47 protein-coding genes, 1 other RNA gene, 1 pseudogene and 1 CRISPR repeat array (2 of these 50 running past the window's edge) are annotated in these 57,671 nt (G+C 72.2%); of the genes and pseudogenes, 25 read left to right on the top strand and 24 right to left on the bottom strand.

What is annotated here, in order from left to right; genetic code table 11:
* Positions 1-302: the 3' portion of a caspase family protein gene (locus tag K4G22_RS23445; protein WP_228082321.1), read on the top strand. 1,621 nt of this gene lie to the left of the window's left edge; only the last 302 of its 1,923 coding nucleotides appear in the window; the start codon falls outside the window, past its left edge; it ends in the stop codon at positions 300-302.
* On the opposite strand, the gene K4G22_RS23440 is transcribed toward K4G22_RS23445, so the two are convergent.
* Genes K4G22_RS23440 through K4G22_RS23430 form a run of 3 tightly spaced genes read right to left on the bottom strand, consistent with a single transcriptional unit; the run spans position 303 to position 5,688 of the window.
* Complete coding sequence (locus K4G22_RS23440; protein ID WP_228082320.1) at positions 303-4,370, bottom strand: CHAT domain-containing protein; 4,068 nt, start codon at positions 4,368-4,370, stop codon at positions 303-305.
* Positions 4,367-5,035 carry an RES family NAD+ phosphorylase gene (locus K4G22_RS23435; protein WP_228082319.1) on the bottom strand — a complete coding sequence of 223 codons (669 nt, stop codon included), beginning with the start codon at positions 5,033-5,035 and terminating at the stop codon, positions 4,367-4,369. The genes K4G22_RS23440 and K4G22_RS23435 overlap by 4 nt, the downstream gene beginning before the upstream one ends.
* Before the next feature lie 5 nt (positions 5,036-5,040).
* Positions 5,041-5,688 (bottom strand): hypothetical protein, encoded by a 648-nt coding sequence (locus K4G22_RS23430; RefSeq protein WP_228082318.1) that lies wholly within the window; start codon positions 5,686-5,688, stop codon positions 5,041-5,043.
* Between the two features lie 204 nt (positions 5,689-5,892).
* Between K4G22_RS23430 and K4G22_RS23425 the strand changes: the two genes are divergently transcribed.
* The 13 genes from K4G22_RS23425 to K4G22_RS23365 all read left to right on the top strand — a co-directional run bounded on the left by K4G22_RS23425 (position 5,893) and on the right by K4G22_RS23365 (position 20,170).
* Entirely contained in the window at positions 5,893-6,804 is a 912-nt protein-coding gene (locus tag K4G22_RS23425; protein ID WP_228082317.1) for a LysR family transcriptional regulator, read from the top strand.
* A 439-nt stretch (positions 6,805-7,243) separates the two neighbouring features.
* Positions 7,244-8,113 (top strand): sulfurtransferase, encoded by an 870-nt coding sequence (locus K4G22_RS23420; RefSeq protein WP_228082316.1) that lies wholly within the window; start codon positions 7,244-7,246, stop codon positions 8,111-8,113.
* A complete protein-coding gene (locus K4G22_RS23415; RefSeq protein ID WP_228082315.1) occupies positions 8,110-9,282 on the top strand; it encodes an LLM class flavin-dependent oxidoreductase in 1,173 nt (390 codons plus the stop codon). Before K4G22_RS23420 ends, K4G22_RS23415 begins: the two co-directional genes overlap by 4 nt.
* Positions 9,283-9,314: 32 nt before the next feature.
* Positions 9,315-10,955: an ABC transporter substrate-binding protein gene (locus tag K4G22_RS23410; RefSeq protein ID WP_228082314.1), complete on the top strand. Its 1,641-nt coding sequence runs from the start codon at positions 9,315-9,317 to the stop codon at positions 10,953-10,955.
* A 65-nt stretch (positions 10,956-11,020) separates the two neighbouring features.
* Positions 11,021-11,965: an ABC transporter permease gene (locus K4G22_RS23405; RefSeq protein ID WP_228082313.1), complete on the top strand. Its 945-nt coding sequence runs from the start codon at positions 11,021-11,023 to the stop codon at positions 11,963-11,965.
* Positions 11,962-12,852: an ABC transporter permease gene (locus K4G22_RS23400; protein WP_228082312.1), complete on the top strand. Its 891-nt coding sequence runs from the start codon at positions 11,962-11,964 to the stop codon at positions 12,850-12,852. Before K4G22_RS23405 ends, K4G22_RS23400 begins: the two co-directional genes overlap by 4 nt.
* Positions 12,849-14,600 carry a dipeptide ABC transporter ATP-binding protein gene (locus K4G22_RS23395; RefSeq protein ID WP_228082311.1) on the top strand — a complete coding sequence of 584 codons (1,752 nt, stop codon included), beginning with the start codon at positions 12,849-12,851 and terminating at the stop codon, positions 14,598-14,600. Before K4G22_RS23400 ends, K4G22_RS23395 begins: the two co-directional genes overlap by 4 nt.
* Positions 14,597-15,166: an LLM class flavin-dependent oxidoreductase gene (locus tag K4G22_RS23390; protein WP_228082310.1), complete on the top strand. Its 570-nt coding sequence runs from the start codon at positions 14,597-14,599 to the stop codon at positions 15,164-15,166. The genes K4G22_RS23395 and K4G22_RS23390 overlap by 4 nt, the downstream gene beginning before the upstream one ends.
* On the top strand, positions 15,163-16,407 hold the full coding sequence (locus K4G22_RS23385) for an LLM class flavin-dependent oxidoreductase (protein ID WP_228082309.1): 1,245 nt from the start codon (positions 15,163-15,165) through the stop codon (positions 16,405-16,407). The genes K4G22_RS23390 and K4G22_RS23385 overlap by 4 nt, the downstream gene beginning before the upstream one ends.
* Positions 16,404-17,465, top strand: coding sequence for a ketopantoate reductase family protein (locus K4G22_RS23380; protein ID WP_228082308.1), 1,062 nt, complete (start codon positions 16,404-16,406; stop codon positions 17,463-17,465). The genes K4G22_RS23385 and K4G22_RS23380 overlap by 4 nt, the downstream gene beginning before the upstream one ends.
* Positions 17,462-18,208 (top strand): alpha/beta hydrolase, encoded by a 747-nt coding sequence (locus K4G22_RS23375; RefSeq protein WP_228082307.1) that lies wholly within the window; start codon positions 17,462-17,464, stop codon positions 18,206-18,208. Before K4G22_RS23380 ends, K4G22_RS23375 begins: the two co-directional genes overlap by 4 nt.
* Positions 18,205-19,554 carry an FAD-binding oxidoreductase gene (locus K4G22_RS23370; protein WP_265590248.1) on the top strand — a complete coding sequence of 450 codons (1,350 nt, stop codon included), beginning with the start codon at positions 18,205-18,207 and terminating at the stop codon, positions 19,552-19,554. Before K4G22_RS23375 ends, K4G22_RS23370 begins: the two co-directional genes overlap by 4 nt.
* 100 nt (positions 19,555-19,654) lie before the next feature.
* Complete coding sequence (locus tag K4G22_RS23365) at positions 19,655-20,170, top strand: flavin reductase family protein (RefSeq protein WP_228082306.1); 516 nt, start codon at positions 19,655-19,657, stop codon at positions 20,168-20,170.
* A gap of 54 nt (positions 20,171-20,224) precedes the next feature.
* Here the strand turns inward: K4G22_RS23365 and K4G22_RS23360 are convergent, their stop codons facing one another.
* From K4G22_RS23360 to K4G22_RS23320, 10 genes and pseudogenes are all read right to left on the bottom strand, one after another.
* Positions 20,225-20,497 (bottom strand): HPr family phosphocarrier protein, encoded by a 273-nt coding sequence (locus K4G22_RS23360; protein WP_228082305.1) that lies wholly within the window; start codon positions 20,495-20,497, stop codon positions 20,225-20,227.
* 59 nt (positions 20,498-20,556) lie between these two features.
* Positions 20,557-22,287, bottom strand: coding sequence for a phosphoenolpyruvate--protein phosphotransferase (gene ptsP / locus K4G22_RS23355; protein WP_228082304.1), 1,731 nt, complete (start codon positions 22,285-22,287; stop codon positions 20,557-20,559).
* On the bottom strand, positions 22,284-22,928 hold the full coding sequence (locus K4G22_RS32020; RefSeq protein ID WP_425336806.1) for a DAK2 domain-containing protein: 645 nt from the start codon (positions 22,926-22,928) through the stop codon (positions 22,284-22,286). The genes ptsP and K4G22_RS32020 overlap by 4 nt, the downstream gene beginning before the upstream one ends.
* A gap of 81 nt (positions 22,929-23,009) precedes the next feature.
* Positions 23,010-23,993: pseudogene (locus tag K4G22_RS32015) on the bottom strand (dihydroxyacetone kinase subunit DhaK); the annotation flags it as partial.
* 65 nt (positions 23,994-24,058) lie between these two features.
* Positions 24,059-24,877: a rhamnulose-1-phosphate aldolase gene (rhaD, locus tag K4G22_RS23345; protein WP_228082302.1), complete on the bottom strand. Its 819-nt coding sequence runs from the start codon at positions 24,875-24,877 to the stop codon at positions 24,059-24,061.
* Positions 24,874-25,128: a hypothetical protein gene (locus K4G22_RS23340; RefSeq protein ID WP_228082301.1), complete on the bottom strand. Its 255-nt coding sequence runs from the start codon at positions 25,126-25,128 to the stop codon at positions 24,874-24,876. The genes rhaD and K4G22_RS23340 overlap by 4 nt, the downstream gene beginning before the upstream one ends.
* Positions 25,109-26,476, bottom strand: coding sequence for a PTS galactitol transporter subunit IIC (locus K4G22_RS23335; RefSeq protein ID WP_228082300.1), 1,368 nt, complete (start codon positions 26,474-26,476; stop codon positions 25,109-25,111). Before K4G22_RS23335 ends, K4G22_RS23340 begins: the two co-directional genes overlap by 20 nt.
* Before the next feature lie 171 nt (positions 26,477-26,647).
* Positions 26,648-26,938 (bottom strand): PTS sugar transporter subunit IIB, encoded by a 291-nt coding sequence (locus tag K4G22_RS23330; protein ID WP_228082299.1) that lies wholly within the window; start codon positions 26,936-26,938, stop codon positions 26,648-26,650.
* A 34-nt stretch (positions 26,939-26,972) separates the two neighbouring features.
* On the bottom strand, positions 26,973-27,464 hold the full coding sequence (locus K4G22_RS23325; protein WP_228082298.1) for a PTS sugar transporter subunit IIA: 492 nt from the start codon (positions 27,462-27,464) through the stop codon (positions 26,973-26,975).
* Between the two features lie 41 nt (positions 27,465-27,505).
* Positions 27,506-28,528: an alcohol dehydrogenase catalytic domain-containing protein gene (locus K4G22_RS23320; RefSeq protein WP_228082297.1), complete on the bottom strand. Its 1,023-nt coding sequence runs from the start codon at positions 28,526-28,528 to the stop codon at positions 27,506-27,508.
* A gap of 181 nt (positions 28,529-28,709) precedes the next feature.
* Between K4G22_RS23320 and K4G22_RS23315 the strand changes: the two genes are divergently transcribed.
* Positions 28,710-29,486: a DeoR/GlpR family DNA-binding transcription regulator gene (locus K4G22_RS23315; RefSeq protein ID WP_228082296.1), complete on the top strand. Its 777-nt coding sequence runs from the start codon at positions 28,710-28,712 to the stop codon at positions 29,484-29,486.
* Positions 29,487-29,598: 112 nt separating this feature from the next.
* Here the strand turns inward: K4G22_RS23315 and K4G22_RS23310 are convergent, their stop codons facing one another.
* Complete coding sequence (locus K4G22_RS23310; RefSeq protein ID WP_228082295.1) at positions 29,599-30,159, bottom strand: TetR/AcrR family transcriptional regulator; 561 nt, start codon at positions 30,157-30,159, stop codon at positions 29,599-29,601.
* A gap of 194 nt (positions 30,160-30,353) precedes the next feature.
* On the opposite strand from K4G22_RS23310, the gene K4G22_RS23305 reads away from it, so the two are divergent.
* The 8 genes from K4G22_RS23305 (at position 30,354) to K4G22_RS23270 (ending at position 41,539) form a co-directional block, all read left to right on the top strand.
* Positions 30,354-31,196, top strand: a complete 843-nt coding sequence (locus tag K4G22_RS23305) for an LLM class F420-dependent oxidoreductase (RefSeq protein WP_228082294.1) — start codon at positions 30,354-30,356, stop codon at positions 31,194-31,196.
* A 443-nt stretch (positions 31,197-31,639) separates the two neighbouring features.
* Complete coding sequence (locus tag K4G22_RS23300) at positions 31,640-31,918, top strand: hypothetical protein (protein ID WP_228082293.1); 279 nt, start codon at positions 31,640-31,642, stop codon at positions 31,916-31,918.
* A gap of 1,073 nt (positions 31,919-32,991) precedes the next feature.
* A complete protein-coding gene (locus tag K4G22_RS23295; RefSeq protein WP_228082292.1) occupies positions 32,992-34,134 on the top strand; it encodes a glycoside hydrolase family 62 protein in 1,143 nt (380 codons plus the stop codon).
* An 85-nt stretch (positions 34,135-34,219) separates the two neighbouring features.
* Positions 34,220-35,155: a poly(ethylene terephthalate) hydrolase family protein gene (locus K4G22_RS23290; protein ID WP_228082291.1), complete on the top strand. Its 936-nt coding sequence runs from the start codon at positions 34,220-34,222 to the stop codon at positions 35,153-35,155.
* 33 nt (positions 35,156-35,188) lie between these two features.
* Positions 35,189-36,838, top strand: coding sequence for a glycoside hydrolase family 43 protein (locus tag K4G22_RS23285; protein ID WP_228082290.1), 1,650 nt, complete (start codon positions 35,189-35,191; stop codon positions 36,836-36,838).
* A 33-nt stretch (positions 36,839-36,871) separates the two neighbouring features.
* Positions 36,872-37,987, top strand: coding sequence for an endo-1,4-beta-xylanase (locus K4G22_RS23280; protein ID WP_322785128.1), 1,116 nt, complete (start codon positions 36,872-36,874; stop codon positions 37,985-37,987).
* Between the two features lie 95 nt (positions 37,988-38,082).
* The gene (locus tag K4G22_RS23275; protein ID WP_228082289.1) at positions 38,083-39,018 is read left to right on the top strand and encodes an extracellular catalytic domain type 1 short-chain-length polyhydroxyalkanoate depolymerase; all 936 of its coding nucleotides are present in this window, start codon (positions 38,083-38,085) and stop codon (positions 39,016-39,018) included.
* A 206-nt stretch (positions 39,019-39,224) separates the two neighbouring features.
* Positions 39,225-40,080: a CRISPR direct-repeat array (repeat unit 37 nt; unit sequence GTTGCGATCCTCGGCCGTCCCGGAGGGCGACCGCCAC).
* Positions 40,081-40,501: 421 nt separating this feature from the next.
* The gene (locus tag K4G22_RS23270; protein ID WP_228082288.1) at positions 40,502-41,539 is read left to right on the top strand and encodes an RNA ligase family protein; all 1,038 of its coding nucleotides are present in this window, start codon (positions 40,502-40,504) and stop codon (positions 41,537-41,539) included.
* A 2,510-nt stretch (positions 41,540-44,049) separates the two neighbouring features.
* On the opposite strand, the gene cas2 is transcribed toward K4G22_RS23270, so the two are convergent.
* From cas2 to K4G22_RS23230, 8 genes are all read right to left on the bottom strand, one after another.
* Positions 44,050-44,340: a CRISPR-associated endonuclease Cas2 gene (cas2, locus tag K4G22_RS23265; protein ID WP_228082287.1), complete on the bottom strand. Its 291-nt coding sequence runs from the start codon at positions 44,338-44,340 to the stop codon at positions 44,050-44,052.
* Complete coding sequence (gene cas1c / locus K4G22_RS23260; RefSeq protein WP_228082286.1) at positions 44,340-45,377, bottom strand: type I-C CRISPR-associated endonuclease Cas1c; 1,038 nt, start codon at positions 45,375-45,377, stop codon at positions 44,340-44,342. Before cas1c ends, cas2 begins: the two co-directional genes overlap by 1 nt.
* On the bottom strand, positions 45,374-46,039 hold the full coding sequence (cas4, locus tag K4G22_RS23255; protein ID WP_228082285.1) for a CRISPR-associated protein Cas4: 666 nt from the start codon (positions 46,037-46,039) through the stop codon (positions 45,374-45,376). The genes cas1c and cas4 overlap by 4 nt, the downstream gene beginning before the upstream one ends.
* A complete protein-coding gene (gene cas7c / locus K4G22_RS23250) occupies positions 46,036-47,004 on the bottom strand; it encodes a type I-C CRISPR-associated protein Cas7/Csd2 (RefSeq protein WP_228082284.1) in 969 nt (322 codons plus the stop codon). Before cas7c ends, cas4 begins: the two co-directional genes overlap by 4 nt.
* Positions 47,005-47,052: 48 nt before the next feature.
* The gene (gene cas8c, locus K4G22_RS23245) at positions 47,053-48,843 is read right to left on the bottom strand and encodes a type I-C CRISPR-associated protein Cas8c/Csd1 (protein WP_228082283.1); all 1,791 of its coding nucleotides are present in this window, start codon (positions 48,841-48,843) and stop codon (positions 47,053-47,055) included.
* Between the two features lie 5 nt (positions 48,844-48,848).
* Entirely contained in the window at positions 48,849-49,622 is a 774-nt protein-coding gene (gene cas5c, locus K4G22_RS23240; RefSeq protein ID WP_228082282.1) for a type I-C CRISPR-associated protein Cas5c, read from the bottom strand.
* 76 nt (positions 49,623-49,698) lie between these two features.
* Complete coding sequence (gene cas3 / locus K4G22_RS23235; protein WP_228082281.1) at positions 49,699-52,329, bottom strand: CRISPR-associated helicase Cas3'; 2,631 nt, start codon at positions 52,327-52,329, stop codon at positions 49,699-49,701.
* Between the two features lie 1,313 nt (positions 52,330-53,642).
* A complete protein-coding gene (locus tag K4G22_RS23230) occupies positions 53,643-55,115 on the bottom strand; it encodes a serine/threonine-protein kinase (protein ID WP_228084205.1) in 1,473 nt (490 codons plus the stop codon).
* Positions 55,116-55,325: 210 nt separating this feature from the next.
* On the opposite strand from K4G22_RS23230, the gene K4G22_RS23225 reads away from it, so the two are divergent.
* On the top strand, positions 55,326-55,676 hold the full coding sequence (locus K4G22_RS23225; RefSeq protein ID WP_228082280.1) for a hypothetical protein: 351 nt from the start codon (positions 55,326-55,328) through the stop codon (positions 55,674-55,676).
* 21 nt (positions 55,677-55,697) lie between these two features.
* Here the strand turns inward: K4G22_RS23225 and rnpB are convergent.
* An RNA gene (gene rnpB, locus K4G22_RS23220) (RNase P RNA component class A) lies at positions 55,698-56,109 on the bottom strand.
* 52 nt (positions 56,110-56,161) lie between these two features.
* Between rnpB and yaaA the strand changes: the two genes are divergently transcribed.
* The gene (yaaA, locus tag K4G22_RS23215; RefSeq protein ID WP_228082279.1) at positions 56,162-56,947 is read left to right on the top strand and encodes a peroxide stress protein YaaA; all 786 of its coding nucleotides are present in this window, start codon (positions 56,162-56,164) and stop codon (positions 56,945-56,947) included.
* Here the strand turns inward: yaaA and K4G22_RS23210 are convergent.
* A protein-coding gene (locus K4G22_RS23210; RefSeq protein ID WP_228082278.1) for a bifunctional RNase H/acid phosphatase crosses the window boundary here: on the bottom strand, positions 56,934-57,671 show its 3' portion. 441 nt of this gene lie beyond the right edge of the window; only the last 738 of its 1,179 coding nucleotides appear in the window; its start codon lies off the right edge, out of view; it ends in the stop codon at positions 56,934-56,936. The genes yaaA and K4G22_RS23210 overlap by 14 nt on opposite strands.

Below are 57,671 nucleotides of genomic sequence, written 5' to 3'. Positions count from 1 at the left end.
TCGACGGGGACCCCGTGCAGCTGTCCCTGCCCCCCGGACGGCGGCCCGAGCCGGGGGCCGCCGTCCGCGACTGGTTGAAACTCATCGTGGCCGAAGGGGAGTTGAACACCGTCCCCTTCCATCTCGACGCCTGGGACCCGTCCACGGGAGCGCACCGGGCCGCCCAGGGGCCGGGCGCCGACGGGGTGTTGCGGCTGACGCCGCCGCGACGCGCGGAGCGCGATCTGGGGCCGGCCACGGGCGGAGCGGGGCCGGGCGATTGGACGACCTACACGCTGTCGCTGCGCACCGTCGTCCCGTGATCAGCGGCCGAGGTGGGTGAACCCGGCCCAGGCGGCGAGGTCGTGCGGGTCGCCGGCCACGGCCCGCTCGGCCAGCGCGGCCGGCATCGCCGGCGGGATCTCCCGCGCCGGGTCCAGCATCCACAGCTGCGCCCGGCGCAACGCGCGGCCCGGGGGCTCGCCCTCGCGGCGCAGGAACCAGTGGGTCATGAACATCAGCACCGAGGTGGCGTCGTCCGGCACCGGCCACAGCGAACCCACCACCGAGCGCGCCCCGGTGACCAGAAACGCCGTCGCCAGGGTGTACGCCTCGTTGTGGCCGCGCCCGGACACATGGCTGCGGCAGGCGGCCAACACCACGAGACCGACCCCGGCGGGGCCGGCGCCGTGTGCCTCGGTCAGCTCCTCGGCGGACAACTCGCCCCCGTCGAGCGAGAGACAGGCGCTGCGGCTGCCGCGTTCGGCGACCGTGCCATGGCAGGCGAGATGGAGCACGGCGCCCGCGCTCCCGGCGCCGCGCAGCCAGGTCAGCACCTCGCCCGGGGTGCCGGCACCGGCGGGGGCGCCGCCGGTGCGTCGGCCGAGGAAACGACCCGCCGGATAGAGGACCCGCTGCACCGCGTCGGCCTCCTCCCCCGCGTACCGCAGATCGCCGGTCGGATCGCCGACGACCAGCGCGGCCTCGCCTGGCGGCGCGTGGGACCTGCCCGCCACCTCGCACAGCAGCCGGGCGGAGGCGGCATACGAGATCTCGGCGATCTCGACCGCGTGGCGCCGGCCGCCGGCCACCTGCCCCCACGCCGCGTGCCAGGGCACCACGCCGAACGTGCCCATCGGGACCAGCACCAGCTTGGGCGGACGGCCGTCCGCCGCCTCCGGGCCGAGCGCCTCAAGCAGCGGATCCATGGCGGCGTACCAGGCCCAGGAGCAGAGCCGGTCGAGCTGCCGCCGGAACGAGGGCCCCGGCGGCGGCTCCGTCACCGGCCCCAGATCGCGCGTCGCCCCGCCGGCCGGGCCGTAGGCGCGCAGCGGCGCGGCATCCTCGCGCAGCAGCGGCAGCGGCAGCGAGCCGACCCGGCCCCGCGCGGTGACGATCACGGCGGCCCCGACCCCGCCGTCGCCCGAGGCCGGCATCAGATACACCAACGCGTCGGCCCCGGTGGCCAGGAGGGCGCGGGCGATCTCGTCGGGCTCCGGCGGATCGAGCAGCGCCTGGCGCGCCGACGACGTCCCGCCGCCCTCGGTGAGCACCTCGAACACCCGCCGCCTGAGGTCGCTGCCGGGACCCGAGTCGGTTTCGCCGGCGGCGTGCCACTCGTCGACCAGGTCGGGGCGGCCGGCCTCGGCCAGCGACTCGGGCACCGAGGCCGAGGTCAGCGCCGAGTGGAGCACCAGGCCACGGCAGGCGTCCAGCGCGCGGACGGCCTCCGCCGGCACGCCGTCGTCCAGGCACCAGGACGCCACATCGAGCGCGGAGGTGGTGGCCTGACGGGCGGCGTCGGCCGCGTGCTCGGTGCCCGCCTGGAGCAGCGTCGACCAGGCGAGACCGCGCAGTCCCGCCAGCCCGGTGGCGCGCGACCTCGGCCGGTCACCGGCCGCGTCCCGCACCCGGTAGAGCCCGCCGAGCGTCCCACTGGCAGCCGCCCACATCGGATGGGCCGGGCCGGCCGCCGCCCGAGCCGCCTCCTCCAGCAGCACGACGGCCCGCGCCAGCAACTCGGCACGACGGGAGGGCCGTTGCTCCAGGTGGGAGAGCGCGAAGCGGTTTATGCCCAGGGAGGTGATGTAGCGGAGCTGTGCGTCGCCGTCCTCGTCGGAGAGTTCGATGGCCTCCTCCAGCAGCCCGGCCGCCTCCATCAGGGCGTCCCGGTCGCGACGCTCCATCGCGTGTGCTGAGCGGATCGCCCCGGTGTTGCCGAGCATCGAGGCGCGGTAGGCGCGGGGGAACCTGGCGGCGCCGTGTCGTATCCCGGCCGCGGTTCCGCGGTCGGCGGGAGAAGAGCGTGGCGGGGCGCCGAGCGAGTCGGCGAGGTTGTCCCGTTGCGCGGTCAGGCCCTCAAGAGTGGCCACCAAATGGACACGGGCTGGGGCCGCTGCGGGCACCCTGGCGATCGACTCGGCCAACCGGTCGATGGCCGCGTCCACCGCGGGGAGATCGCCGCGGCGTACCGCGACCTCGCCCGCCATCACCGCGGCCTCGCAGGTGATCAACCCGTGCAGGTAGGCGTTCAGCCGGCCTTCGGCGAGCAGTTCGTCGGCCGCCCTGAGCCCGGCTTCGAGGTCGTCACTGCCGCCGAACCGCCGGCCGCGCCCCGCCGCCGCGTGCATCCCGAGGATGTGAACTCCGGGCCCCGAGGCGCGGAGTTCACGCGCCCGCTCCAGATGGTGCGCCACCTCGTCCGTCCGGGCCGCACCGCTCCCCAGCCCCTGACCGATCCGCACGAGGCCCGCCGCGACATGGGCCCGCCCCAGCCACGCGTCGTCCCTGCCCTGCGCGTGGACGGCGGCGTCGATCAGTGTTTGCCGCCGTTCCTCCACGACATGGGTGCCCTCGGGGTCGAGCAGGACAAGCCAGTTGAGCAGTTGGACCGCCCCCTCGGTCCGGTCGTCGCCGTCCTCGAACGAGGCCCACTCCGCATATGCCTGGTCGAACGCCGCCACCGCGCGCCGTACCTTGAACGCGAGATCCGTTGCGGTGGCCCACTTCTCGGCCCGCTCGCCGTAGTCGATGAAGACGCGGCCCTCGCGGTGGCTCGCCAGCATCCCGTCGAAGGCCGCTTTCACCTTGTCCTTGGGCGGGATCTCGGTGGAGTCCGCCGGGAGCAGGCCAAGCTTGACCTGCTCCCGCCGCGCCCACCCCAGGGCCAGCAGACTCACGTCCGTCAGATCCTGAGGTACCTCCGAAAGGGCCAACGCCCGTTCGGCGCCGGCCACCACGTCCGCGAGCCGGGCCGGGTCCTGGTCGTCCAGATAGCGCTGCTGCTGGAATGTGGCGAGCAGTACTCCCGGAAGCCAGCCGCGATCGCCGTCGTTCGCCTCGTCCCAGGTGTCCACCACGATCCGCAGCAGACCGAGCGCGCGTTCCCTGCCGGCCTCGTCGTCGTCGGCCGCCGCCCGCTCGTACAGCAGCCGGGCGAAGAGGTCGAGAAAGACCGCCGGGATGGTTGTCAACGCATCGGGTTCCGCGATGAGTTGCTCTATCTCGTGCACGGCGGGCAGCAACTGCCGAGGGTCCCTCCGGGACAGCGCCTCGTCCGCGCGCAGGTAGGCGCGGCGGATCCTGGCCTGTCCCAGCCACCAGGGCTCCTCGTCAAAGCCCGCCACATCCTCCAGCAGCTCGTCGAACTCCCGCCGCGCCGCCAGCAGATGCTCCGGCTCCGGGCTCCCCAGGCCGCGCAGCATCAGCGCCCGCGCGAACAGGAACCGGACGGTCGGCAGGTCGGCCCCTGGCGCCGGGGCCTCGACCAGCGCCCGGTAGTGGTCGGCGGCGGCGACGACGTCGGCCAGGTCGCCGGTGTGGTAGGCCCGCTCGTAGCGCAGATCGGCCAACTCGGCGCGGAGGGTGAGGACGGCGCCCTCGTCCTCGTCCTCCTCGGGGTCCGTCCACTCGGCCAGCGCCTCCTCCAGCGCCGGCCACGCCTCCTCGATCAGCGCGGCCCGGTCGTCCTCGTCCTCGGCCGCCTGGTAGCGCGCGGTGCGCACCAGGGCGAGTTGCAGCCGGCCGAACCGGGTCAACTCCGCGAAGTCGTCGCGCCCTTCGAGGCCCCGCAGCCCGGCCGTCAACATCTCCTGCGCACGCCCGACATGCTCGGCGTCGCCGGTCAGGTCGTAGCGGTGGAACAGGGCCCGGCCGAGCAGGATCAGCGCGTCGCCGTGCTCCTCCGCCGTGCCGACCGAGGCGGCACGCTCCAACATCTCCTCGGCCAACCGCAGATCGGGCTCGGCCCCCTCGTCCTCGTAGAGATACAGGCTCAGTTCGCCCACCGAATGCCAGGTGGCGGACAGCTCCTCCGCTCCGCCGTCGAACGTGCCGAGCCGGGCCAACAGCCGGTCGCGTTCGGCCCGTTGGTCCGGCTCCTCGTCGCTCACGCCGCTCCGTCGTTCGGCGGCACCGACGCCAGATAGCCGTCGAGGATGGCGTTCAGCCAGCCGATGCCGTCCCGGCTGTCCAGGTCGACCGGCGGGGTGTCGGCCTCGGTGAGCGTGCCGTCCGCGCACCGGTCGGCGAACAGGATCAGCGCCCGGTCCGCCGGCTCCCGCTTCGACGGCCAGAGAAAGCCCTGGACGTCGGCGCCGGCGCCGGCCCTGATCCAGTGCCCCCAGTCCCGGGTGTAGGGGTAGTCGGCGGCCTCCGCCTGCACCAGCCAGGAGTCCTGGCCGACGGCGGCCAGATCACGCCCGGACACCAACGGCACCACCCGCACCTCGTGGGCGAGCCGCAGCACGGAGATCCGCCGGCCGCGCACGGCGGCGCGCGGCAGCAGCCGAGGGCGGCCCGACCCGTCGAACGGGACGGAGCGCAGCAGCGTCTCGCAGACCGCGGCCTCCACCGAGAGCCCCGCGTACAGATAGCCGTAGGTGTCGCAGCGCGTGGCGTCGAACCGGCCACCGCCGTACAGGCAGTGCGCCGGCACCGGGTTGAACGCCGTGGCGGGGCGGGCGGCCGAGTGGACGCGGAACAGGGGCGTGCCGGCGGCGAGGACATGCCGGCGCGGCACACCGGGCAGGACGGCCGGCGGCGGGAACCTTCCCATGCGATTCAGTCTCCCTCCCACAGATGACGTGCGATCGCCGGCAGCGAACCACCGGACGCCCCGCCGACGAGCCGCGCCGGGAGCTCCCCGGCGAGCCAGGCGTTCGGCGACAGCCACCAGTCGGCGGCGCCCCAGGGATCGTGAGCGGCGTCCATCAGCGCGTTCACCTCGACGACCTCCGGCCAGGGGGCGCCGTCCGCCGCGAACTGGAAGGCGGGCAGCCGGAGTTCGCCGCCCGGGCCCGGCAGCCGCAGGAGCCCGGCGGCGTCCTCGGTGCCGCCTCGGCGCCGCAGCTCTTCGGCGGTCAGCGACTCGGCGGCGAGCAGCCGGTCGCGCACCGGGCCGAGGACGGGGCCGACCATCCGGTGGCCGTCCAGCAGCAGCACCGCCAGGTCGACGGCGGCGAAACCCGCCACCGGGACCTCCGTCGCCGGGCCGGCCCAGCGGCCTTCGGACGGGCCATCGAACCGTTCGGGCACCAGCCGGGCCAACGCGCGCGCCGCCGACTCGGCGGCCAGCGCCCGGCGCTCACTGCCCGCCGGCGCGCCGCGTAACTCCCCCAGCAGACGCCGGAGTCGCTCGTCGTCGGCGATCCGGTCCCGGATCTCGTCCCAGCCGGCGGCGGCAGCGGCGAGCACGCCGAACGGGTTCACCCGGCCACCGGCTCACCGGTGCGTGAGGTGACGTCGGACAGCACGGCGGACATGCCGATCAGCATCGCACCGCCCGTTCCGACCCCACAAGCGGGCGACGAGGGCGCGCGGGCCCCCCTGGGTGTCCTTCGCGGCGGCGGCGGGCCCCTGACCTCTTCGGCGGCGGCCCGGGGCGGCGGTTGACGTGGGGCCTACGATCGAGCTGTGAGCGACTCCCTGGACCTGGTGCAACTCCGCAGCTTCGTCGCGATCGCGGACTGCGGCGGGTTCGGCCGTGCCGCCGCCGCGCTGCATCTGAGCCAGCCGACCGTGAGCCAGCACGTCCGGCTGCTGGAGCGGCGGCTCGACGCCGAGCTGGTGCGCAGGGACGGGCGCCGCACCCGGTTCACGGACGCGGGCGAGCGGCTGCTGGTGGAGGCCAGGCGCATCCTGTCGGTGCACGATCAGGCGTTGGAGCGGCTGGACGCGTCCACGCAGTCGCGGATCGTGATCGGCTCGGCCGAGACGGCGGCCGAGCAGGTGCTGCCCGGGGTGCTCGGCGCGCTGCGCGCCGCCTATCCGCACCACGGGGTGCGCTTCCAGATCGACCGCTCCACCCAGATGACGGAGGCCGTGGCCCGGGGCGCCATCGATCTGGCTGTGATTCTGAGCACCACCCCCGACACCCCGGGACGCCCGGTTGGCTCCCTCCCGCTGGCCTGGTACGCGGCCCCGTCCTGGCAGCCGCCGGCGGGCCGGGAGCCCTGGCCGCTGGTCGCCTATGTCGAGCCCTGCGGGATGCGGCAGCGCGCGCTGCACGAGTTGGCCGAGGCCGGCCTGCCCGTCGATGTCACCGCCGAGTCGACCAGCCTCGAAGGGGTGATGGGCGCCGCGCGCGCCGGTCTTGGCGTCGCCGTACTCCCGTCCGCGGGGCGGCGGTTGGCCGGTCTGGTGCAGCGCACCGACCTGCCGGACCTCGGCCTGGCCGCGATCCATCTGACGGCCCGCCGGGGCCTTGACATCGATCTGGAGGCGGCGGCGCTGGCCGCCCTGGAACGCTTCTTCGCCGACCTGCGCGGCGTGCGCGAGGACGGTCGCGCCGAGGTCGGCGAGCGGCTGGGCCACGCCGGCGACTGACCGCCGCCGCCGATCGTTCCATCGCCGTTCCCGATCGTTTTCGATCGGACATCACTGTTGGACGGTTCTCGGCGCCCGTCCTAGGGTGTTGGTCATGACACGCAGCCAAGGACAAGCCGCCGGCCAGCCGCCGCTTGGCGGCGGGCTGCCCCGCGCGCTCTCCGTGCCGCGATGTCCGTGTCCGCCCTGTCCGGCTCACTGATCGAGTCACCGGACCCGCCGGACCCACCGGGAGTGTGGGCGTCCCCGTCGCGCTGACGGGCTGACCCGCCCGGCGAACGCCCTCGACCGCACCGACGTCGCGGCGTTCCCCGTGCCCTCCGGCCCCGCCCTCGCCCGCTCGTCGTCCCCGGCCCCTCGGTCGCGCCCGGCCGCGGCGCCGCCCCGCGCGCCGCCCCGCCGTGCGGGCGGTGGCCACGCCTGTCTCTGGAGCACCGCCATGTCCGTCCTGCTGTCTCCCGCCGCCCTCGAAGCACGACTCGCCGCCGGCCCACCCGTCCACCTGTTGGACGTCCGCTGGTCACTGGGTGAGCCGGACGGCCGACCCGCCTACCGCGCCGGCCACATTCCGGGCGCCGTCCATGTGGACCTGGAACGTGAACTCGCCGCCCACGGGGCGCCGACCGATGGCCGGCACCCGCTGCCCGCGATCGCCGATCTGCAAAGGAGCGCCCGCCGTTGGGGCCTGCGCAGCGGGGAGAGCGTGGTCGTCTACGACGCCTCCGGCGGGCTGGCCGCAGCCCGCGCCTGGTGGCTGCTGGGCCACGCCGGAGTGGCCGATGTCCACATCCTGGACGGGGCGCTGGACGGCTGGCTCGCCGCCGGGCTGCCGGTGGCCACCGGCGACGAACCGGCGCCGCCGCCGGGCGACATCGTGCTCGCCTACGGCCACCGCCAGGTGATCGACATCGACGAGGCCGCGCGCTTCCCCGCCGGCGGCACGCTGCTGGACGCGCGGGCCGCCGCCCGCTACCTGGGCGCCGAGGAGCCGGTCGACCCCCGCGCCGGCCATATCCCCGGCGCCCGCAACGCGCCGGCGAGCGACAACCTGGACGCCGCCGGCCGGTTCCTGCCCCCGGCCGAACTGACCGCCCGCCTCGCCGCCGCCGGGGTGCGGGCGGACCGGCCGGTGGCCGTCTACTGCGGCTCCGGGGTGACGGCGGCGCACACCGTCGCCGCGCTGGCCGTGACCGGCCGGGAGGCGGCGCTCTTCCCCGGCTCCTGGTCGGCCTGGTCCAACGCCCCCGACCGCCCCGTCGCCACCGGCGACGCCCAGGACCCCAGCACCTCAGCGAAGGAATCCCGATGACCGTCCAGTTCATCAGCGCCAGCTATGTCAACGACTCCACCGAACTCCATCCGCGTCCGGGCCAGGGCATCGACCGCGCGTTCATCGCCCGCTACGCGCGCGCCCTGGACGAGTACGGGTTCGACTACACGCTGCTGCCCTACGGCTCCGCCGGCTACGACCCGTTCACCGTGGGCGCGGCCATCGCGCACCACACCGAGCGGGTACGCCCGCTGATCGCGCTGCGCCCCAACACCCTCTACCCCACGGTGGCCGCCAAGGCGCTGGCCACCCTCGACCAGCTCAGCGGCGGCCGGGCCGCCGTCCACATCATCTCGGGCGGCGACGACCACGAGCAGGCGCGGGAGGGCGACCGGCTGCCCAAGGAGCGGCGCTACGCCCGCTCGGCCGAGTTCATCGAGATCCTGCGCCGCGTCTGGACCTCGGCCGAACCCTTCGACCACGCCGGGGAGTTCTACTCCTTCGAGGACTTCCGCGCCGAGTACCGGCCCCTCGCCGGCACCATCCCCGTCTCCGTCGGCGGCTCCTCGCCCGACGCCTACCGGGTCGGTGGCGCGCTCGGCGACATCTTCGGCCTGTGGGGCGAGCCGCTGGCCGAGACCAGCGAGCAGATCAGCGCCGTGCACCGGGAGGCCGAACGGGCCGGCCGCACCGACCGGCCCAGGATCTGGGTGACGTTCCGCCCGATCGTCGCGCCCACCGAGGAACTCGCCTGGGAGAAGGCCCACCGGGTGCTGGACGCGCTACGGCGGCCCGCCGCCAGGACGGCGATCGCCCGTTGGCCGCACGGCGCCGGACGGCCGCAGAACGTCGGCTCCCAGCGGCTGTTGGACATCGCCGACCGGGGCGAGCTGCACGACCGCGCGCTCTGGACACCGGTGGCGAGCGCGACCAACGCGCGCGGCGCCTCCACCGCGCTGGTCGGCACCCCGGAGACGGTGGCCGCGGCCATCCTCGACTACATCGACCTGGGCGCCGAGCTGATCTCCATCCGGGGCTACGACAACCTCAACGACGCCATCGACTACGGACGTTACGTCCTCCCGCTGGTCCGCCAGGAGCTGGCCCTGCGCGAGCGGGGCGAGTCCGCCCCCGGCTCGGCGGGGCCGCCCGTGCCGCCGCCCGGATCGCCGTTCGCCGCCAGGACGGAAGCCGTCGCCAGCTCCTGAGCACCGCCACCGCCACCCCCAAGGAACCCACCATGCGCACCTTCCCCAGACCCCAGGCCCCGCGCCGTCGACTCCGCCTCGCCACCGCCGGCCTCGCCCTGCCGCTGGCCCTGCTGGTCACCGCCTGCGGTGGCGCCGAGTCCACCGGCGGCAGCGGCGACGGCGGCGGCGAGCCGCAGCCGGGCGGCACCCTCGCCGTCGGCCTCAACACGAGCGTGGCCTGCGTCGATCCGCACCAGAACTCCTCCAACGTGACCATCTTCGTGGCCCGGCAGATTGCCGACTCACTGACCGACCAGGACCCGGAGACCGGCGAGGTCACGCCCTGGCTCGCCGAGTCCTGGGACGTCGCCCCCGACGCCACCTCCTACACCTTCCATCTCCAGGAGGGCGTCACCTTCAGCGACGGCACCCCGCTGGACGCCGAGGCGGTCGCCGCCAACTTCGACACGATCACCGAACTCGGCCCGGCCGTCGCCCCGTTGGCCTCCACCTATCTGGACGGCTACGCCGGCTCCGAGGTGGTCGACGAGCACACCGTCACGGTGAACTTCGACCACGCCAACGTGCAGTTCCTCCAGGGCACCGCGACCATCACGCTCGGCATCCTGGCGCCGGCCACGCTCGCCCTGACGCCCGAGGAGCGCTGCGCCGGGAACCTGGTCGCGGCCGGCCCCTTCGTCATCGACTCCTACCAGCCCGAGCAGCGCGTCACGCTGAACCGGCGCGACGGCTACGACTGGGCTTCGCCCGTGCTGGAGCACGAGGGCGAGGCGTATGTGGAGAGCGTCGACTTCGAGGTGGTGCCCGAGTCGGGGGTGCGCGCCGGGCAGTTGCGCAACGGCGAGCTGCACGTCGACACCATCCCGCTCACCGAGGACGTGCCCAGCTTCGAGGGCAACGGATTCGGCGTCGTCGGCCGGCCCTACCCGGGCGTCGGCGTCAATCTGATCCCCAACCTGGAACGTCCGCTGACCTCCGAACTCGCCGTGCGCCGCGCGGTGTCGCTGGGCGCCGACCGCGAGGAGATCGTCGCCGGCGTGTTCACCGAGTACGACCAGGTGGCGCGGAACGTCATCACCTCGGCCACCCCGTTCTTCGAGCCGCTGGACGGCCTGGAGTACGACCCCGAGCAGGCCGAGTCCCTGCTGGACGAGGCCGGTTGGGTGCCGGGCGCCGACGGGATCAGGGAACGGGACGGGCAGCGGCTCGAACTGCTGGGCCTCTACCACGCCGGCCGGCAGGCCGGTCCGATGATGGAGCTGCTCCAGTCCCAGCTGCGGGAGATCGGCATCGACCTCCAGATCCGGCTTGAGGCGCCGGCCGATCTGGCGGCGGCCCAGGCCAGCGGCGAATGGGACCTGTGGTACTCGCCGTTCCACCGGGCCGAGGCGGACGCCGCCCGCGCCGTCTTCGGCTTCTCCGGGCGCAACCAGAACCGCGCCCCCGAGGCCCGCCCGGTGGACGAGCTGTTGCAGGCCCAGTCAGGCGAGGCCGACCCCGAGCGGCGCCAGGAGCTGGTCACCGAGGCCACCCAGGAGCTGGTGGACGAGGGGTACGCCATCCCGCTCTACGAGCTGGCCGGCGTGATGACCCACGCCGACAGCGTCAGGGGCTTCCACTTCGAGGCCAGCTCCCGGCTCAGCCTCTACGACGTCTGGCTCGACGAGTAGCCGGCCGCCCTTCCCCGACCAGACGCGACCAGTCAACGCCCGCTCCCGAACCTGAAAGGCATCCGATGGGGAAGTACCTCGCCGCGCGCGCCCTCCAGGCGGTGCTCGTCCTGCTGGGGACCTTCACCCTCGCGTTCGTGCTGCTGTCCGTGCTGCCCAGTGACGCGCTGTCCATCAAGCTCGCCGGTTCGGGAGACTCGGCGCTGGGCCCGGAGGAGGTCGCCGCGCTGCGCGCGGAAGCCGGCTACGACGATCCGCTCGTCGTCCAGTACCTGCGCCAGCTCGGCGGCCTGCTCACCGGGGATCTGGGGACCTCGCTGCACACCGGCGCGCCGGTGCGTTCCATGATCGGCAGCGCGCTGCCGCACACCGCTCAACTCGCGGCGCTGGCCCTGCTGTTCGGGGTGAGTGCCGGGCTGCTGGTCGGCAGTCTCGCGGCGCACGCGCGGGGCCGGTGGGCCAGGGAGCTGCTGATGTCGCTGCCGCCGCTCGGCATCTCCTTCCCCACGTTCGCGGTCGGCCTGGTGCTGATCCAGGTCGTCGCCTTCCAGTGGCGGGCGCTGCCATCCGGCGGCACCGACGGCTTCCAGAACCTGGTGCTGCCGGCGATCACGCTGGCGCTGCCGGTCACCGCCACGGTGGCGCAGATCTTCAACCGGAGCCTGCGCGAGGTGCTGGAGCAGGGCTATGTGGACACCGCCACCGCCAAGGGCGCCGGCCGGCTCCGGCTGCATCTGCGGCACGCCACCCGCAACGCGGCGGGCCCGACGCTGACCGCCACCGCCGTGGTGGTGGGCAACCTGCTCGGCGGCGCGGTGGTGACGGAGACGGTGTTCTCCCGGGAGGGCGTCGGCCGGCTGACGGCCGACGCGGTCACCCGTCAGGACCTGCCGGTGGTGCAGGGCGTGGTGCTGCTGTCCGCCCTGGTCTTCGTCGTCGTCAACCTCCTTGTCGACCTCACCTATCCGCTGCTCGACCGTCGTGTCACCCTCACGGAGGCCACCCGATGACCACGTCAGAGACCGTCGCCGCCGAGGTGAAGGGGCCGCCGGGCCCCGCCCCGGGCGGGAGCGCGCGGCGCCGGCGGCGCGACCACCGCCGCCCGGGGCCCGGGGTGCTGCTGGCCTTCGCCGTGCTGGTCCTCGCGGTGCTCGCTGCCTTCGCGCCTGGGCTGCTGACCTCGCAGTCGCCGACCAGCGGCGAGGTGCTGAACAAGCTCCAACCACCCAGCGCCCAGCACTGGTTCGGCACCGACCAGCTCGGCCGCGACGTGTTCGCGCGGGTGGTGCACGGGGCCGGGCTGTCGCTGCGCGCCCCGTTGATCGCGGTGAGCATCGCCTTCGGCGTCGGCTCGGCGCTCGGCCTGATCTCCGGGTTCCTCGGCGGGGTCGTGGACGCGGTGATCATGCGGCTCACCGACATCCTGCTGGCGGTCCCCTCGCTGCTGCTGTCGCTCGCCGTGGTGGCCGCGCTCGGCTTCGGCATCACCAATGTCGCCGTCGCCGTCGGGATCGCCTCCGTCGCCTCGTTCGCCAGGATCACCCGCGCCGAGGCGCTCCGGGTGCGGACCTCACCCCATGTGGAGGCGGCCACGGTGCTCGGGGTGCGGCGGCTGCCGGTGCTCTGGCGGCATGTGCTGCCGCACTCCATCGGGCCCGCGCTGGTGCTCTCCACGCTGGAGTTCGGCACCGCGATCCTCTCGGTCTCCGCGCTGAGCTTCCTCGGCTACGGGGAACCACCGCCCACCCCCGAATGGGGAAAGATCGTCAGCGAGGGCCGGGACTACCTCGCCACGGCCTGGTGGGTGGCGCTGCTGCCCAGCCTGGTGATCGCGGCCACCGTGCTCTCCACCAACCGGGTCTCCCGCTGGCTGGACACCAGGGGGGCGCTGCGATGACCGCCCCCGCCACCGACGCGGCCTCCCGCTCGGCCGCCGAACGACCCGCCGAGACACCAGCCCTGTTGGCCATCGAGGACCTCACCGTCGCCTACCGCGTCCGGGGCGGCGAACGAACCGCCGTGCGGGGCCTCAGCCTCGCGGTGCGCGCCGGCGAGACCGTAGCCGTCGTCGGCGAGTCGGGCTCGGGCAAGAGCACCACGGCGCACGCCGTCAACGGCATGCTGCCGGGGAACGCGCGGGTGCTCGGCGGCCGGATCGGATACGAGGGGCGGGACGTCCTCGGCCTGTCGCGTGGAGCGCTGCGCCGGCTGCGCGGCGCGGAGATCGCCCTGGTGCCGCAGGACCCGGGCTCCTCCCTCAACCCCACCACCCGGGTCGGCGAGCAGATCGCCGAGACCCTCCGCATCCACCGGCTCGCCGGCCGGCGGGAGGCCGCCGAACGGGCCGTCCGACTGCTGGCCGAGGTGGGCATCGACCGGCCGGAGGCGCGCGCCCGGCAGTTCCCGCACGAGCTGTCGGGCGGGATGCGGCAGCGGGTGCTGATCGCGATCGCCCTCGCGGCCGAGCCCCGGCTGCTGATCGCCGACGAGCCGACCAGCGCGCTGGACGCCACGGTCAGCCGCCGGGTGCTCGACCATCTGGCCGCGCTCCGCGCCGACCACGGGATCGCGCTGCTGCTGATCACCCATGACCTCGCGATGGCGGCCGAACGCGCGGACCGCATCGTGGTGTTGCGGGACGGCCGGCTGGTGGAGCAGGGCCCGGCGCTCGAACTGGTCACCGACCCCGGGCACCCCTACACCCGGGACCTGCTGGCCAACACCCCGAGCCTGCGCGGGCGTCGTCTCGTCACCGCCCGCGCACGTGCCGAAGAGCCGTCCGCCGCGCCGCTGCTGCGGGTGCGCGGCCTGGTGAAGACCTTCGGCAGGGACGCCGACGGCACCCGGCTGCGGGCGGTCGACCAGGTCGGCTTCGACGTGCCGCGCGGACGCACCCTCGGGGTGCTCGGCGAGTCGGGATCCGGCAAGTCCACCACCGCCCGCATCCTGCTCGGCCTCGAACGCCCCGACGAGGGGAGCGTGTCGCTGGACGGAACGGAGATCACCACCCTCACCCCCGCGGGGCTCCGCGCCGCCAGACGGCGGCTCCAAATCGTCCAGCAGAACCCCTACACCTCGCTCGACCCGAGGTTCACGGTGCGGCGCACCGTCGCCGAACCGCTGCGCGCCCACCGGATCGGCGACGCCGGCGAACGGGAGGAGCGGGTGGCCGAGATGCTCGCCGCCGTCGCGCTGCCAGCCGAGCTGGCCGACCGCCGGCCGCGCGAGCTCTCCGGCGGCCAGAGGCAGCGCGTCGCCATCGCCCGCGCCCTGGTGCTGCGGCCCGAGATCGTGGTGTGCGACGAGCCGGTGTCCGCGCTGGACGTGACGGTACAGGCGCAGATCCTCGACCTGTTGACGCGGCTGCAACGCGAGTTGGGCGTCGCCTATGTGTTCATCTCGCACGATCTCGCCGTGGTGCGGCAGATATCCGACGAGGTGCTGGTGATGCGGCACGGCTCCGTCCTCGAACACGGCCCGACCGAGGACGTGTTCGCGGCGCCCCGACACCCCTACACCCGCGAGCTGCTCGCCTCCGTGGCGGCGCCCTTCCACCAGCCCGACGAACGGCCCGACGAACAGCCCGACGAACCGTCCGACCAACGGGGCCTTCCGGAGCCCGACCAGCAGGAGGCAGCCCAGTGACCCGCGCCGAGACCGTCCAGCTGACCGAACTGCTCGCGGACGACGCCCCGCCCGCCTGGCCGGCGATCCGGGACGCCGTGCGCGCGGCCGAACGGCGGGGCGTGCGCACGCTGTCGCTGCCCGCGCCCGCGCCCGACGAGCCTCCCGCGCCGGTGGAGGCCACCACCCTGGCCGCCGCCGTGCTGCGCGCCACAACGGAGCTGCGCGTCGTGGTGCCGCTCGACCCGGCGCGGGTCGCGCCCTACAACGCCGCCCGGATCCTCGCCACCCTCGCCCATCTCGCCCCGGGACGCGTCCTGTTGGCCGATGCCGGCACGGGCCCCGAGTGGGCCGACTACCGGGCGGCCATCGATCACCTGTGGCACAGCTTCCCGCCCGAGGCGATCATCGCCGACCGGGCCACCGGCCGCTATCTCGACCCGGCGGCGCTCCCCGGGGGCGGCTACGCGGGCAGCCACCATCGCGTCGGCGGCCCGCTCAACCTGCCCACCCCGCCGGGCCCGCCCCTGGGCCGCTGGCCCGCCGCCGACCACGCCGCCGACCACGACAAGAAGGTGCCCCGATGAGCCGCCGGCTGCGACTGAGCCTGAACGTGAGCGGCGTCGGCCGACACACCGCCGCCTGGACGCACCCGGCGAGCGTGCCGGGCGCCGAGCTCGACGTCGACCACTTCGTCCAGGTCGCCCAACTCGCCGAACACGGCCTGTTCGACGCGGTGTTCCTCGCCGACTCCCCGGCGCTCGGCACCGACGAGCGGGGCATCCCGCACCGCTTCGAACCGCTCGGCCTGCTCACCGCCATCGCCGTCGAGACCGAGCGGATCGGTCTGATCGGCACCGTCTCCACCACCTACAACGACCCGCTGACGGTGGCCGATCGGGCGTTCTCCCTGCACACCCTGAGCGGCGGGCGGGCCGCGATCAACGCGGTCGCCTCGGCCGGCGACCGGATCGCCGCCAACTTCGGCCTGGACCACCAGCCGGACCACGGCCAGCGCTACGCCAACGCCGAGGCGTTCCTCACCGCCGTCCGCGACCGCTGGGCGAAGCTGTCCAGCGGCGGCGCCGACCGGCCGCTGGTGGTGCAGGCGGGCGGCTCGTCCCGGGGCCGCGAGCTGGCGGCCCGGCACGCCGACGTGGTCTACGCCGGCGGCTACGGCATCCAGGACGCGCTGGCCCTGGACGCCGACCTCCGCACCCGCGCCGCCGCCCACGGCCGGCCGCCCGGCACGCCCGTAATGCTGCCGGGCGTGATCCCCTATCTCGCCGACACCACCGCGGAGGCACACCGGCTGGCCGACCGGCTGGACGCCGTGCAGCGCGGCCGGATCGACCCGATCGCCTGGCTGGGCCCGGTGGTCGGCGCCGATCTCACCGGGCACGACCCCGAGGGGCCGCTGCCCGTCGACGCCCTGCCCACCGACCCCGACCGGCTCAGCGGCGCCAGCCTCGCCGGCCTGGCCCGCACCCTGGGCGAACGGGAGGGCCTCAGCATCCGGGGCATCGCCGAGCGCCTCCACGCCGGCGGCTTCGGCAACATCCAGACCCATCTGCACGGCACCGCCGAGGAGATCGCCGACACCCTGATCGGCTGGCACCGCGCGGGCGTGGCCGGCGTCAACCTGCTGCTTCCCCTCCAGCCCTCGGGCGTGGAGCGGTTCGTCGAACGGGTGGTGCCGCTGCTCCAACGGGCCGGCGTCCACCGCACCGCCTACCGGACCGAGACGCTCGCCGGCCATCTGGGCCCGGACGCGACACCGACCACGGCCACCGGGCCGAACCCACCGAGAAACGCGAGGACTTCATGACCCGCCGCTATGTCGTGATCGGCGCCGGGGCGGTGGGCGGCGCGCTGGCCGCCGATCTGCTGCTCGCCGGAATCCCGGCGGTGCTCTCCGCCAGGGGCGCCGCGTTGGACGCCGTCCGCGCCCGGGGCCTGGTGCGCGTCACCCCGGCCGGCCGGCGCACCGTGCCCGTGCCCGTGGTCGGCGGGCCGACCGAGATCGAGCTGACCCCGGACGACGTGCTGGTGCTCGCGACCAAGGCCCAGGACGCGCGGGCCACCCTCGCCGACTGGGCCTGGCGGCCGACGAGCGACGGGGGCCTCGCCGCCGACCTGCCGGTGATCACCCTCCAGAACGGCCTGGACGCCGAACGGGTCGCCGCCCGCCTCTTCGCCTCCGTCGTCGGCGCCACCGTCCTGGTGCCGGCCCGGCAGCTGGGCCCGGGCGAGGTGCTCACCGCCGCCGCGCCCAAGGCCGGCCAACTGCTGGTCGGCGGTCTGCCGCTGCCGGCGCGCCCCGGCCCGCCGGGGCCTGCGGCCGTCGCGTTCGTCGAGGACGCCCGCGCGGCCGGCTGGCTCGCCCAGGGCGTGCCGGACGTGTCCCGCTGGAAGGCGTGGAAGCTGGTGCACAACGTCACCAACGCGGTCGAGCTGTTCACCGGCGCGCCCGAGGAGTTGGCCGCCGTGGGCCGCCGCGCCAGCGCCGAGGCGCGCACCGTCCTCGACGCCGCCGGCCACGCCGTGGCCGACCCGGACGTCGAACGCTCCTACGACCCGGCGCTCGCCACCATCGTGCCCGGCTCGGGACATGTCCAGGGACAGCAGTCCACCTGGCAGAGCTTCGCGCGCGGCGCGTCCAGCGAAGTCGACTTCCTCAACGGCGAGATCAGCCTGCTGGGCCGGCTGCACGGGGTGGCGACCCCCGTCAACACGGCCCTGCAACGGCTGCTCGGCGTCGCGGCCTCGGCCGGCGAGAAGCCGGGCCGCCGGCACATCGCCGAGGTCCTCGTCGAAGTCGCCGCCCTTGAGAACCACACCACCACCCGACACCCCACCCAGCCGACGGGAGCCGCACGCTCATGACCGCCACGCCCCTTTCCACCTCTTCCACCGTCCACAGCTGGCACGAGCCGGCGGGCATCGCCCCGCGCGGCACCCTGCTGCTGCTCGCCGGCCGGGGCGAAACCGCCCAGGTCTACCGCCGGTTCGGCACCCGGCTGGCCGCCGACGCCTACCGCGTGGTCGCCGTCCCCACGGACCCCGCGGGAGCCGACGCCGCCGAGGCGCTGGCCGCGCTGATCGCCGAGCCGGACACGCCCCGGCCGCTGGTGCTGGTGGGCGTGGACAGCGGAGGGCCGCACGCGCTGCGGCTGGCCAGGGAACACGCCGAGGCCGTGGACGCCGTGATCCTCGCCGGCCTGCCCACCCGCGACACGCGGCCCGAAGAGCCGGAGGCCGAGATCGCCGCCCGCACTGCCTGCCCCAACCACCGCCTGGTGCTCGGCCGCGAGGGCGCCGCCGGCTCCCCCGCCGGCCAGCCGCCCGTCGTCGACGCCTCCCCCCTGGGCCTGCCGCTGCTGGCCGTGCACGGCCGAGCCGACCAGATCAGCCCGCCGGCCGAAGCGGCCCCGCTCTACCGGGCGTTGGGCGCCGCGTCCCTCGTCGAGGTCGACGGCGGGCTGCACGACATCCTCAACGACGTGTCGCACCGCTCGGTGGCCGCCACCGTGGTCCTCTTCCTTGAGCGGCTCCGGAACGGCGCCCATCTCCCGCCCGTGGTCAGCGAGTTGCCCGACCCCGGCGCCCAGCCGGCGACCTCCCGGTGACCGGGACGCTCGAAGCGCTGGCGCGGGAGCTGCCCCCGGGCGCGGTCTCGACGGCGCCCGACGAGCTGCGCCGCCTGTCGCGGGACCGCTCGGGGCAGCGTCCCGACGCCCCGCCGCTGGCCGTGGTGCGGGCCGCCTCGGCCGACGAGGTGGCGGCCACCCTCGCCTGGGCGAGCGCGCGGCTGATCCCCGTGGTGCCCAGGGGTGCCGGCACGGGGCTGGCCGGCGGCGCGACCGCGGGCGCCGGCAGCGTGGTCCTCGACCTCGCCGGCATGAACCGGATCCTGGCCATCCGCGCCGACGACGGGCTGGCCGAGGTCGAGCCCGGGGTGATCACCGCCGACCTCGACCGGGCCGCCCGCGCGGTGGGCCTGCGCTACGCCCCCGATCCGGCGAGCGCCGAACTCTCCACCGTGGGCGGCAACATCGCCACCAACGCGGGCGGCCTGCACTGCGTCAAGTACGGGGTCACCGGGGACGCCGTGCTCGGTCTCGACGTGGTGCTGGCGGACGGCACCCGGCTGCGGACGGGCCGGCGCACCGTCAAGGGCGTGGCCGGCTACGACCTCACCTCGCTCCTCACCGGCTCGGAGGGCACCCTCGCCGTGGTGGTCGGCGCGACGCTCCGGCTGCTGCCGACGCCGACCCGCACCGGGACGGCCGCCGCGTACTTCGCCACCCCCGAGGCCGCGGCGGCGGCCTGCGCCGCCGTGCTCGACGCGGGAGTGCGCCCCAGCGTGCTGGAGTTCCTCGACGGCCGCACCCTGGAGGCGATCCACCGGCTGCGCGGCGGGCCGCGCCCGGACGGTCAGGCGTTCGTCCTGGCGCAGACCGACGGCTTCGCCGCCGACGCGGAGATCGCCGCCGTGCACGCGGTGCTGCGACGCACCGCCACCCGGGCCGAGTTCACCGAGGAGCCCGAGGCCGCCGAGGCGCTGCTGGCCACCCGCCGGCTGGCGCTGCCCGCCGTCGAGCGGCTCGGCCGGGTGCTGATCGAGGACATCGCGGTGCCGCGCTCCCGGCTCGCCGCAGCCGTTCGGTCCATCTCCGCGCTCGCGGAACGCACCGGCGTGCCGATCTTCACCTTCGCGCACGCCGGGGACGGCAACGTCCATCCCCTGGTGCTCGCCGAGGGCCAGGACGAGGAGGCGGTGCGGGAGACCGTCGACGAGATCTTCCGCCTCGCCCTGCGGCTCGGCGGCACCATCACCGGCGAGCACGGGGTGGGAACACTCAAAAGGGCCTGGCTCGAAGCGGAGTCGGGCGTCGAAGCGCTGCGCGTCCAGCGCCGGATCAAGGAGGCCCTCGACCCGCTGGGCATCCTCAACCCGGCCAAGGCCATCTGACCCCGCCGTCCCGCGATCGAGAGGAAGTGCCCTTGTCCCCCTCATCCTCAGCCCCGAGCCTCGTCGCGCCACCCGTGACCCCGAATCCCGGAGGTCCCCGATGACCTCGGGCGAACGCGTCGGCGAGGACCGACTGACCGTGGAGCAGTACAAGTCCGTGTTCCGTCAACACCCGGCGGGCGTCGCCGTGATAGCCACGACGCACCAGGGCCGGCCCGTCGGCTTCACCGCCACCTCCGTCATCTCCGTCTCCGCCGACCCCCCACTCCTCGCCTTCTCCCTGGCCGCCACCTCATCCAGCGCACCCGCCATCACCACCGCCGACACCCTCACCATCAGCCTCCTCACCGGCACCCAGGACCACATCGCCGCCCGCTTCGCCACCACCGGCATCGACCGCTTCGCCACCAACGACTGGACCACCCTCCCCACCGGCGAACCCATCATCGACAACGCCCACGCCTGGATACGCGCCCGCATCCTCGAACGCACCCCCGTCGGCGGCAGCTACCTCATCTCCCTCCTCGCCCTCACCGCCAACACCCAACCCGAAACCACCCCCCTCGTCTTCCACGACCGCACCTACCACCGCCTCGGCCCCCACACCGCCATCTGACCCCACGCGGCGAAGGGCCGGGGCCCCCGGCCCCGGCCCCGCACCCGCCTGGGTTCACGCAGGCGTGTCGGCGTCCGTCTCCAGGATGGCGGCGAGGGCCGCCAGGGCCTCGTCGGCGCCCTCCCCCTCGGCGCTCAGCGTGACGGCGTCGCCCTGGCTCGCACCGAGGGCGAGCACGGCCAGGATGCTGGCGGCGTCGACCGCCGGGCCGTCGGCGCGGGCGATCGTCACCCTGACCGGCTGGCCGCGGGCCGCCTCCACGAACAGCGTGGCGGGCCGGGCGTGCAGACCGGCGGCGCTGGCCACAACGGCGGTTCTGGTGGGCATGATCGGTTCTCTCCTCCGGGTGTGCGGATGTCCGGGTGGTCAGACAGGGGTCGCGCGGCTCAGAGCCCGAGGTCGGCCAGGGCCGGCAGGGCTTCGCGCGCGGTCGCGCGGGCGGTGTGGGCGTCGGGCGCGCCGACACACGCCCGGGCCAGGCGGGTCGCCTCCTGACGGGTGACCGACGCGAGGACGGCGGCCACCGTCGGCAGGGCACGGGCGGTCATGGACAGGCTGGTGACGCCGAGGCCGACGAGGACGACGGCCAGCGCCGGGTCGGCCGCGGCCTCGCCGCAGACCCCCACGCCCTTCTCCGCGCCGGTCGCTTCCCCGCGCACGGCGGCACCCGCCTCGGCCACCTGCCGGACCAGCCGCAGGACGGCCGGCTGCCACGGGTCGTGGAACGCGCTGAGCGCGCCGTGCTCCCGGTCGGCCGCCATCGTGTACTGGGTCAGATCGTTGGTGCCGACGCTGACGAAGTCGACGGTGCGCAGCAACGCCTCGGCGTCCAGCGCGGCTGCCGGCACCTCGATCATCACGCCGCACTCCGCGATCCCCGCCTCCGTGCAGAGCTCCCGGAACCGGGCCGCCTCCGCGACCGTGGTGACCATCGGGGCCATCACCCTCAGCGCGGTGTCCGTTCCGGCGGCGGCCTCCGCGAGCGCCCGCAGTTGGCGTCGCAGCACCCCCGGATCCCGTTCGGCCGTGCGGAAGCCCCGCACGCCGAGTGCCGGGTTGGCCTCGCGGCCCGTCGTGACGAACGGCAGCGGCTTGTCGGAGCCGGCGTCCAGCGTGCGCACCACCGTGGTGCCGCCGGGGAACTGCGCCAACACCTCCCGGTAGGCGCGGAGTTGATCGGCATGCGTCGGCTCGTCCGTGTTGCCGAGGAAGCAGAACTCGGTGCGGAACAGGCCCACGCCGCGCGCGCCGAGCCGCGCCGCCGCGACCGCGTCCGCCGGCCCGCCCACATTGGCCAGGAGGGAGACGGGGCTGCCGCACGCGAGCGCCGCCGCGCCCTCGAACCGTGCGAGGCGGCGGCTGACCGAGGCCCATGCCGCGACGCGCTCGCGGTGGGCGGCCTCCGGGCGGGCGACGACCGCGCCATGGACTCCGTCCACGTACACCTCGGTGCCGTCGACGAGTTCGCCGGCCACCGGAGCGGCCACGACCGCCGGGATGCCGAGGGCGCGGGCGAGGATCGCGGTGTGCGACTGCGGTCCGCCGCCCGCCGTGACGACGGCCAGCACGGTGGCCGGGTCCAGGGTGGCGGTGTCGGCGGGCGCCAGGTCTTCGGCGACCAGCACATAGGGGTGGCCGGGCGCCGGCAGCCCGGGGGCGGGCACCCCGCGCAGCTCGGCGACGACGCGGTTCCCCACATCGCGGACGTCCCCCGCGCGTTCCGCCAGATAGCCGCCGAGGCCGGCGAGCTGCTCCGCGATCCGCGCGGCGGCCACCCAGGTGGCGCGTTCGGCGGTGACCCCTGACTCCGCGAGTGCCGTGGCGACATCGCCCTCCAGGGTGGAGTCGGCCGCCATCATGGCCAGGGCGCCCAGCACCTCGCCCGCCGTCCCCTCCCCAGCGGCCTCGGCGCGGCGGGTGAGTTCGGCGGCGACCGCGTCCCTCGCGGTGGTGAAGCGGTCGTGCTCGGCGGACGCGGTGGTGGTGGCGGGGCGCGGCGCCGCGTCCGGTTCGGCGATCGGCGGTGCCATCCTGGCGACCGGCCCGATGGCGTGGCCCGGGCTGACGCCGACGCCCCCGTCCCCGATGCCCTCGCCCGCGTGCGGTATGTCGCTCATGAGCGCGTCAACTCCGCCAGTTCGGCCTGGAGGGCGGGCCTGGTCACGCCGTCGTGGCGCTCCAACAGCGCCAGCAGCACGGCGGCCAGCGCCACGGCTCCCGGGTCGGGGAAGCCGAGGACGCGCTCGCCGAGATAGCTGGCGCGGCCTCGGCGCGCGACGAGGTCGCGGGTGGCCGCGGCCCCGGCCAGGGCGGCCCGCACCGCCGCCTCGTCGAAGCGCGCGCGGGGCGCGCCGCCGTCGAAGGCGGCGGGGTGCAGGGCGTCCAGCAGGGTGCGGTCGCCCGGCTCGGCGCCGCCGACCCGGGACACCGCGTCCAGGCCGGCGCGCAGCCCCTCGGCCAGGCGCTCGGACTCCGCGCCCTCGCCCGGGGCCGTCAGCGCGGTGGCGATCCGCTGGAAGAGCAGGCCGAACAGCGGGCCGCTCGAACCGCCGACATCGTCCAGGAACGCCCCGGCGACGGCCGCCAGGTCGTCGGCCAGCGCGGGCTCGGGCGTCCGTGCCCTCAGCGCCGCGGTCGCCGTGCCGCCGGCGAGGTTCGTCCCCAGGTCGCCGTCACCGGTCCGCTGGTCCAGCGCGTTGAACGCGGCCCTCCGCTCCTGAAAGAGCCGGGCCAACTCGTCCAACCAGGCGGAGCGCACCGGGGGCACGGACGCCTGGCCCCGCGGCCCGCTCGCCGTCCGCCCGGTCGGGAGCGGCTCGGGCAGCGGGGCCGGCGTCGGCAGCCCCGGGGTGCGGTGCGGGGCGAGCCAGTGGGCGAGCCACTCCTCTTCGAGCGCGGTCACGGTGAGCGAGAAGCCGCGCATGTCCAGGGCGGAGGCCCAGGTGCCGCTGTGCGCGCCCCGCAGGCGCGCCCCCCGGTCGGCCAGTTGGTCGCCGGCCGTGGCCAGCACATGGAGCAGCTCCAGGTTGCTGGCCCCGCCAAGACCGTTGACCAGCAGCAGGTAGCCGGCCGGCGCGGTGGGCAGCGCCGTCAGGAGCCGGTCGACCATGCGGCCGACCAGCGTGTCCAGGTCCGGCTGTTCGAAGGTGTCCGACCCCGCCTCGCCGTGGATGCCGACGCCGTACTCCAGCCGGCCGGGTGCCAGGTCGAACGCCGGGCCGCCGTCGGGCCCGGGAGAGGTGTGGGCACCGTTGGCCACGGCGATGCTGCGGGACCGTGCGACCACCCGCCGGCCGAGGTCCGCCAGTTCGTCCAGGCCGAGCCCGGTGTCGGCGGCGGCTCCCAGGATCTTCTCCACCACGACGGTGGCGCCCGTGCCCCGGCGGCCGACGTCGCTGCCGTCGCTGCCGAGGTCGTCGTCGATCAGCACCTCGGCCACGCGGTGGCCGTCGGCACGCAGCCGCTCGGCGGCGATGGCGAAGTTGATCCGGTCGCCCGTGTAGTTCTTCACCAGGTGCAGCACGCCGCCCGGCAGCGCCACCCGGGCGCCGGCCGCGTGGATCTGCCGGTTGTGCGGGGAGGTGAAGACCTCGCCGGGGCAGGCGGCGTCCAGACCGCCCTGGCCGACGAACGAGGCGTGCATGGGCTCGTGGCCCGCACCGCCACCGCTCACCAGGGCGACGGTGCGCCGCGGCGAGGGCGTGCGGACGAAGGCGTACATCGGATCGTGGTGGACGCCGATGGAGGCGCCGGAGTCGAGCGCGACGCCCTCCAGCGCCCGCGCTGAGGGCGAGACTCCCTCGCTGAGAAAACTGCGGGCCATGGTGATCCCTCCCGAGTGAGGACGAAGACGAAGTGGGCGGTGGGCCTGGGGCGGGCGAGCACCGCTCAGGGCAGGAACCGGGCCGGCGGGTCGATGCCGAACGCCGCGGCGAGCTCCCGCAGTTGGTGGTCGGCGATCGGACGCCGCTCCCCTCCCCTGGTGAGCAGGTAGGTCTTCGCGGCCTTCTCGACGCTCTCGACGACGCCCATCGCGGCCTGGACCGACCGGCCCGCCACCAGCACGCCGTGGCTGGCCCACACGACGATGCTGGAGTCACGCAGCTTGGCCGCCGACTCGACGCCGATGTGGTCCGTGCCGCACACCATCCAGGGCAGCAGCCCGATCCCCCGGGGGATGGCGAGGATGCTCTCGGAGTTCGACGCCCACAGGGTGCGGGTCATCGACGCCTCGTCCAACTCGTGCACCTGGGTGAGCGCGACGGTGTTGGTGGGGTGGCAGTGCATGATGACGCGGTTGTCCGGCTCCACCTTCCCGCGTTCCTGATGGCCCCGCAGATGGGCGGGGAGCTCGCTGGTCGGCCGCTTCCCGTCCTCGAACCCCCAGACGACGGTGTAGGCCGAGCCGTCGGCCGAGACCGTGAGGACGCCGGTGTGCCTGGTCGGGTCCTTCACCAGCAGCCGGAACGGGCTGCCGGCCGCGGTCACCAGGAACGAGGCGCCCGCGAGGTCGGGGAACGGGCTCTCGAACCTCGCGCCGCGCGTCCCGTCCGAGGGCGGGAAACAGGCCAGTTCGGCGTCCGTGAGCCGGTAGCTCAGATTCCCCGCGTGGTTCTCCGCCCACCCCAGTCGGTACAGGTCGGCGCATACGTCCACGATGGGGCCGAGCACCGACGGGACGGACGCGGTGGTGTGGTCGGCGTTCACGATACGGGTCGCTTCCTTCGGTAGTCGGCTGCCTGCTCAGCGGTCACGCGGCGCGGTTCGGGGGTGACGCCGACGATGTCGAGGCGGCGGTACAGGGGCAGGGCGAGCACGAGCGAGCCGAGCCCCAGCAGGACGTTCCAGGTCAGGATGGACAGCACCAGGAGCACGGCGCTGAGCACCACTCCGGCGTAGAAGGCGGCGCGGGTCCACCGCCCGGGCCCGCCGGTCTGGTCAGGCGGCAACGGGGTCACCCTCCAACTCCTTTCGGATCGCGCGGTCGTCAGCGCTGATGCCGCGGAAGTAGTAGATGGTGAGCAGCACGGTGACCGCGCCCAGGGCGATTCCGACCGGGGTCACCTGCACGGCCTCGACGACGATGTAGCGCAGCTCGGATATGTCCATGCCGAACCAGCCGAGCATCTGCCCTTCGGGGGTCTCCACCCCGCCGCTGCTCTCGGCGAGCGAGGTGAAGTACGGGGCGAAGTACGTCGCGACATACAGCTGCATGGGCAGTCCGATGACGGTGCCGATCGCCATCTTGACGAAGTCGCCCATGGTGAAGAAGAACAGCGGCACCACCAGGCAGATGTTCATCAGGCCGCCGAACGGCAGGACGAGGTTGCCCGGCAGGATCAGCGCGTAGGCCAGGAGCACGGGGATGGTGAGGATCATCACCAGCCAGTGCTCGGAACGGCCCGCCATGACCGGCCAGTCAAGACCGATGGTGAACTCCCGGCCGCCGAACCGCTTCTTGGTGAAGTTGGTGGCGGCCTCGCTCACCGGCGTGAGCGCGGTGGTGAACAACTTGGCGACCAGCGGGAAGAGGGTCAGCGCCGCGGCTGCCTGGATGCCCAGCGTCAGGGTCTCGCTCAGGCCGTATCCGCCGACGGCACCGATGAGGCAGCCGATGATGAAGCCCATCACGTGGTTCTCGCCGAAGACGCCGATCTTGTTGCGGAGCGCCTGCGCCTCGATATGCCAGGTGGACGGCAGCAGGCGGTCCATGATCTTGACGATCGGGTAGAGCCAGATGCCGGTCAGGAACATCGGGTGCGGCATCGAGACCCCGGGGATACCGGTCAGCTTCTGGAGCCGGTAGCGGGTGACGTCGGCGTTCTTCAACTCGGCGACGGACTGCGCGCCGGCCACCACGAAGCCGAGCCACACCTGGCCGGAGACGTGTTGCACCAGGAACGCGGTCAGCACCTTGTTGCCGACGTTCCACATGTCGACGTTGAGGCAGGACGTCCAGCGGAACGCCAGCATCACCAGGTTGATGACGATCTGGATCGGGAACATCAGGAAGGCGAAATGCCAACCCCAGGCCAGGCCGAGGGCCGGTGGCCAGCCCATGTCCAGGGCGCTCAGGGTCACCCCGGTGTTCTCGATGAACGCCTGGGAGGCCGCGCCGACGTTGGCGATCATGTAGTCGACGACGAGCGATATGCCGGCGAGGGCGACGCCCAGGGTGAGGCCCGCGGATACCGCCCGGGTGGGCTTCATGCGGAAGATCAGGCCGATGGCGGTGAGGATGAAGGCCAGGAACACCGGGGCGCCCAGGTCTATCAGCCCTTGGAAGAAACTTTCGAGCAGGTTCATGACGCGACGGTCCTTGTCGAATCAGGGTGGTGCGGAAAATGGCGGCGCCCGTCGGGGACGAGGGCGGGGGACCGCACGCCGAGCCGGGGAACGGTGTGCCGGGGAGAGAGGTGGGGGACTCCCCTGAAACGGGGCGAGGCGGGCGCCTCCGCGACGGCGGAGGCGCGGTGTTCAGCCGGCCCGGAGCGCCGCGAGGATCTTCTCGAACTCGGTGTCCGCGCCCATGCCGGTCAGGAACGGGATACCGCTGAAGGTCGGGATGTCGTACTCCTGCTCGCCCTGCTGGGCGATCGAGACGTACACGTCGGCCGACTTGATGTAGGTGGGGATCGAGTTGATGTTGATGGCCTCGACGTTGACCTCGCCGCGCAGACCGTTGTCGGCGAGCAGGCTCTCCAGCCGGACGGCGACCGTCTGGGAGGTGGCGATCCCGCCACCACAGGCCACGATGATGGTCTTCATGTGATTCCCTCTGTTCGGTGCACTTCGTTGTGTGTCAGGGAGTTGGCGGGTCGTCCCGGCCTAGGTCGCCGATGCGTTCCTGGACGACGGCGTACAGCGCGGCGCCGTCCTCGGCGTCCCGCAGCCGGACCATGGTCGGCTCGTCCGAGAACATCCCGATGAGCGATTGCAACGTGCCGAGCTGCGACTTCCCGTCCGCGATCGCGAGCACGAAGACGAGCTCCACGGCGACCGTGGCGTCGTTGTTGCCCATCTCGTGGAACGCGACGGGGCGGGCCAGCCGGGCGACGCTGATGAACGACCGGTGTACGTGCTCGGGGTCGGTGTGCGGGATGGCCACCTTCAGCACGTTGGTGGGCAGCCCGGTGGGGTACTTCTCCTCGCGGGCCAACAGGGCGTCCCGGAAGCTGGGCGCCACATACCCGCGCTCGGCGAGGTCGTCGGCCATCCGGCTCAGCAACTCCGTGCTGCTGGCCGCCTCGACGCCGACCAGCACGCAGTCCTCGTCGATCAGGGGGGTGGTCATGGCTGGTTCACCGGCTTCCTCGCTGGCGTGGGTGGATGCGGTCACGGGTAACGGATCACGTTCTTGATCACGTCGCCCCTGGCGTGCTCGCGCAGCGCGGCTTCGAGATCGTCCAGCTCGTAGGAGTTCTGGACGAAGTCCTCGTGGCGGATGGCGCCCGTGCGCAGCAGCTCGAAGGCCGCGCGCACATGGATCGGGGTGGTGTGGAAGACGCCCTTGGCCGTGATCTGGTCGTAGTGGAACCGGGTGCAGTCCAACTCGACCGAGGTGCCGCTCTTCGTCCCACCGAAGAACAGCACGGTGCCGCCGGGGCAGACCATGTCGAAGGCCAACTCCCACACCTGGGGCAGCCCTGTGGCCTCGATCGCGATGTCGACGCCGCGCCCGTCCTCGGTCAGCGCCTTGATGGCGTCGACCTGGCTCTCGCCCTGCCGCACGACCACGGTGTGCCGCGCGCCGAGCCTCTCGGCGAGCGCCAGCCGCTTCTCGTTGACGTCGGCCGCGATGACGATGGCGCCCCGCAGGTGCGCGAGGCGCACGAACATCAGCCCGATCGGACCGCAGCCGTTGACGACGACGGTGTCCCCCAGCTCGATGGGCACCTGCGAGGTGCCGTACACCGCGCAGGCCAGCGGCTCGGTGAGCGCGGCCTGCTCGAAGTCCATCCCCTCGGGGATGGCGAAGGCGGTCTCCCGCACGATGCGGGCCGGTATGAGCTGGTACTCGGCGTAGGCGCCCAGGTTGGAGGGCAGGTCCACGCACATCGAGTGGTTGCCCTTCTTGCAGTAGTAACAGGCGTGGCAGGGCGCCGTGTTGTGCGCCACCACCCGGTCCCCGACGGCGAAGCGGGTCACGCCCTCCCCCACGGCGTGCACGACGCCGGCCGCCTCGTGGCCGATCAGGTGGGGCGGCTCGTACCGGTAACCGCGCATGAACATCTTCACGTCGGTGCCGCAGGTCAGGGTGACCCGGTTGCGCACGACGATCTCACCGGGGCCAGGAACCGGAACCTCCGTCTCCTGGATTCGAACGTCCTCGATGCCGTGGTAGACAGCCTGCTTCACTGCACTGAACCCTTCGCTCTGGTCCCAAGCGACCACTTCGCCCATAGGTGACGTACGCGGACCTACGCGACGTCTAGGAGCAAGTCGAAGATGAACGTAACATGAGCACCCCCGAAAAAAACAGAATCAAAACAAGAGGGAGCGAAACGGGCTTCCGTTTCGATGGATGTGAGGGCAGTTGATGTACGCAGCTGAGCGTCAGCGCGAGATCATGAGCGTGATCAGGCTCCGCGACCGGGCGTCCGTGCAGGATCTGGCGCAGATCCTGAACGTGACCCCCGAAACGGTCCGCCGCGACCTGAGCGCGCTGGAACGCCGCGGCCTCCTACGCCGCACCCATGGCGGCGCGGTCCATGTCCAGCGGGTCTCGTTCTCCACCCCGGTGACGGACCGGGCCGGTCTCTTCGACGCCGAGAAGGACGCGATCGCCGCCGGCGCGCTGGAGAGGGTCGCCGACAACTCGACCATCGGCATCGACGCGGGCACCACCACGATCAAGCTCGCCGAGCTGATCCCCAGGTCCAGCCGCCTGACCGTGGTGACGTACTCGCTGATCGTGGCCTCCACACTCGCCGCCCACCCCCATGTGGGCATCCACTTCCTGGGCGGCAGGATCCAGGAGAACTCCCGTGCGGCGGTGGGCACCTGGGCCCTGGAGCACGTCGGCCGGATCACGATGGACCAGGTCTTCCTGAGCGTCGACGGCATCAACCTCCGCCACGGCCTGACCACCCACAACCTGCCCGAGGCGGACGTCAAGGCGGCCCTGATGAAGGCCGCCAGGCAGACGGTCGTCATGGCGGACCGCTCCAAGTTCGGCCGCGAGGAGTTCGGCCGGGTGGCACCGCTGGAGGAGGTGGACCTCGTCATCACCGACGCCGGCGTCGCCCCCGAGCAGATCAAGGAGGTCGAGGAGCGGGGGCCCGAGGTGATAGCGGTACCCACCCAACGCCCATAACCACCCCTGTGAGACGGGCCGCGCCACGGGAGCGGCACCACATCTGACGCTCGCCGACGGCGTCAGCGCGGGCGAGCCGGCCGCCGGCCAGCCGCTCCCCCCGGCGGGTGCCTCACGTCCCCGCCGGGGGGAGCGGCGTGCGGGCGGCCTCGGGGGACAGGCTGTCGACCAGGAGCGCGAGATAGCGCGACCAGCCGCCGGGGGCGTGCCGCGCGCTGGCCACCAACATGGTGACCAGGCAGGGGAAGTCGTCCGGCGTGACGTCGGCCCGCACCACACCGGCCAGCCGCGCCCGGGACAGGACCTCGGCCAGGGGCCGCCGGTAGCGGGTCGCGATCCCCCCGGTCAGGGCACCGCCGTCGATCAGCGTGAGCATCCCCGGATGCTCGACGAAGGCGGTGGCGCTCTCCGTCAACACCGTCACCATCGCGCGATGCGGGTCGGGGTCGGCGGCGGCCCGCAGCAGCACCGGCTCCACCCGCTCGGCGAAGTAGTCGTCCAGCACCGCGGCCAGCAGATCGTCCCTGGTCGGGAAGTGCCGGAACAGGGTGCGCGCGGTGACCTGCGCGCGCGACGCGATCTGCTCCAGGGGGACTTCGCCGCCCCCCTCCGCCACCGCGGCGCGGGCCGCCGCCACGATGCCGGCCCGGTTGCGCCGGGCGTCCGCACGCATGGGCACGCTCCTGCTCTCCGTCACCGCGTCACGCTGGGGCACGTCGTTTGGATCTTGCCGGGCTCGCGACTCCCCCAGACTCCGTCCGGGAGTACGAGCCGCGATCCGCCGCCGTCCACGAAGATCCAGACGACGCACCCTAGCACCCCGACCCTTAAGTGTCATAGCGCTGACATTTATGGCAGGCTCGGCGCATGGACCACGGCATCGTCACCTTTCTGACCGACTACGGCATCGCCCCCGTCCCGTTGGGGCAAGCGGTGGAGGAGCGCGGGTTCGACTCGCTCTTCCTGGCCGAGCACACGCACATCCCGACCAGCCGCCTGACCCCCTGGCCGGTGGGCGCGCCCGAGCCGCAGCCGCTTCCGCGTCACTACGCGCACACCCTCGACCCCCTGGCCGCCCTCGCGGCGATCGCCGCCACCACCCGGCGCATCGGTCTCGGAACCGCCGTGACGCTGGTCAACCAGCACCACCCGATCACCCTGGCCAAACAGGTCGCGAGCGTGGACCGGATCTCCGGTGGGCGGTTCGAACTGGGCGTCGGCCCGGGCTGGAACGCCGAGGAGATGGCCAACCACGGCGTCGACCCCGCGCGACCGCTGGCGCGGATGCTGGAACACGTCGCCGCCATCAGGACGATCTGGGCCGAGGAGGAGCCGGAGTTCCACGGCGAGTTCGTCGACTTCGACCCCATATGGTGCTGGCCGAAACCCGACCGCCCGCTGCCGATCCTGATCGCGGGGGTCGGACCGACCGTGCTGGACCGCGTGCTCAGCCACGGGGACGGCTGGCTGCCGCTCCCCCTGTTCACCGCCGAACAGCTCGGCGACCGCGTCGCGGAACTGCTCGACCGCGCCGCCGAATCCGGCCGCACCATGAACGTCACCCTCTACGGCGGCGCTCCCGAAGCCCTCGACTCCTACCGGCGGGCCGGCGTGGACCGGGTCCTGTTCGAACTCCCCGACCACGAGAACCCCGACGACACCCTGCGCGAACTCGACCGCCTCGCCGCCTTCGTCGACACCGGGAACTGATCCCCGCCGACGACGCGTCATCCACGCGGGAGAACGTTGCGGGAGCGATGGTCCGACGAGTCCGGTTCGGCGGACGCGGCCCCCGCCGAGGGGAGTTCGAGGTGGAAGCGGGTATCGCGACACGCCACATCCGAAGGGGCCGCCGTCACGGCGCCGGCCGCCCACGAAGCGGCCCGGCGGGGGCGGAGTCGCCGCCGCGCGGAACGCCATCCGCCGTGGTGGTCGCCGTCCTCCTGTGCGCGGCTCTCACGTCGTGCTCCTCCGATTCGTCTGATTCATCCGACTCGTCGGGCTCGTCGGGCTCGTCGGGCTCGTCGGATTCCTCCGCCGAGTCCCCGCGCGAGGCCGACACCGGGTCACCCACGTCCGACCCGCCGCCCCCCACCGAGACGCCGGCCCCGACCGGGCCGTGCGCCGACGGAACCTGCGAGATCGAGGTGGCCGTGGGCGATGTCGTGACCGTGCCGGACACCTACGGCCTCGGGCCGATCGAGGTCACCGGCATCAGCGGCGGCGAGGTCGAGATGGTCGCACCGCTGACGGGGTCCGGCTACAGCGTCGCCGGCTGCTCGGGGGGCGGCGGCGTCTCGTCGGCGGGCGGCGGAGGCGTCGGGCTGAGCTGCGGCGAGGGCGTCGTCGCCACCATCAACGACGCCATGAGCCTGGAGGTCGTCGACATCCTCGACACCACCGCCGTCCTCCACATCGAACCCGCCGCCTGACCGAGCCTTCCGCCCCGGCGTCTTCCCGCGCCCTCGCCGGCCCGGGAGGACGCGCCGTGGATATGCCGACGGCACCTGCTTCTCCGTGTGTTGGGCGATCCGCTGCCGATCCCGCCGGTCGGCGGCGAGCAGAAGGATCGCGGGCGCGTATGTCGCGGCCCGCCGGAACCGAATGCGCCCACGGGAATCCGCCGCAGGGCCACGCCGATGAACACCCCCTGATGAACACCCGCCGATGCACACCCGCGAAACGCACCGAACTCGTCGCCCTGAACGCGGGCCCGCGACCCGGTTTCCCGAACTCGGCGTGCCGAACTCGGTTTCCCCTGGCCGGCCGCCGGTGGAGAACGGGGCGTTCGCCGCCCGGGGACGCGGCGGATCGCTTTCCGCGACGGCCGCCAAACCACGCCGCACCGCAAGAACTCCGGACGCTGTTCGGGCTTACCGAACGGTCCACCGATGGGTGCGTGTTCGTGTGTTCTCGGTGTTTTTCGGGTCCCTGTGTCGAAGATTGTGGATAGCCAACGACGCCTCACGTGACCCCGGCCGGAATTTCCTTCCGCCCCCGCGGTATTCGTTTTCCCTTAGGTCAGCGGGGGTGCGGTCGGGCGGTCGAAGCCAATTCGGCTAATTGCCCGTCAGAACAATCGGGCCAGGCGCATTGACGCGTCCGGACACCCCTCCTATTCTCTGTTCGCAGTGATGAACAGCGTTCGAGATCTCGAACGCGCGGGCAGGGGACGACGCTTCCGCCGTCAACCGCTCGGTCTCGGCGGCGCGTTCGGCGGCTCGGCACGCCGCCGGGACCGTCCACCCCCGCTGCCTGGCCAGGCGCCGGAGAGGACCTCGATGTTCGACCAACACGACACCACCCGGCGTAGGCCGCGCGCGCCACCCCCGGGTGACATCACGTCAACCAGCTGCGAACAGCGCGTCGTTCACGAGGACGCGCTGCGGCCGGAGCCCTCCCCCCTCCTCCGGTCGCCGGCCCCGGTATCGCCGGGCCGCCCCGTTCTCGGGTGGCGCCCTGTCGCCGCCGAGGACGCCCCCCACACACCAGCCAGGGAGTTCTCATGTCCGCTTCACGACGCCGGAGCCGCCGCCGTCCGCTGCGCGCGGCGCTGGCCGCCTTCGCCGGCCTGGCGATGGCGCTGACCGTGGCACCCACGATGTCAGCCGCCTCGACCGCCACCGAGGAACGCGCCACCGGCGCACCCGCCGCCGAGGCCCTCGCGACCGAGGAACCGTCGGCCGCCGCGTTGCCCGACAACTTCCAGTGGACCTCGCCCGGCCCGGTGGTCTCGGTCAAACCCGACGCCGGCCACGACGTGGTCTCCGTCAAGGACCCCACCGTCGTGCACCACAACGGCGCGTGGCAGGTCTACTTCACCGTCGCCAACACCGCCGGCGCCTGGAGCCTGGCCCACACCAGCTTCACCGACTGGTCCCAGGCCAACAGCGCGCCCCACACCTTCCTGGACACCAACCCCAACATCGGCAACCGCTACGCCGCCGCCCCCCACCTCTTCTACTTCGAGCCCCGCGACGAGTGGCACCTCGTCTACCAGACCGGACTGCCCTCGTACTCCGTCTCCAACGACCCCAGCGACCCCCACAGCTGGTCGGCGCCGCGCAACTACCAGGACGAGATGCCCGACATCGTCCGCGAGAACATCGGCAACGGCCACTGGCTGGACTACTGGGTGATCTGCGACGACACCATGTGCTACCTCTTCTCCGCCGACGACAACGGGCACCTCTACCGCGCGGAGACCACCGTCGCCGCGTTCCCCGAGGGCTTCGACAACACCCGGATCGTCCTTGAGGACACGCCCAACAACCTCTTCGAGGGCGAGGCGGTCTACTACGTCGAGGACACCGACACCTACCTCCTGATCATGGAGGCGATCGGCAACGACGGCCGGCGCTGGTACCGCTCCTTCACCGCCGACACCCTCGACAGCCCGTGGCAGCCCCTGGCCGACACCCCCGACAACCCCTTCGCCCGGGCCAACAACGTCTCCTTCCCGAACGGCGCCTGGACCCAGGACGTCAGCCACGGCGAACTCCTGCGCAACGGCGTCGACCAGCGCATGACCATCGACTCCTGCGAGCTCCAACTGCTCTACCAGGGAATCGACCCGGCGGCCGGCGGCGACTACTCCCAGCTGCCCTGGCACCTCGGCCTGGCCACCCAGACCAACTCCACCTGCTGAAAGGCGTGTTGCCGGTGCGGTCGCCCCGCCGACCCCGGACGACCGCACCGGTCCCCCACCCTCACCCCCACATGAGGAGCAGCTCATGCCCCCCACCAGGCGCACCCTTCTCACCCTCGGCGCCGGCTCCGCGCTCGCCCTCGGCATATCGGCCACGACGGGCAACGCTCTCGCCACCCGCCCCACCCGCCCGCTCCCCACAGCGGACGCCCCGACCGAGCCGTTCGCGGTCGGACTACGCGAGTTCCACTTCAGTCGCGGCGACCGCGCGCTGGTCACCCGCGTCTGGTACCCGGCGCAGGGCTCGCCGGGCGGCGACCCGGTCCGCGACGCCCCCGTCGCCGACGGATCGTTCCCCGTCGTGGAGTGGAGCCACGGCCTGTACGGCACCCCCGAGGTCTACCTCGCGGAGATCCTGCCGCTGGCCGAGGCCGGCTTCGTCGTGCCGGCGCCGGTCTTCCCCACCACCTCGGAGGGCACCGAAGGCAACATCCAGGACGTCTACAACGGCAACCAGTCCATGGATGTCTCCGAGGTCATCACCCGCACCCTCGCGCTCAACGACACCTCGGGCGACCCCTTCGCCGGGCGCCTGGCCGTCGCGGCCGGCGTCGGCGTCGCGGGCCACTCGCTGGGCGGAATGACCACCCACGGTCTGCTCACCGCCTGGCCGGACAGCAGGATCAGGGCCGCCGCCCCCTTCGCCTGCGTGGACATGGGCGACCCGACCGGCGAGGTCGCCGCCAACACCCTGTTCGTCCACGGGGATCAGGACCCCGTCTGCCAGTACTCCCTGGCCCGCCAGGCGTACTCCGAACTGGCGGCGCCGAAAGCCTTCCTCACCCATGTCGGCCAGGGCCACGACGAGTACGTCTGGGGCAACGGCGTCACCTACCCGCAGACCCGCGCCACCTTCGTGGACTGGATGCGCTGGAGCCTCTACGCCGACACCGCCGCCCGCGACCGCCTCGCCGACGACGCCGCCTCCGACGGCACCACCTGGGAAGCCGACCTCGGCTGACCCGCCGGCCCGCCCCCACACCAGGAGCCGCTCATGTCACCCACCCCCCACCCCGGTCGTCGCGGCCTGATCGCCGGGGCGGCCGGCCTCGGGCTCGCCGCCGCCCTCCCCACCCTGCCACCGCTCAACTCCCCGGCATCGGCGGCAGCGCCCCCCACCGGCGCCCCGGCCACCGGCGTCCGCCCCCTGGCCGACTTCACCAACCCCGTGCTCTGGCAGGACTTCGCCGACATCGACGTCATCCGCGTCGGCGACACCTTCTACTACTCCGCCTCCACCATGCACTACTCCCCCGGCGCGCCCGTCCTGCGCTCCTGGAACCTGGTGGACTGGGAGTTCGCCGGACACTCCGTGCCCCGCCTGGACTTCGGCGCCAAGTACGACCTGGACGGCGACCGGGCCTATGTGGACGGAATCTGGGCCTCCACCCTCAACCACCGGGCGAGCGAGGGCCGTTTCTACTGGCTGGGCCAGACCGACTTCTCCCAGACCCACGTCTACACCGCTACCGACGTCGAGGCCACCTGGCAGCGGATCGCCACCATTCCCCGCTCCTACTTCGACGCCGGCCTGCTCTTCGACGGCGACACCCCCTACGTCGCCCACGGCAACACCCAGATCTTCGTCGCCCAACTCACCGACGACCTGACGAGCGAGGTCCGCAACGAGCAGGTCTTCACCACCCCGACCAGCATCGGCACACTGGAGGGCGCCAGGTTCTACAAGATCAACGGCAGCTACTACATCTTCCTCACCCGCCCGGCCAACGGCCAGTACATCCTCAAGTCCGCCTCCCCCTTCGGCCCCTACGAGATCAGGGAGCTGCTGCTCGACCTGCCGGGCCCGATCCCGGGCGGCGGCGTGCCCCACCAGGGCGGCCTGGTCGACACCCCCGGCGGCGACTGGTACTACCTCGCCTTCATCGACGCCTACCCCGGCGGCCGGGTCCCCGCGCTGGCCCCGATCACCTGGACCAGCGACGGATGGCCCCAACTCCACCTGGTGAACGGCGCCTGGGGCACCACCTACCCCGAGCCCGCCCTGCCCCCACCGCCGCGCGAGACCAGGCCCATGACCGGCCTCGACACCTTCGCCGGCACGGCGCTCGACCCACGGTGGGAGTGGAACCACAACCCCGACACCGGCCGGTTCTCCGTCGACAACGGGCTGACGCTCACCACAGCGACCGTCACGGACGACCTCTACGCCGCGCGCAACACCCTCACCCACCGCGTCCAGGGGCCCACCTCCACCGCCACCATCGAGATCGACCACAGCCAGATGACCGACGGAGACCGCGCCGGCCTCGCCCTGCTGCGCGACTCCTCCGCCTACCTCGGCCTGCTCAGGGAGGACGGCACCACCCGCCTGGCGATGGTCGACGACATCACCATGGACAGCGGCTGGAACACCGTCTCCACCGGCACCGAGCGGGCCACGGCCCCCGTCCCCCACACCCGGATGTGGCTGCGCGCCCGAGTCGACATCAGCCCGGGCGCCGGACGCCAGGCCCACTTCTCCTACAGCACCGACGGCTCCGCCTTCACCGACCTCGGCCCCGGCCTCACCCTCAAACACGAGTGGCAGTTCTTCCTGGGCTACCGCTTCGCGATCTTCCACCACGCCACCCGGACCCTCGGCGGCAGCGTCCTGGTCGCCAGCTTCGACCTCACCACCCCCTGACTCCACGCCCCCCACACAGAAGGAGCAACCGCGATGACCAGAGCAGCCGAGCAGGGACACCCACGCCGACGGATCCGAACAGCGGTCGCCGCGTTGACGTCAGCCGCACTGGCGGCGACGGGGATGCTCGCCTTCGCCGGCAGCGCCCACGCCGCAGACACCCTGCGCGGGGCGGCCGAGCAGAGCGGCCGGTACTACGGCGCCGCCATCGGCCCACAGCTCCTGGGCGAGGCGGACTACACGTCCACGTTGAACGCCGAGTTCAACAGTGTGGTGGCCGAGAACGCCATGAAGTGGGACGCCACCGAGCCCAACCGGGGCCAGTTCACCTTCGGTGGCGGTGACCAGATCGTCGCCCACGCGCAGAGCCAGGGCATGGAGGTGCGCGGCCACACCCTGGTCTGGCACGCCCAACAGCCGGGCTGGGTCCAGGGGTTGGGCGGGGACGACCTCCGCCGGGCGATGCTCGACCACATCGACGGGGTCGCCGGCCACTACGCGGGCCAGATCTCGTCCTGGGACGTGGTCAACGAGGCGTTCGAGTGGGACGGCAGCCGCCGCCAGTCCAACCTCCAGCAGCAGTTGGGCGACGGCTGGATCGAGGAGGCGTTCCGCGCCGCCGACGCCGCCGACCCCGCCGCCAAGCTCTGCTACAACGACTTCAGCACCGACGGCATCAACGCCAAGAGCGACGGCATCTACCGGATGGTCGAGGACTTCCTGGCCCGCGGTGTACCGATCGACTGCGTGGGCTTCCAGTCCCACCTCGGCCAGGACTCCGACCTCAGCACCTACCAGCAGAACCTCCAGCGCTTCGCCGACCTCGGCGTGGACGTCGAGATCACCGAGCTGGACGTCGGCGGCTCCGGCGCAGCCCAGGCCAACGTCTACCGAGGCGTCACCGAGGCGTGCCTGGCCGTCTCCCGCTGCACCGGCATCACCGTCTGGGGCATCACCGACAAGTACTCCTGGCGCGGCGACGAGTCCCCACTCCTGTTCGACGCCAACTACCAGAAGAAGGAGGCGTACTACGCCGTCCTGGAGGCGCTGAACGGCGCCGCGGCCGAGGGGCCCGGGCAGGACGGGGACTTGTCGGCCACCTCCTACCACCCCGCCAGCTGGCGCGAAAGCGGCCAGGCCGTCTCCTGACCCTGCTCGCTCCCCCGCGCGCCGACGCAACGAGACGAGCCGCGATGTCGCGGACACCCCGCACATCGCTCGGACATCACAGCCCAGGAGGCACCATGAGGCGTATCAGAGCCGCGCTCACCGCACTCGCCGGCACCCTGCTGCTCGCCGTCACCACCCTCGGCCTGCCCTCGACGGCCCACGCCGCCGAACTGGTCGAGATCACCGACTTCGGCCCGAACCCGGGCGGCACCCGGATGCACGTGTACGTCCCCGACAACACCCAGCCGAACCCGCCCGTCGTGGTCGCCATGCACGGCTGCGGCGGCGACGGTCCCGGCTTCGCCCAGTCCAGTGGCTTCAACGGGCTGGCCGACCAGCACGGCTTCATCGTGATCTACCCGACCGCGACCCAACAGACCGCGTTCGGCACCTGCTTCGACGTCTGGTCGCCCCAGTCCAAGACCCGCGACGGAGGCAGCGATCCCGTCTCCATCGCCTCGATGGTCAGCTACACCCACCAGCAGTACGGCGGCGACCCCGCCCGCACCTTCGCCACCGGCAGCTCGTCCGGCGGCATGGAGACGAACGCCCTGCTCGCCCTCTACCCGGACGTCTTCGCCGCCGGCGCGGCGTTCATGGGGGTGCCCTTCTCCTGCTTCCTCGACGAGGCGGACTTCCCGCCCTGGAACAGCCAGTGCGTCAACGGCCAGAAGGACGAGACCCCGCAGACGTGGGGCGACGCCGTGCGCCAGGCCCATCCCGGCTACAACGGCCCTCGCCCGCCGATCCAGCTGTGGCACGGCACGGACGACACCCTGGTCCCGTTCCAGCTGCTCCGAGAGGCGACCGAACAGTGGACGGACGTCCACGGCCTGAGCCAGACCCCGAGCTTCACTGACCAGCCCCAACCGGGCTGGGAACGGGAGAACTTCGCCGACGCGGGTGGCACCGTGTGGGTCGAGTCCATCACGGTCCGGGGCGCGGGCCACACCCTCCCCATGAGCGGCATGGCGGCCGAGGCCATCTCCTTCTTCGGCATCGCCGACTGACCCCCACGCGGTGGCTCCGTGTCCGGAGCCCCCGCGACGGGGTCATACACCACGACGACAAGACGACCCGACCGCCGGGCTCTCCCCTCCACCGACCTGACCTGCGAAAACAGCACAGCTCGCTGCCCCCGCCGGCCAACACGACGCCCCCGAGTTGACCACCCGACGCGCGACCGTCGGCCGCCTCAGCCCCACCCACCCCGGAGGCAACGACCCTCGGCCGTCCCGGAGGACGACCGCCACGGCGACCGCCACATCCATTGCCGGCTTGGAGGATTCGCTGGCGGTCGGGTTGCGATCCTCGGCCGCCCCGGAGGGCGACCGCCACACGGGTGACGGCGTGCAGTACATCGAGAGGTTCAAGCTGTTGCGATCCTCGGCCGTCCCGGAGGGCGACCGCCACGACCGGCGGGCAGGGCGTGGTTGCCGTCCCCTCGGTGTTGCGATCCTCGGCCGTCCCGGAGGGCGACCGCCCCCCCAGGCGATGGCGGCGGGTGAGAGGTCGACCGCGTCGTTGCGATCCTCGGCCGTCCCGGAGGGCGACCGCCACCCGCCGGCTGGCGCCTCTCCCAGGACGCGGTGTGGGAGTTGCGATCCTCGGCCGTCCCGGAGGGCGACCGCCACTTCTCGACGAGCAGGGGCAACCCCTGTGGGTCATCGAGTTGCGATCCTCGGCCGTCCCGGAGGGCGACCGCCACAGCGCGAGCTGCTGGGGCGGTGTGAGGCCGCGCTGGAGTTGCGATCCTCGGCCGTCCCGGAGGGCGACCGCCACGCTATCGCGATGACCGGTGGCGACGCCGGCTACATCGTTGCGATCCTCGGCCGTCCCGGAGGGCGACCGCCACTGCCGACGGCGACTACTGGCGACTGGTGGACGACGGTTGCGATCCTCGGCCGTCCCGGAGGGCGACCGCCACCGGACGTCGCCGCCGGCACCGCCCCGCCCATGCAGGTTGCGATCCTCGGCCGTCCCGGAGGGCGACCGCCACGACCAGCAAGCGCTTCGCCGCCCTGACTGCCGCCTGGTTGCGATCCTCGGCCGTCCCGGAGGGCGACCGCCACGGCCTTTGAACTGGGAAGATGACATTCTGCTGACTAGCGATAACTCACATGACGGCAGACACCACGCCCATCTCCGGCATTTTTCTTCGGTGCGACCCGCGTGTCGCGTGTGCGCTTGGGGTTCCGAACCCCCATGGTCCAGGGTCCAGGGTCCAGTTGAACGATAGACGAGCCATCGCGCAGGCCCGATCGAACTATACGTGGTCGTTCCGAACGAGTGGGGTGCGTCAGGCAGGGTTTGCCCCGCTCGCCGCCTGGCGCGCGCACTCGCCGCGTTAGCCGAAAGCCCAGCCAGGACACCTACATGCGGCTGCCAGCTGATCGCACGCACCAGGACGCTCGCTACCGGGCAAACCCTGACTGCCGCGGCACGGGACAAATCTCCTTGCACAGGCCACGAACAACAGCCACGCTCCACACCATGTTTGACGCTGCCTCTCAAGGTCCCGCACTTCGGCCGTATCCCAAGATTTCTGAGGGAAGAAGGCTCGGTACCTCCGGAATCCGGGAGTGGGTCGCGACGGAAAAGGTGCACGGAGCGCACCTCTTGGTGGTGTGCGACGGCACAGGCGTTCATCCGGCCAAACGGCGTGAGCTGCTGGGCGACGAAGCGATGGATGACTTCTTCGGCATGAGCAGGGTCTGGCCGGAGTTACTTGTGGCAGCTGCCCGCTTCGCCTCCGTACTCCGCAGTGCGTGGGGCGACACCGCAGTGGTGACGATCTACGGTGAGCTGGCCGGCGGATGCTACCCACACGCAGACGCCCCCGCCGCTGCCGACGCCGAGCCGGTCCAGACCGGTGTGTGGTACGCGCCCGGCCTGCACTGGCTGCCGTTCGACGCGCAGGTCGAGAACGCCCAGGGACGCCGTTGGATTTCTGATCGTGCCCTGCGCAAAGCCGCCGCGACCGCAGGACTCATCTGCCCTCCCGTGCTCAGGCAGGGAACGCTCGCCAAGCTCCATGACCTGCCGGTTGCCTTCCCCACCCGGGTTCCAGCCCTCTTCGGGCTGCCCGACCTGCCGGACAACCTCGCCGAAGGCTACGTCCTCAAGCCGGCCGGCGAATGGCCAGAGGCCGGATCCGCGGACACACGCCCGGTGGCCAAGGTGAAGCAGACGTCCTTCGCTGAGGACGTACGGTTCAACGGCTCACGTCCGTATCTCCCACCACTCCAGGGAGCCGCCGGAGTTCCCCCTTGGATTCTGGCCCACGCTGCGGCGCTCCTCACCCCCGCTCGTGCGGCGGCAGCGGTCAGCAAACTGGGCCTTCGCGCTCCCCTGGAAGCCGTGGCTCAGGAGATCAGCTGGGACGTCGCGGAAGAACTCGCCGACTCGCTGGGTGGTCTGGAGGCCGGACTCCTGGGCTCCCTGGGACGGGCGCTTCTACCTGGCGCACACGTACTGGCGGCCTTCGACGCCGAGGACCGCCGTCCTCCGGGCAAACAGAGGAGACCCTGAGAGGGCCTGACGATCTGTTGGCCTCCCCCAGAGCGTGTTTGAGATCCGGTTCAGGTGGTGGTGCGTCGGAGCGGTTCGCGGCCGGGGCGGGCGGCGGGGGGTGTGACCTCGGCTGACTCAGTAGCTGTCGCCCGCCGAGCGGCCATTCCAGCACGCACAGCGCGTCGGCGACCGAGGCTCCGGCGACCCTCAGTATCCGGCTCATCGCCAACAGTTGGTTGCCGGAGCGGACGACGTCATCGACCAGGACTCCCCGGCGCGTCCCTCAAGATCGGTGCCCCGGGGCGGGTGCGCGGCCGGCGCACCCGCTCTGACCAGGGAGAACGACGAGGCGACGGACGAGGCGGCCTGTCCGCCGGGTTTTCCCCTCGCCCCCATCTGACCTGCGGAGACGCGCAGTCCAAGGCAGTCAGAGCGAACCAGCTCTTTCCGCCCCCGATTCGTCCCCGCACCCACCCCCCGACAGCCTCTGAGTTGATCACCCGGCGTGAACCATGAGAAGGCGCCAACACGTGATCATCACCCACCTCAGCCCCCGCACCGCTGGCAAGACCACCTCGGTCGCCTGGCAAGCCCACGCCCTCCACGAACGCGGCTACCCCGTCGTCGCCTTCGAGTCCGACCACAGGCCGCCAGCTCGCCGAATGGGACGCCGCATCCGGCGGCTTCCCCTTCCCCATCCACCAGCAACCGGACCCGCAGTTCCAGAAGAACGTGCCCCCGACCCCCACCCCCGGCCAACTGGGCATCGTCGACTGCGCCCACGCCGAGGAGCACCGCGTCACCGACCTCGCCCTCCAAGGCGCCGCTACCTCGAAGATGACGGCTGGAACGTTCTCACCACCAGCATCCCCATCCGCCAGCGCTACGCCCAGTCCATGCTCGAACCCGTCAAGGCCACCGGCTCCGCCTCCGACGAGCTCGTCACCGAACTGCTGGACCGAGGGCTCCTGCGATGACCGCCCCCGACCGCACCGCCGACCTCCGAGCCCGCCGCCGCCAACCCGACACCACCCTCACTCCCGACCACATCCCCCACCCCGAAACCACCGACGCGACCGGCACCCTCGACCCTCCGCGACCGACGCCTCTACCGCCACAGCCACGAAACCTTCGAGGAGTACCTCCAGGAGCGCTGGGAGATCAGCAGACGCGCCGGCTACCAACTCATCGAGGAATGGCCCCCCGCCGAACGCCTCCACCACCACCTCGACAAACCTGCAACCCCCTCCCCCTTGCCCGCCACTCCCCCGACACCGCCGTCGACCTCCACCAACAACTGCGCACCCGCACCGAGCGGAGAGCCAACGCCTCACCGCCCACCTCGTCGGCCAGATCGTGACCGCAGCGTCCCTCCCTCCGTCCGCGCCCAGCCCAACCGTGCAAAATTCTGCACACCGCCCCACCAGGTCCTCGGCCCCCGGGCCCTCCCCGACGCCCCAAGACCCGGACTGATCGGCCTCCTCGAAAACACCCTCAACCGCGCCATCACCCTCGAAAACGACCTCACCAACGCCGCCACCGCAACCCACACCCCCGAAGCACACCACCTCCGCCGCGCCATCCATCCACCTACGCCTGACAACGGCGACCCGCGCCCTGGGGCCCAAGAGCGCACCGAGACCAGATGAGCAAGCGAAGACCAAGCCGCAAGCAGCCCACCGACCACCCAGCAAGCGGCTGCGGTAAGTAGCCCCTCATCCCCTTGCCCCCCTCGGCCCTCCCGGAGGACGACCGCCACCATGACCGCAGATGTGACAGAGCGTTCCGTAGATCGCGTTGCGATCCTCGGCCGTCCCGGAGGACGACCGCCACCTCGCGGTGCTGTCCGGGGCGAGGCCCAACATGGCGTTGCGAACCTCGGCCGTCCCGGAGGACGACCGCCACTCGGCACAAGCGCCAGATCACCGTGACCTGTTTGGAAGAGTTGCGAACCTCGGCCGTCCCGGAGGACGACCGCCACACCTGCCCGGGGTGGGGGCCGTTGACAGGGGCCGGGGGTTGCGAACCTCGGCCGTCCCGGAGGACGACCGCCACCTCCCGGGCCTGACCGATCCCCAGCCGTCTAGAAAGTTGCGATCCTCGGCCGTCCCGGAGGACGACCGCCACGTCCGGCGCGCTTGCTTGCTTGTTCTTCTCCTTCGTAGTTGCGATCCTCGGCCGTCCCGGAGGACGACCGCCACCGGCGGGCCGGCGATCACCTCGCCGGTGTCCCGGTCGTTGCGATCCTCGGCCGTCCCGGAGGACGACCGCCACCTCGGCCGCCCCGGAGGGTGACCGCCACCCCCAACACCTACAGCCTGACGGAGGCGTACGAAAACGACCGCCACCTCGGCCGCCCGGAGGGTGACCGCCACTGCATCTGAGCTGTGGTGATGACGAAAGGTGAGCGAAGCACTACACCCAACACACCCGACATCAATCCCATCCCAGACTTTTCTCTTCGGTGCGACCCGCAGGCCGCGTGTGTACTTGGGGTTCCGAACCTCAAGCGCACAGATCCCCGTGGTTCACAGGACGAGGTCGTCCCGGTGGGACTGCACCTGCGCGATGCCGAGGGTTCGGACGTCGGCGAGGCCGCCTGCGGGGAGGCGGTAGATGCGGATGCTGTCGCGTTCCGCGTTGATGATGTCGTCGATGCGGGCCAGGAGGCGGAGCAGGTCGGCCTCGTCGGTGACGATCTCGAAGACGGACTTCTGCACCCGGAGGCCGTAGCCCTCGCACAGCTTCGCGACGCGGCGCAGTCGCCGCGCGCCGTCCGCGTTCGTCGTGTCCACGTCGTAGGTGAGCAGCAGGTCCATTACGCCGTCACCTTCCACGGCAGGTAGCCGGGGAGGTCGCCGCGCAGATGGCGGGCGAGGAGGCGGGCCTGCATGACCGGGAGGAGCCCGGCGGGGACGGAGCGGCCGGCGAGACCGTGTTCCCAGAGTTGCTGGCGCGCTTCCTGCCACTCGCGGATGACCACGGCCCTGCCGTCCTCCGTCAACTGGACGGCGCCTCCCGCCAGTTCCTCGAAGTGCTCGGCGCGCAGCTGACGGCGGTTGAGGAGGGTGAGGGCCAGCCGGTCGGCGAGGACGGGGCGGAATTCCTCCATCAGGTCCAGGACGAGGCCGGGTTTCGCCGGACGGATGCCGTGGAGGTAGCCGACATACGGGTCGAGGCCGACCTGTTCCGCCGCCCCGTGGACCATGCCGCGCACCATTCCGTACAGGTAGGAGAGCAGCGCGTTGACGGGGTCGGTGGGTGGCCGGCGGACTCGGCGTTCGAAAGGGGGGATGCCGTCCGCCGGTCGCAGCGCGTGGCGGAACGCGGCGAAGTGCAGGCGGGCCGAGTCGCCTTCGATGCCCCGGAGGGTGTCGACGTCCGCGGCCGAGGCGACGGTGTCGATCTTCTCGGCCAGCGTCGCGGCCACCGTGCGCATCTCCTCCCGCGCGGGCGGCGCCGCGTCGCGCGCGGTCCGGAGAATGATCCAGCGGCTGTTGCGGATCTTGCCGGCGACGACGTTGCGGGCGATCTCCAGGCTCACCGACTCGTCGGCCAACGCGCGGTGTTGTGCCTGACGGAGGAGGACGTTGCCGCGTACGGCGCCGTCGAGACGGCCGAGGAACCGTCCACCGCCGCTCATCCAGGTGATGGAACGGGCGTCCTGGGCGCAGCGGGTGATCAGTTCGGTGGAGAGGTTGACGTGTCCGTAGACCACGATGGCGTCGATCCGGCGTAACGGCAGGACGCGGCGCGCGGTGGCCTCGGGGAGGCGGACGCGGACGGAGTCCTCCTCCAGACGGAGGTCCGCGCCCTGGGTCTGGACGTAGAGGGTGTTGAGGAGTTCGAGGCTCACACGTTCTCCGGTTCGGGGGTGGTGCGGTAGAGGTCCCGGAGGCCCTGCCGGTAGCGGCGGTCGTCGGCGAGGACGCGCGGCATACAGGAGTCGACCATCGAGCAGCGGCGGCAGCGGCCGTCGGTGACCGGGGACGGCAGGCTCGCCGAGGTGATCATCTGCCGAACCGCCTCGGTCACGTTCATCACCTGTTCGCGCAGGGGCGCATCCACGGTGATCTGGTGACGTCGGCGGTCGGTGGCCGAGTAGATCGCGGCCTGTTCGATCGTGGTGTGGAACATGGCCTCCAGGCACATGGCCTGCCCCGCCACCTGGAGGTCGGCCGGGCCGCCGGGGCGGTAGCGGCCCGACTTGTGCTCGACGGGCAGGACGCTGCCGTCGGCGTGGAGTTCGACGGCGTCGCAGACGCCGACCAGGCCGAGGTCGTCGTTCCAGACGGGCAGCGCGTGCAGGGTGCGAACGGAGCCCCTGCCCCGGTTGCCAGGGGTGTCGACGCGTTGGTGGAGGAGCGTGCCGCGCACGGTGGCGACGTCGTCCTCGAAGGCGTCCTCCAGCAGGATCAGGCCGCTCTGCCGGGGGCAGTAGGCGAAGTGTTCCAGGGCGGAGAGGGGGACCTGGATCGGGTCCCCCTCCCGCGGAGCCCCCGCCCGATCGGTGGTCACGCGGGCGCCGGGATGGTGGGACGGACGGGCGTGGCAGCGGGCTGGACGAGGGTGGTCAGCACAACCCCGTTCGGCAGGGCGGCGGTTGCGGGGTCGGAGAGGTCGTAGTCGGTGATGCTCCGGGCTGGCGTGGTGCCTCGGAGCGTGGCCGTGACCAAATCCGTGAGGGTGTGCGCGGGCACCCTGCCGAACGCGTCGTCATGGCTGAAGACATGCAGGGCGCGCAGGGTAAGCCCGGTGCGGGCGGCGGCGCGGTCGTGCTCGAACATCAGGGTCAACGCGCGCCAGAACATGGCGAGATCGTCGCTGGTCACGCCGGTCTTCGCGGCGAGCGGGGCGCTGAAGTGGCCGCTGCCCCTGTAGAGGCCGTAGGGGACGATGTGCTTGGAGCCCATCTCGGTCTCCTTGGCGTTGACCTCCTTCTTCCCCTTGTCCTTGCCGGACTCGCCCTCCGGCCGCGGGTTGTTCCAGGCGGCGAGGTCCTCCTCCCGGGTGGGGGTGACCCGGGTGATGCCGATGTCGAGCGGGGTCACCGGGTCGATGCTGCGGGCGAAGCCGAGTTGCACGGGCCCCTGGACGCGGCCGGCCCGGCGTTCCCGCTTCCCGGTGGTCATGACGGCGCCGAACATCCGGACGTCGAAGAAGTTCTGGCACATCCACCGCTGGGCGGAGTCCTTCGCCGTCGCACCGCCCTCCACATAGGCGCGCTCGTGCTGGGCGTTCAACGCGGTGCCGGCCTCGACATAGATCTCGTAACCGGGCCTCCGCTCCTCCGAGTTGAACAGGGCGACGGTGTTGCGGATCTTCCGCTTGATGGCGACGTCCGTGATGAGCCCCTGGCCGGTGACCACATCGGTGCGGGGAAGACCGCCGTTGTCCGGGTCGCCGTTGGGGTTGGAGTCGAGGGCCTCGATCAGGAGGACGAAGTCGTGCTTGCGCTGGGGGTCCAGGTGCGGGTCGGTCATGAGAGTTCGATTCCTCGGAGAAGGTGGGGTGGACGAGAGGACGGCTGGTTACGCCGAGGGCTGGGCAGGCACGGGCGCTTGGCTCTGGTCGTTGGCCGACGTCTTCGCCTCGGCGGCGGCCTCGAAGTCCGCCTGGCGCTGGTGGTAGTAGCCCATGAGAAAGTCGCCCTGCTCGATCAGGTTCAGATGCTGCGGGAGGGCGCCGCGCGGCATCCGTCCCAGGAACTCGTTCAGCCGGGTCTCCAGCGCGATGCCGGCGCCGCGCTTCTCTCGATGGAGCCGCTTGAGATGGCCGTTGGCGTTCTTCAACAGCTGGGTCATCGTCGGGTCGGGGGCCGCGGCGGCGGTCGGCAGGTACTTGTCGCGGAGGCTGGTGTTGAGCCCGGGAACGGCCAGGCGTTGGATCTGTTCCAGCACGGCGAAGATCCGGCCCCACAGATAGACGGGGTGGTTGTCCGTTTCGTCGAGGGCGGCGGGCATCTCGGGCTTCCTGTAGTGGTCAGTTCGGTTGAGGGCGAGGCGGATGAGCGCGGCACGGGGGGCGTCGATGTTGCGGTCGGCGTGGATGCGCTGCACCAGCAGCGGCAGCACGCGCGCGGGAAGCCGACTGCCGTGGAGCGCGGAGAACATCAACTCCGTCTCCAGACCGATCGGGGCACTGTCCCGCACATAGCGCTGACCGTCCCAACGCCCGCACGACAGGGCCATCTGCCATCTGGGCACATGACGGATGCGGCGCTTCCAACCCTCGTGTACGCCGTGCTGCCGGTACCAGAGCCCGAGGGTGTGCTTGATCTCGGGGACCGGCACGTCGATCCAGTCGCGCACCACGATCCGCGCGTTGTTCAGCCCGATGGTCAGGCCGTGGAAGGCGTCGGGGTCAACGCCGTCGGCGGCGCGGGGAGTTGGCTGGTCGTCGATGCTGTCGATCAGTCGCGCGATGGTGGCCTCGTCCGGCTGGTCGTTCAACGTGGGCGTGAGGTCGGGGTCCTCCCCCGCCTCGCGGGTCCACCACGTGAATGTGCCGTAGTCCTTGAAGCGCCTGCTCTGGGTCGGTGAGGCGAGCAGATGGTTCAGGGCGGCCATGGCTCGACCGCCGCAGCGGTGGCAGATCGGGGTGTTGACGAGCTGCTGGATTCCGTTGCGCCCCTGGGCTGCGGTGTTGATGGAGACCAGCTGGCCCTCGTTGCTGCCGCCGGTGGTCGGCACCGATCCCTTCTTCACCGGCTCGGGGATCGTGGCGAGCAACGCGCCATGCTCGCCGCACACCAGGCACAGCCCGGACCGTTCCTTCTTGCCGCCCTTGCGTTCCCGCACCACGTCGGCCCAGAGCCCCTGCGCCGAGGGGAGGGCGTGCAACCAACAGGTGCCGACACGGACGGCGACCATCTCCTTGTGCCCGACACCGTCCAGGGCTGGACGCGCCACATCAGGCGCGGTCAGATACGTCCGCAGCGCCGTCGCGGCGGGGTCGTCGGGCACGGAGTCGGCCCAGCGCAGAGCGAGTTCACGGTAGGCGGCATGCCGCCGTTCGGCCTCGGCCCGTTCCTTGTCCGTCAGCCCGTTCCTACCGTTGGCGTTGGGCACGCCGAGAACGAACTCGGCCGTGTCCACCAGCAGATACGGCGGCACCTTGACGCCGGATCGCTGAACGTGCGGAACGTACTCGACGAGCGCCTCCGCCCGTTGCTTCGCCGGCTTGCGCCGGTCCTCCAACTCGCCGGTCCTGCCGTCCGCCGAGAGGCGCAGCACCCGATCGATGACCTTCGCCCTGTGGTACTCGGCGGGCAGATCCTCGGCGGCCCGCTCGGCGTACTCGCCCAGTCGTTGCAGCAGCATCTCGGCTACTCCCCGCCCGAACCTGAGCCCGCGTCGGCACGCCAGTGGGGGTCGGCCACGGCGACCGCGCCCTCGGGCAACGGCTGCTCGACCTCCATGACACCCCCACGCACCGAGGCGCGGAACCACCGATACCGCTCGCCCTCGGGTGTGTACGCGATGGAGTGCAGCATCACGCCCAACTCGTCGTTCCAGTCGGTCTGCGGCGGCAGATCCGTTGCCGGCCCGAAGAAGGCGGTGAACTCTCGGCAGCCGAAGAACGGTTGCGAGAAGCACGCTCCGCGCTCGACCCGCCGCCGCAACTGCTCCCGGTACTTCTCCTCCGAGGCGGGTGGGAACCCGTTGCCACCGGCCCGCGCCTTCGCCGAGACGGCGATCTGGGCGTGAATCCGGTACCGCACGTCCTGCAGCGCGGTCGTGCCGCGCTGATCGCGGTCCGCCTCCACGTCATAGCGCCGGCGCCGGTCCTTCTGGAACGCCGCCACCGTTGACGCGTTCGGCACGGACGCGACCTCGTTGCGCCGCACCCGCGCCCACCGCACCGGGCTGAGCACCTCGATCCGCCGGATCACATACTGGAACTGTGGCTTCCAGAAGACGGACTGGAGCAGACCGTCGGCGGCGGAAGGCGTCATCAGCGGATAGCTCACCCGTTCCGACTTCAACTCCGGCCGGGTGAAGCACGCCAACTCCCCCCACGTCTCCACGACGAGATCGGGAAACGCCCACCCCTCGTTCCCCCGCGCGGGCCGCCGCGCACCGGCGGTCGTCGAACTCATGAGTTTCCTTTCTTGGAGATACATCACCCCCGTGAGGGGTACAAAGGGGCGCCACGCGCCGCATATGGCACTCCCGTCAGACCAGGAACGCGGTCGGGTCCTCCACCCGCTCGCTGTCCAACCCCCGGAGCGGGTCGTAGAAGCCGCGCCAGACCACCAGGTCGCCGACGACCAGGTCGGCGAGGCGGTTGTTCAGTGCCTCTCGGACCTCGTGGCGCGGCAGCGAGGCCGTATGGGGCTGGAGCCGGCGCCATACCTCCGGGCCCGTGGGATAGGGGTCGCCGAGGCTCTTGATATCGGCCTCGATCACGTCGCGCTCCGCCTCGGTCAACTCCGGTCGGATCACGACCACGGGTTGGGAGTAGGCGTCGTCGATCATCTGGAACGACCTGGCCACCTCCGGGAAGTCCAGCTCTCGCCGCAGCCGCTGGATCTCCTCCCCGAACGCACGTCCGTCGCTCCCCTGCGCCGCGTACCGCTCGGCGTAGTACGAGGACAGGGCAGCGAGATCATCGGGCGCGGCGAGTTCCGGGCCGAAGAAGCGTTCGGACGCCTCCTTTGCCGCTTTGTACGACTTACTTTTCGGGTCGCCGCCCTCCGCCGGGCGGAAGATGACGACCCTGCCGTCGTCGTCACGCCCGTCCCGGTTACAACGGCCTGCCGCCTGTTGCATGGACTCTGCGGGGGCCACCGCCCGGTAGACGCACGGAAAGTCGAGATCAACTCCAGCCTCGATCAGACTTGTTGACACAACGAACGTCGGCTGTCGTTCCGCCAATCGCTTCCGGATAAGGTCGATCACTTCTCGTCGATGCCCGGCCGTCATCCTGGTCGACAGATGCAGAACCATGGGCCGTTCGGATGCCTCGTCCGCATCCGCCAAGTCATCGTCAGCCGGCGCCAGCGCTTCGGCGAGCAGGCGGTGGAGCGTGGCGGCGTCGCGGGTCGTGTTGACCACGGTCAGCACCCGAGAACCCGGCTCTTCGAGGATCTCCTCGGCGATCGTCTCCCAGGAACCCCCCTCGTCCGACCGCCAGTGGTACGTCACCCGACGCAACTCGTCGAAGAGCGTGGACACATCGTCGACCACCAGATGACGGGCGGCACCGTCCCACTCGGGGCGGGCCCAGAACTCCGGCTGCGTCGCCGAGGCCAGGACCACCGACGCGCCGAAGTGGTCCACCAGCCCGCGCAAAACGCTCAGGATCGGTGCGAGCAACCGGTCCGGAAGCGCCTGCACTTCGTCCAACACGATCACGGATCCGGCCAGCCGATGCAGCTTCCGCATCGCGGCCGGGCGGTGGGAGAACAACGACTGGAACAACTGAACCGTCGTGGTGACAACCACCGGAGCGTCCCAGTTCTCCGCCGCCAACCGCGCCCAGGGGCCGGCGACTTCCTCCTCCAGGTCGGCGGAGCTGTGGTGCTCAAGAACCACCGGACCGCCGGGCTCGCCCCTGTGCGGATCCAGCAGATCGCGGTACACGGCGGCGTTCTGCTCGGTGATGCTGATGAACGGAACGGCGAACACGATCCGCCCCATCCGGTGCCTGGCGGCATGACGGAGCGCGAACCCGGCCGAGGCCAGCGTCTTCCCGCCTCCCGTCGGCACATGGAGCACATACAGCCCCGGCTCCCGCTCGGCGGCGGCGAGCGCCTGCTCGTACACCCCGCTGCGAATGGCATCGACACGCGATGGCTCTCGTCCTGCCAGGAACTCCGCCCGCCGAGTCTCGAAGCGAGCACCGAGCACGGCCATGTCGGCGTCTCCCGCGACGCGCGGTGTCCCCGTGCCGTCAAAGTGGGCGGCCGTGTCCAGGTAGTCGGCGTCCACCAGGCAGCTGAACAGCATCCGGATCAGGAGGTCCTTGCCCAGCCCCCGCTCGCGGGCCGGCAACGCTCCCAACCATGCTGGCAGGGCGAGGCGTTGACCGGGAAGGATCTCGGGGACGACGGCGGAAACGGCATCCACGGACTCTCGCGCGTTCCTGGCGTCGGCGTCGGTCCCGGACCGCACGTTCTTCACGACTTCCGCGACCCTGTTGCGCTCGGACAGACCGCCATGGTGCCCGTGCACCACTGCCGCGAGCATCTTGGATGTGTACTCCTGCGCCAGCCACGCCCCCGCGTCCTTGTGCGGGATGCCGACGGGCTTGTCGTTGGGCTCCGCGTGATTGATCAGCGTGTTCTGCCAGGCACAGCATCCCTTGCCCACGTCGTGGACAAGGGCCAGGTACTCCGCCAGCTCAGCCGCGCCGAACACCCCACCGAACCGCCCCGCCAACGCGGCCGTCCCCCGCAGGTGTTCAGCCAACCCATGACGAACCCCGGACCCCGCACACCGACTGTGCGCGTACAACTCCTCACCGTTCACCTCCACCCCCATGCGCGTAACTGTACGACTACACAGGGGTCCTGATGAGCTCTTTGAGGAGACCACCCGAAACTCAGGTTTGAGCGGCTGTTGATGGTGTATAGCCAGCCGCGCGAGCCGCACCCACATGTAGGACAGCCCGAGCCCGGCCAACAGGACTGCGGTCGCCGGCATCCGCTGTAGCAGACCGGTCGGGCAGGCGGCGCCATCGGCGGCCTCGCCGGAGGCGTTCATCAGCGACGTGGTCCACCAGCCACCGGACTGGAACTCGCTGTACGCGGCCTTCCAGGGCGCCGGAGCGGTAAGGGCCCCATGTCGCATCCGCTCGATCACCGCCAGTCCAAGCCGTCCATCTGGGCGATCTGCCCGGACAGGGCGACGGTCGGCGGTGCGTCTTCCATGGTGCGTGTCCCTCTCGTTCTCCCACCGGGCAAGAGCCCGGGGCGTGCGGATGGGGGGAAGGCGCGTTACACGTCCGGCTCGGTCTCGCCGTTCACCGTCGGCGGGCCGGCCGCCCGCCGCGGGCGGTCACCCCGCCCTTGGTTGTCGGGTTTGGCCGTCCCCCGGGGTAGGCAAGCGATCACCGTCAGCACCAGACCGCGCACCCGGCGCTGTCAGCGGGCGCCTCTGTGGGAGGGCGCAGGACGTGAGAGCCGAGACGGCGAACGGATCCACCCCGGTCCACAACGCCTCGTGCGGGAGGTCACTGCGAGAGGGCGCCTTGATCACGGAGATCGCGGAGGCGATAGCGACGCACTGTGGGCATTCGCCGGCTCAAGTGTCGCCGCCTGGCGATGGGCTGGGCCATCGCTCGTGCGGTAGCCGAGGCTCACCAGCTGGTCGAAGCCCAGGGTTTGGCCAAGGTCGGGCTCTCCGAGCGGTCTTGGAAGGACTGGGAGGCCGGCGTCCTCCCGAGCGCGGACTACCTGCTCTGCCGCTTGTTCGCGACTCATCCGGTCGCACTCGGCTTCGCCCACGACTATTCGCCACCCACCGAGGCAGGTGCCTCCCGCTCGCCTTGGGACCCGGCGCCGGACGGTGGAAGACTTTCTGACGGGAAGACAGCCCGCAATAACGTGGGCTCGCGGACCTTCACGGAGGTGGCGGAGGCGAAGCGTCGCGACGCGGTGAAACTCGCCGGACTGGCCCTGTCCTCCCCGGCCGCCACAGCGCAGGTCCTTCAGCAGGCAGCTGCCGAAGCGATGGAATTCACCCAACAGGCCGGGCACGGACAGCTGTGCGCCTGGGCCATGGACGCCGCCGCCTCCATCCACCCGCGAAGTCCTCACCATCACCCGCTCCCTGCGCACCGGAGCCGGCGCCACGCTGACCCAGCTCTCCAGCGCACCCCCCGGGGTGACGTCCGCTCCAGGTCGAGGCGGTCAGAGCCCGGCGGCGCTGGAGATCGACTTTGGTGCCCGGGGTGCGCTCCGCGATTAACTGCTGGGCAGGACACCGCGACGGGAAGCCTCGTGACTTCACGGGAGATAGCCGTAGTCACCGGCCCCGAGCTTCCCGTCCGGCGTCGCTGAGACCAGGCAACCGAAGACCGGGTGCGCGGTCGCCCGGACCGGCCGGTCCGGGCACTACTCGATCTGCTCCCCACGCCTTGACAAGCCCGTTCCCGCGAACGCGGCCAGCCCCGGTCACTTTCCGCGTTTCTTCAACTGGCGCAGGTTCCAGTCGTAGCCCTCGCGCGCGTTCAGGGTGCGGGGGTGGTCGGAGCCGAGCACACGCTCATAGTCCGTGATGAGGTCGGCGAGCAGCCGGGACGCTTCCAATGGCTCTCCGGCGCGTCCGAGCGCGAAGGCGTGATTATGGCGGGCGGTCAGCGCATGGGGGTGGCTGAGGCCAAGCACACGCTCATAATCCGCGACGACGCCAGCCAGCAGCCGGGACGCTTCCCCATGCTCCCCCGCCCGCCCCAGCACATAGGCATGGAGACGGCGCGCGTGCAGGGTGTCGGAGTGGTCAGGACCCGACACGCGCGCGTAGTCCACAGCCAGCTCGGCCAACAGTCGCACCGCCTCCGTGTCTGCCCCCATGTCCCCCGTGTACCAGGCGTGGTTGTACCGGGCGCGCAGGGTGTCAGGATGGTCAGCCCCGAGAACACGCGCACGATCGGAAACAACCCCGGCCAAGAGCCGCGCCGCCTCAGCATGATCCCCCGCCTCGCCGGTGCGTAGCGCCTCTTCGAAGCGGCGGGTCAGCTCCCTCGGGGCGGGTGCTGTCGCGGTGGGGGCGTCATGGAACGGGGCCCGGGCCGCAGGCTGGGTGTACGGGGTGGTGGCCCGTTGTTGGATGAGGGTGGTCACGGCGATGGGCCACAGGGACCCGCCGGTAGGGCCTTCGTCAGGCGGGGCCCACTGCGAGGTGACCTGGTCCAACAGCTGAGGAAGGGTAGGCCGTTCATCGGGGTTCTTGGCCAGGCAGGCGGCGATCAGGTCGTGAAGTGGACCGTGGACGGCGTTCAGGTTCGGGTCCTGGTTGACGACGCGGTTCAGGATCGCCAAGAGCGCGCCCTGCCCGAAGGGTTCGGTGCCGCTGGCGGCATAGGCGAGGACCGCTCCGAGCGCGAAGATGTCGCTGGCCGGCCCGACGCGACCGCCCTCGGCTTGCTCCGGGGACATGAAACCAGGCGTGCCGATCACCATCCCGGTCCCCGTCAGCGAGGCGCCCTCCATCGTGCGGGCGATCCCGAAATCGATCACTCGCGGACCGTCTGCGGCCAGCAGCACGTTCGACGGCTTCAGATCCCGATGCAGCAGCCCCTTCACGTGGATGGCCTGCAACGCCTCGACCAACCCGGCCGCCAACCCCCACACCGCACCCTCCGGCAGCGAGCCGGCCCCGGCTACCGCCTCGGCCAGGTCCGGGCCGGGGATGTAGGCGGTCGCGATCCACGGCAAGTCATCGTCCGGCCCGGCAGCCACCACAGGAGCGGTGAACGCCCCACTGACCGCCTCGGCCGCCACCACCTCCCGGGCGAAACGAGCACGGAAATCCCGCTGACCCGCCAAGTGCGGATACACCACCTTCACCGCCACCAAACGGCCCCCCGGCGACCGGCCCAGGAACACCTCACCCATCCCACCGGCACCCAAGCGGCCCCGCAACACAAAACCACCCACCCGCGCTGGATCCCCCGCCCGCAACGGCTCCACTCTGCCCCTCCCCGTCACCGAACTCACTGCACTGAAGACGAGTTGACCGCCCCACCCACTACCCAACCACCGACACCCCGCCCCTGTCCCACACCCCGCGACACCCCGCATCTCGGCCCGCCTTCCGCAGCTGGGATGAGGCCAGCGCCCATAACCGAGTCGTGGGTGGACCCGGACATCGGGGGACGGCCGGTCCGCTTCCTCGCGGATCAGCTGAGTGTCTCCGGCGCCGCCCCCGACGAGGGGCTGCTGGTCACCAACCGGTTCGGGAGTCCGGTCCAGCGCAGCGATCTCAACCAGAGGTGGCACCGGGCCCTGCGGATCGCGGGACTGCCGGAGAGAACCCGTTTCCACGACCCCAAGACCGTGCAGGCGCTCTCCCGGCATGCGGAGTTCTCCGAGAGCTGGGACACCTACGCCCACCCGCCGACCGCGGTCGGTGGGGTCAACGTGACCGCGGTGATCCACTCAGGGGTTGCCCCCGGGGCGGGTGCGCGGCCGGCGCACCCGCTCTGACCAGGAAGAACGGTGAGGCGACGGACGAGGCGGCCTGTACGCCGGGTTCTGTGTGCCTGGGGGGCCGGGGCCCGCCAGGGTGGCGGTCATCCATCTAGGGGTGATGTCGCCATCACCCTCAAGCGGTCTACCCGTGAACTCGGGCGGGCAGCCCTCGGGCGTTCACGCGAGGCCGCTGGCGCGGCCCCTTCTTGACCTTGCTCCGGGTGGGGTTTACCGAGCCGCCCAGGTCACCCTGGGCGCTGGTGGTCTCTTACACCACCGTTTCACCCTTACCGGGTGCCGCTCGCGCGGCCCCGGCGGTTTGTTTTCTGTGGCACTGTCCCGTGGGTCACCCCAGGTAGGCGTTACCTACCACCCTGCCCTGTGGAGCCCGGACGTTCCTCGGTGGGTCTCCCAGTGGGAGCCCCAACGCGACCGCCCGGCCGGCTCGTCCGCCGTGCGGTCCACGATACCCCTTCGGAGGAGGACGTACGCTGCTGGTCATGTTGGTGCTGCTGCCGCCCTCGGAGGGCAAGGCCGGGGGGCTCAAGGGCCGTCCCGTCGCGTTGGAGTCGCTGTCGTTCCCCGGGTTGACGGAGGCCAGGGCGCGGGTGTTGGACGAGTTGGTCGCGCTGTGCTCGGGCGATGCGGAGAAGGCCAGGGAGGTCCTCGGGCTGAGCGCGGGGCAGGTCGGGGAGGTGGCGCGGAACGCCGCGCTGCGGAGCGCGCCGACCGGGCGGGTCTCCGCCGTGTACACCGGGGTGCTGTACGACGCGTTGGCCCTGGGCGGGTTGAGCGCGGCGGCGAAGCGGCGGGCGGCCGGCGCGTTGGTGGTCTTCTCCGGCCTCTGGGGCGCACTGCGGATCGGGGACCGCGTCCCGGCGTACCGCTGCTCGGCCGGGGTGCGGCTGCCAGGGGTGGGCGCTCTGGCCGGCCACTGGCGCGGCCCGCTGGCCGAGGCACTGCCCGAAGCGGCCGGCGGCGGCCCGGTGTTGGATCTGCGTTCGGCGGCCTACGCGGCGCTGTGGCGACCCACGGGCGAGGTGGGTGACCGCACGCTCACGGTGCGGGTGTTGCAGGAGCGGCTGGTCGGCGGGGTGCCGAAGCGCACCGTGGTCAGCCACTTCAACAAGGCGACCAAGGGCCGGCTGGTCCGGGATCTGCTGGAGGCCGGCCCGTTGCCGCGCGGCGCGGGCCGGGTGGCGGACGCGCTGCGCGACCTGGGCTACCGGGTGGAGCGCGACGAGGCCGCGCCCAGCCGTCTTGACGTGGTGGTCAGCGAGGTGTGAGCCCCAGGTGCGCGGTGTCGTTGAAGCGCCGCACCGTGGCGTTGCCGTCCGCGTAGTAGCCGACCTCGCTGAGCGCGGCCGGCGACAGCTCCATGCGGAACATCGCGGACGGCGGCGCGCCGAGGGCCAGCCGCACCAGGGTCTTGACCGGGGTGACATGCGTCACCGCGAGCACCGTGCGGCCCGGGAACCGGGCCAGCGTCTTGTCCCTGGCGACGGCCACCCGGCGGGCGACAGCGGCGAAGCTCTCGCCGCCGCCGGTGGGCGCCGCGTCCGCGCTGCTGAGCCAGGCGCGCAGGTCGGCCGGGTGGCGCTGCCCGATCTCCTCGAAGGTGAGCCCCTCCCAGCTGCCGAAGTCCGTCTCCCGCAGGCCAGGTTCGATCCGGACGTCCAGGCCGAGGCGCGCCGCGACGGCCTCGGCGGTCTGCCGGCAGCGCCGCAGGGGGGAGCTGACGACGGCGCCGATGCCGGCGCCGGTCAGCGCGCCGGCGGCCGAGGCGGCCTGTGCCTGCCCGGTGTCGGTCAGCTCGGGGTCGGGGCCGCCGCTGCCGGAGAAGCGCTTCTCGGCGGTGAACGGGGTCTCGCCGTGGCGCAGCAGCAGCAGGGTGGTGGGGGTGCCGGTCGAGGGGCCCCAACCGCGCGCCACCTCGGCCACCGGCGGCTCCGTCAAGGCCGGCGGCTCCTCCAGCGCCGGCCGCTCCCCCAACGCCGACGGCTCCAGCGT

The organism is Streptomyces profundus (assembly GCF_020740535.1).
Lineage (GTDB): Bacteria > Actinomycetota > Actinomycetes > Streptomycetales > Streptomycetaceae > Streptomyces > Streptomyces profundus.
This window is presented reverse-complemented; position numbering and strand designations above follow the sequence as displayed.

Excerpts from the sequence above, each read along its gene's own strand:
- K4G22_RS23435 (WP_228082319.1), bottom strand. The coding sequence starts at position 5,035 with ATGGGAAGGTTCCCGCCGCCGGCCGTCCTGCCCGGTGTGCCGCGCCGG.
- K4G22_RS23420 (WP_228082316.1), top strand. The coding sequence starts at position 7,244 with ATGTCCGTCCTGCTGTCTCCCGCCGCCCTCGAAGCACGACTCGCCGCC.
- K4G22_RS23415 (WP_228082315.1), top strand. The coding sequence starts at position 8,110 with ATGACCGTCCAGTTCATCAGCGCCAGCTATGTCAACGACTCCACCGAA.
- K4G22_RS23410 (WP_228082314.1), top strand. The coding sequence starts at position 9,315 with ATGCGCACCTTCCCCAGACCCCAGGCCCCGCGCCGTCGACTCCGCCTC.
- K4G22_RS23405 (WP_228082313.1), top strand. The coding sequence starts at position 11,021 with ATGGGGAAGTACCTCGCCGCGCGCGCCCTCCAGGCGGTGCTCGTCCTG.
- K4G22_RS23400 (WP_228082312.1), top strand. The coding sequence starts at position 11,962 with ATGACCACGTCAGAGACCGTCGCCGCCGAGGTGAAGGGGCCGCCGGGC.
- K4G22_RS23395 (WP_228082311.1), top strand. The coding sequence starts at position 12,849 with ATGACCGCCCCCGCCACCGACGCGGCCTCCCGCTCGGCCGCCGAACGA.
- K4G22_RS23385 (WP_228082309.1), top strand. The coding sequence starts at position 15,163 with ATGAGCCGCCGGCTGCGACTGAGCCTGAACGTGAGCGGCGTCGGCCGA.
- K4G22_RS23380 (WP_228082308.1), top strand. The coding sequence starts at position 16,404 with ATGACCCGCCGCTATGTCGTGATCGGCGCCGGGGCGGTGGGCGGCGCG.
- K4G22_RS23375 (WP_228082307.1), top strand. The coding sequence starts at position 17,462 with ATGACCGCCACGCCCCTTTCCACCTCTTCCACCGTCCACAGCTGGCAC.
- K4G22_RS23365 (WP_228082306.1), top strand. The coding sequence starts at position 19,655 with ATGACCTCGGGCGAACGCGTCGGCGAGGACCGACTGACCGTGGAGCAG.
- K4G22_RS23360 (WP_228082305.1), bottom strand. The coding sequence starts at position 20,497 with ATGCCCACCAGAACCGCCGTTGTGGCCAGCGCCGCCGGTCTGCACGCC.
- ptsP (WP_228082304.1), bottom strand. The coding sequence starts at position 22,287 with ATGAGCGACATACCGCACGCGGGCGAGGGCATCGGGGACGGGGGCGTC.
- K4G22_RS23335 (WP_228082300.1), bottom strand. The coding sequence starts at position 26,476 with ATGAACCTGCTCGAAAGTTTCTTCCAAGGGCTGATAGACCTGGGCGCC.
- K4G22_RS23330 (WP_228082299.1), bottom strand. The coding sequence starts at position 26,938 with ATGAAGACCATCATCGTGGCCTGTGGTGGCGGGATCGCCACCTCCCAG.
- K4G22_RS23325 (WP_228082298.1), bottom strand. The coding sequence starts at position 27,464 with ATGACCACCCCCCTGATCGACGAGGACTGCGTGCTGGTCGGCGTCGAG.
- K4G22_RS23315 (WP_228082296.1), top strand. The coding sequence starts at position 28,710 with ATGTACGCAGCTGAGCGTCAGCGCGAGATCATGAGCGTGATCAGGCTC.
- K4G22_RS23310 (WP_228082295.1), bottom strand. The coding sequence starts at position 30,159 with ATGCGTGCGGACGCCCGGCGCAACCGGGCCGGCATCGTGGCGGCGGCC.
- K4G22_RS23305 (WP_228082294.1), top strand. The coding sequence starts at position 30,354 with ATGGACCACGGCATCGTCACCTTTCTGACCGACTACGGCATCGCCCCC.
- K4G22_RS23295 (WP_228082292.1), top strand. The coding sequence starts at position 32,992 with ATGTCCGCTTCACGACGCCGGAGCCGCCGCCGTCCGCTGCGCGCGGCG.
- K4G22_RS23290 (WP_228082291.1), top strand. The coding sequence starts at position 34,220 with ATGCCCCCCACCAGGCGCACCCTTCTCACCCTCGGCGCCGGCTCCGCG.
- K4G22_RS23285 (WP_228082290.1), top strand. The coding sequence starts at position 35,189 with ATGTCACCCACCCCCCACCCCGGTCGTCGCGGCCTGATCGCCGGGGCG.
- K4G22_RS23280 (WP_322785128.1), top strand. The coding sequence starts at position 36,872 with ATGACCAGAGCAGCCGAGCAGGGACACCCACGCCGACGGATCCGAACA.
- K4G22_RS23275 (WP_228082289.1), top strand. The coding sequence starts at position 38,083 with ATGAGGCGTATCAGAGCCGCGCTCACCGCACTCGCCGGCACCCTGCTG.
- K4G22_RS23270 (WP_228082288.1), top strand. The coding sequence starts at position 40,502 with ATGTTTGACGCTGCCTCTCAAGGTCCCGCACTTCGGCCGTATCCCAAG.
- cas2 (WP_228082287.1), bottom strand. The coding sequence starts at position 44,340 with ATGGACCTGCTGCTCACCTACGACGTGGACACGACGAACGCGGACGGC.
- cas7c (WP_228082284.1), bottom strand. The coding sequence starts at position 47,004 with ATGACCGACCCGCACCTGGACCCCCAGCGCAAGCACGACTTCGTCCTC.
- cas8c (WP_228082283.1), bottom strand. The coding sequence starts at position 48,843 with ATGCTGCTGCAACGACTGGGCGAGTACGCCGAGCGGGCCGCCGAGGAT.
- cas5c (WP_228082282.1), bottom strand. The coding sequence starts at position 49,622 with ATGAGTTCGACGACCGCCGGTGCGCGGCGGCCCGCGCGGGGGAACGAG.
- yaaA (WP_228082279.1), top strand. The coding sequence starts at position 56,162 with ATGTTGGTGCTGCTGCCGCCCTCGGAGGGCAAGGCCGGGGGGCTCAAG.